We start from the raw sequence: 55112 nt of genomic DNA on the forward strand, positions 1-55112 counted from the left end.
CGAACCGCGCGGTCCCGGCGAAGGTTTCGAATTCAACAACGAAGTGGTCGGCGGACGCATTCCGCAGGAATACATTCCGTCGGTTGAGAAAGGCATCATTCAGGCGCTCCAGAGCGGCCCGTACGCCGGTTATCCGGTGGTCGATATGAAAGTTAACCTCGTGGACGGTTCATACCACGACGTTGACTCCAGCGACTTCGCCTTCCAGATCGCAGGACGCCAAGGCTTCAAGCAGCTCTTCCTTAAAGGAAATCCGCAACTGCTCGAGCCGATCATGTCGATTGAAATTACCACGCCCGAAGAATACATGGGCCCGGCCTCCGGCAGCATCTGCCAGCGGCGCGGACGTATCGAATCCATGGACAGCCGCGGCGGCATGAAACTCATTCGCGGTTATGTGCCGCTGAGCGAAATGTTCGGCTTCTCGAACACCATCCGTTCGTTCTCACAGGGCCGCGCCTCGTTCACCATGCACTTCGAACACTACGAAGCCGTGCCGTTCTCGATCGCTGAAGAAGTGATCAAGAAACGTCGCGCTGAAGGTAAAGTTCGCGGCGGCGAAGAATAAACTTCTTCACCCTGCGCAAACAACAAGCCGCTCCGGTATCGGGGCGGCTTTTTTCTTTATATTCACTGATACCAAGACCGCATGGTACCCGGTTTATAGACAAGGCAACCGAGACGGTTGCGATACGTACCGCCGCCGTCCCGGCGGCCTTGACATAAATACCGAACCTCATACGCATTTGGGGTGTCGTTAACTGCGTCTGGACGCCGCTCGGCATACTTCATCCATTCCGACGAACTCGGCAACGTCATCGCGGTATCGGATTCTTCCGGCAACATCGTCAAACAAACCTGCTACGGCCCGTACGGCGATGTCTGGTCCCAAACCGGCAGCTTCGACACCCCGTGGGGCTTCGGCGGAGCCTACGGCGTTTATACCGACCCCGACGTCGAACTCCTCCGGATGCAGGCGCGCTACTACTCCCCGGAAATGAAACGCTTCATCTCCGCCGACCCCACCGGCCTCAAAGGCGGCGTCAACTTCTACACCTACGCCGACGGCAACCCCCTCAACAGCATCGACCCCGAAGGCCTCTGCGCCCGGCCCTCGCTCTTTGGAAGAACTTCGCTCTTCGGCAGCGGTGGTACGTCCTCATTTGGTGGATTTGGGCCGGTCGGATCCTCCTATTCCTCCTTTGGGCGCACCTCCTACGGCAGCCCCTTCGGCTTGGGATCGCCACAAACCCGTTACGCGCAAAGCTCCCGAAGCTATCAGATGTTTGACGACGCCCGCAATAAGTGGGATTCAGGACACCGCTGGTCTGCGGTCGGGTCTGCGGCAAGAGAAACATTTGGACGGATCAGCGGCTTTGATCAGGTCAATGCGGCGGGCAGCGGCTACGACACCTATGCGGGAAACCGCCTCAGCGCCGGACAGCGCCTTTCTGCCGGAGTCAGCGGCGGACTTTCCGTCGGCCTCTGGGCCGCCGGAAGTGTCGGCACTATCGGACGGGGCGCAAGCGCCACGGCGGGAACCATTTCCCGCAGCGAAGTTGCCGCAGAGAGTAGTGGCCTAAACTGGGTTACGGAGATTCCGAAAGGATCGAGGCCTCCAGTTACCTACATGTCCTTGGCTGAGAGGAAATCGCATGCAGCTCTGTTTCAAGGTGGTGCCGTACGAATTGGTCCTTCAAAACCGGTTGGCACTATTGGTCGGACGGAAACATGGGTATTTCCGCGCAGCGTTGTTGACAATCTGACGAAACAAGCTGGCGGTGATGTGGCAAAACTTGAGAGGCTTATTGGGCTTGATGCTGGCTATTTAGGTAAATCGCCAGTATTGGTTGATATTCCATCTCCGAAAGGTGTTCGAATTCCTTCGGGAAATGAACGCGGCGCCAACGCTTTTTGGCGAGCTGGCGGGCGAACAAGCGGAGGCCTACCCGAGGCGATTATCGATCCGGTGCCAGAAGGTTCCTATACAACCCGACCAGTATTTTGGAAATGAGATTATGAAGAAAAAGCTATTCACATTCAACGACCTCGAGATATGGCAAGAGGGCGACCGCTACTTTGCCATTTATGATGCAGGGGCGCATCAAGTGACCATGCGGAAGGATGAAATAACTGAATATGAAGCAAATCTCGCATGCAGTGGAAGAGGGAGTGCCATAGAGATGCTTTTCGGATTGGAGAAGCGTTTGATTAAACTAGGAGAGAATCCGTACGTCTCGAATTTCACCAAGGAACCTTAGGCAAAGGCAAAGCGAAGGGGTCATGTAATCTGGTAATTTTTTAGTTTCCGATGGTTGGAAAAGAGCAGAAGGCGCGGCGGATTTTTCAGGAGAAAAGAGATGACGAAAAAAGGTTTAAAATACGGATGGATCATTTTATTGGCCGCAGGGCTGGCGGAGGCCGGGAGCATAACCGCTAACTTCACCAACGAAACCGCTGCCGGGAAACAACCGCTTTCCGCATCGGCAAAGAAACAGCCGAAACCTTTCAAAACATCCGCCCCGCCCACCATGCCCGTCTCCAGAGAAAAAGGGCTTTCGGAAGGAAAACGCGTCACCGCAGGTTCCGCCGACTTTGCCCGCTTCGCCGCCCCGTTTCCGGAGCGGCTTTTTATTTTACGGTGATCGGAAATTATTTTTTCTGATCGGCGGCAATCGTACTTTTGATGAATTCGACGTATTTGGCCGCGCCGCCCTGCTGATAGCCGTCGCGGACAATTCCTTTGCCTTGCGGATTCAGAATCAGCACGGTCGGAAATCCCTGCACTTGAAATTTTTCCAGCAGCATTTCGTGCTGTTTGGCAAATTCCGTATTGGTCGCGCGTCCGGAGTGGTCGAAGTCGAGCAGGACACAAATCAGGTTGTCTTTGGCGTATGCGATAAATTCCGGCTGAGAGAAAACTTCTTCTTCGAGCGTCTTGCACCAGCCGCACCAGCCAAGTCCGCTGATGCTCACCAGCATATATTTGTTTTCTATCGCCGCCTGTTTAAGCGCCGCATCGTAATCCGCTTTCCAAACATCAGACCGCTTGGCCGTAACCGCCTTTTGATTGCATCCGCACAAAAGAACCGCCGCCAGAACCGCCGCCCCGAGAATTTTCGCTGTCTTCATAACGCCTCCTTTTTCTGCTTAGAGCATACTCTCGCAATAAACCCGCACCAAGCCTTGAGAGGGAACTCTGCATCCAGTATAAGAGACCGCATGGACTTCATAGCTTTCGATTTAGAAACAACCGGCATTCAGCCGAAAACAGACGCGGTCATTGAAATCGGTGCCGTTCGTTTTCACGGCGCCGAACCGGCTGAAACATTTTGCACGCTCATCAATCCCGGACGGCCGATTCCCCCCGAAGCCTCCGCCGTCAATGGCATCACTGACGAAATGGTCGCGGGCCAGCCCGGCATACACACCGTTCTCACGGAACTGGCCGACTTTTGCAGCGACCTGCCGCTGGTTGCGCATAACGCCCCGTTCGACTTTAAATTCCTTCTCGCCGCCGTAGAAAAACACCGCGCCCGTGCGCCGAAAGGCGTTGTTCTGGATTCCTGCGCGCTGGCCCGCATCATTTTCCCCGGCATGTTCAACTACAAGCTCGGCACACTCGTCCGCCACTTCGGATTTCCGAACGGAACGTTTCATCGCGCGGAAGAAGACAGTGTTTATTGCGGACTGCTTTTCGCCCGCATCATTGAAGCGCTCGAAAAATCCGGCCAGCCCGCCAGCGTTCCCGCGCTGCTCGCACTCACCAAGCAACCTCCGCTGAAATTCCCGCAGTACGAAGCCCGCCCCGAACAGCTCGGCCTCTTCTAAGCGGACATTAAGACAAAGCGACCCGAACTCCCGAAACCAAACGGCTTGGGAGGCGGCGTGTGAAAAATTAACCGGCGAACGGTTTAGTGCCTGTGCGAATCGTGTCCGCGGAAACGACCATCGTTGTCGTGATGACCGTACCCGTGGAAGGATCTGTACTCGCGGTCGCGGTCAACATAGACCACAACCGGCGCCGGATAACAGCGCTGTTCATAGTACACCGGTGCCGGGGAATAATATACCGGCGTGTAATACACCGGCCGTTCGTAATAAATCGGGAGTCCGACCCCGATATTCAGACTCACCTGAGTCCGTGCATAACCGCTGCCGCTCATCAATATGAGTGCGACAACAACTATCTTCTTCATCTTGTTCTTCTTTCCGGGATCGTCGGGCCTTTTATACCTTGTGACTTTTCTGCTAACCTGGCCGTAAAAATCCCATTCCTACGGGAAACACGCTACTCGTTCGGAAGGCGATTTACAAGTCAACACGACAATCCGGCTGTCGGCGCCGGAAGTCCGGCGAAAATGATAAAGGTGTGCGAATAGCAGTTGATGACTTGACCTGACCGTCCGTGGGCGTTACTTTGTGCGACCTTTCCTGCGGGTGTAGCTCAATGGTAGAGCTCCAGCCTTCCAAGCTGGCTGTGAGGGTTCGATTCCCTTCACCCGCTCCATTCGACTCGCGCCGCTCGCTCATGGCGGGCCGCTTCGTTCTGCGGGTTCAGGTTCCGTCGCCGTTGGACCGGATAATATCACGATACCAGAGCGCCGAGTCTTTCAGTGTTCGCGTCTGGCTCTCGAAGTCCACATGGATCAAACCAAACCGGTGTTTATACCCCTCGGCCCACTCAAAATTATCCATCAGCGACCAATGGAAATATCCCCTCACCGAGACTCCTTCTGAGATCACCTGCCGCAGGGCTGAAAGATATCGGCTGACAAAATCTATACGCTGAGGATCGTGTACCTTCCCATCCAAATGAACCCAGTCGTTATTGGACAGTCCGTTTTCCGTGATGAGCAGCGGCGTTTTATAGCGCTCCCAGAGCCACCGGCACGTCCAGGCAAATCCGTTGGGCGTCATCTCCCACATAAACGAGGTTTTGGGCGATCCCGGATACGCCTCGGCCTTTTCGTCAAAAGAGCCGGAGGCTTTTTTCGTCAGAGTGCCCGTCCAATATTGATTGAGTCCGCAGAAATCCAGCGGCTGACTGATCGTGCGCAGTTCCGCCTCCGTGACTTTGGGAAAATCCGCGCCGAAATAGCGCAGGTGGCTTTCCGGATAATGACCGAGGAAAATCGGATCAGACCACCAGGCCGGATCACTCAGGTTGTCCTTAGGTGTTTCGAAGCTCAGCTTCCAGGCTTCTTTCACATCCTGCGGATCGTTCGAAACAGGATCGACAAACCATCCTGTCGGCGCGCAACCGACAAACACCCGTCTGCGGGCCGCTTCGCGGATCGCCATAACGGCCCGGCCGTGTGCCAGCAACGTGTGGTGTGCCGCCTGCAAAAGATCCGGCCGCGAAAGTTTGAGTCCCGGGGCATGAACTCCGGCGTGATAACCCAGCCCCAGAAAGACCTGCGGTTCATTCATTGTGATCCAGTTTTCAACCCGATCCGAGAGCCTGGACACAACGACCTTCGCATAGTCGGCGAACCAGTCGGGGCTTTTCGGCGACAGCCAGCCGCCTTCTCGATGAAGCGCCACCGGAAGATCCCAATGAAAAAGGGTCAGAACGGGAAGGATGCCGGCGGCAAGAAGCTGATCGACCAGCTGATCATAAAAATCCAGCCCGCGCTGGTTCACCGCGCCGCGCCCTTCCGGAAGAATTCGCGGCCAGCTGATGGAAAACCGGTAGCCTTTGAGCCCGATTTCGCGCATTAAAGCAACGTCTTCTGCGCTCCGGTGATAATGATCGCAGGCGACCGCGCCGGTATTACCGTTGGCAATCCGCTTTGGCTCCAGACAAAAGGCGTCCCAGATCGACGGCCCTTTACCATCCTCGTCATGCGCTCCTTCTATTTGATACGCGGCAGTGGCGGCCCCCCAGATAAAATCGGAAGGAAAGGCCGTCGGGTTCGTTGGTGTTGCTTTCTTCATTCTGCGTCCCTTTTATTTGGCCGCAGGCGCCCCGACCGGATCGGGAATTGTGATCATCTCAACCTGCTCGATTTTTAATGCGGTTTTTCCGTTTTCCGACGGACGAATGATGTCGAGATCCTTGACCATCCATATCTTGTCGAACTCTTTGACGCTGACGACCTTGATCTCTTTAACCATTTCTCCGGCGGGCGTTTCTTCCTTCGCGCCAAACACCCGTCCGGTTTCCTTTTCGATCCAAAGCAGCAGCCGGTTGTTGCCGCGCGGAACGGAGATCACATAACAGTCCTTGTTGAGCTTTTTATCCGCCTTCAGCGTCTCGGCCTGTTTCGTCCACAGGAAAGCAAAGCTCAGGTCGGCCCACGTTACGCCGAGTCCGGCAATTTCTTTATTCGGATCGAAGTCCGGAAGGTCTGTGCCGTTTTGCCTCTCCCTGCGGTCATTGCCTTGCCCGTTACCGGGCAAAGCCTCTCTCGCTTCGCTCGAGTCCGAATACCGGTAGCCCGGGCCACCGGAAAGCCATTGGATTTCCAGCGTCTGGAACAGTCCGCTCTTTTCGTCGCGGATGCGGTAGGTCGCGTTCGCCGGTTCCGCGCCCCAGTTGAGATCCATTTCGACCGTCAGCTTTTTCTTCATGAAGTCGTTTCCCGCCCACTCCTTGAGCGTCCCGTTCATACGAATCGGCTGCTTTGGAAGCTGGGAGCGGGCAAAAGCGAGGATTTGTTGCGCCGGAGGGAGCTGTTCCGCACGGACGGAAGCGGTCAGCAAGAGAGTAAAAAATATTCGACGAATCATGCGGCGGAGTGTACTCGAAGCGCCGGAGTCGCCGCCAGTTCCAAACTTTGGAAACTTTTCTGGCAAACAACAGAATTTTGTCTATTGTCTGCGCTATGGCAAAATTCATCATCAACGGCGGCAATATCATTGGCGGAAAGTTTTCTCCGCGCGGCAACAAAAACGCGGTTCTGCCCATGCTGGCGGCCTGTACCCTGACCGATCAGCCGGTCAAACTCTGCAATGTTCCTGACATCGCCGACGTCCGCGTCATGCTCGAACTGCTGATGTCGCTCGGCGTTTCGGTCGAAAAGTCCGGCGGCTGTGTAACGCTCTGTGCCAAAGGATTGAAGGCTACCGAACTCGACGAAGAATTCTGCCGCAAAGTGCGCACCTCGATTCTCCTGGCCGGACCGCTCACCGCTCGCCACGGCTCGGCGCTGATTCATTCGCCCGGCGGCGACGTCATTGGCCGCCGTCGCCTCGACACCCATTTTTACGGACTGCGCGCCCTCGGCATCGAAGTCAACGACACCGCTCCTTATCAGTTCAAACGCAAGAAGCTCGTCGGCGCCGACCTGGTGCTCGATGAGGCCAGCGTCACCGCCACAGAAAATATCATCATGGCCGCTGTGCTCGCCGAAGGCGAAACCTCCATTTTCAACGCCGCCTGCGAACCGCACGTCCAGGATCTGGCACACCTGCTCGTCAAAATGGGGGCGGACATCGCCGGCATCGGCACCAACCGGATGCACATCCGCGGCGTCAAACTGCTGGCTGGCGCAGAACACACCATTCAGCCCGACTACATTGAGGCCGGAAGCTTTCTGACCGCCGCCGCCGTCACCGGCGGTTCGCTGGAAATCGCCGCGCCGGGCGATATCGTCACGCTCAACGTCCTCGAAAAAGGATTTTCCAAACTCGGCGTCAACTGGAGCATCGAGGATGCTGTTTTAAAATTTAAAAATGAAACCAGTCGTATGACTGTTCCGGACCTTGGAAACTATACGCCGAAAATCGAGGACGGCATCTGGCCCGCGTTTCCGTCCGACCTGATGAGCGTGCTGATCGTGCTGGCGACGCAGACGCAGGGACAAATGCTCTTTTTCGAAAAACTCTTCGAGAGCCGCATGTATTTCGTCGATAACCTGATGGCGATGGGCGCGAACATCATCCAGTGTGACCCGCACCGCGTCGTCGTCAGCGGATTTTCAAAACTGCACGGCGCACGACTGAGCAGTCCGGACATCCGCGCCGGCATGGCCATGCTCATCGCCGCCTGCTGTGCCGAAGGGCGCAGCGTTATCGACAACGCTCAAGTCATCGACCGCGGCTACGAAGCCATCGACGAACGCCTCCGCGCCCTCGGCGCCGACATCGTGCGGGAAAAATAATCAGGAACGTATCGAGTCACTCTGCGCGGGCGAGGTCTGCGATAGGGGAGGCAATCCGGAACCAAATCAAAGTAGAGTAAGCGTCTCGCTCGCTTCTTTGTCTCCGGCAGATCCGCCAAAGGCGGAAAACGAGCGAGACGCTCGTTCTACATTCGTTTTGACAGTGCCTGCACTTTTAAAATAAAGTGCCTGCATGAAAAAGAAGGCTACAATTCAATATACGATCCGGCAGGTTCCGGAAGAGGTGGACGCCAAACTGCGCGAGCTGGCCGTGAAGGAGACGTGCAGCCTGAACTATCTGGTTCTCGACGCGCTTTCCCATGCCGCCGGGGCGAAGGATTCGCCGCTGGTTTTCCATGATCTGGATTCGCTGGCCGGTTCGTGGGTCGAAGACAAGGCGTTCGATCAGGCCATGAGCGCGTTTGAGCAGGTCGATGAGGATCTGTGGAAATGAACGTTTTGCTGGATACCAATTTTTACTCCGCCTTCTGCAAGGGCGACGAACAAGCCGTCCGCGTGATTCAACAGGCCCGCAAAATTTTTCTTCCGTTTGCTGTGCTGGCCGAACTGCGCGCCGGATTTCTTTGCGGCACGAAAGCCCGGAAGAACGAAAAGACGCTAACGCTTTTTCTGAATTCCGTCCGAGTCGAGGTGCTTTATCCGGACGAAAACACGACGCATCAGTTTGCCGCTGTGTTCGCTCAGCTTCGCCTGCTGGGGAAACCAATCCCTACCAACGATATCTGGATTGCCGCGCTGGCGGTTCAGCATGATCTGATTCTCTGTTCGCGGGATAAACATTTCGATCTGCTTCCGCAGCTCGCACGCGTTTCCTGATTTTTGCTGAGTCCGCGATCACGGATCGCGGCTACAATTCTTTTTCCCAATGGTTGGAAAATCACAGGTAGGGCGGTGTGTCCTCACGCCGCCGCGGACGGCTGGAGACAGCCGTCCTTACCTTAATATTCAAACCGTTTAGGGCAGGAGGCGAGCATTTGATAGCCGTCCTTGGTGACGAGGATGGTGTCTTCGATGCGGATGCCGCCGATGTGCGGATAATAAAGTCCCGGTTCAATGGTGATGATATTTCCGGCGCGAAGTTTTTTATGAACTGCGGATGACACCCGCGGCGCTTCATGGATTTCCAGTCCGACGCCATGGCCGGTTCCGTGGATAAAGCCTTGCGGCACGCCATTCACTGCGCCGGTTTGGAATCCGCGGCAATCCAGTTCGCCAGCGGCGGCGGCGTGAACATCGTCGGTCCAGGCTCCGGCTTTAACCACTTTTAATGCGGCGGCGTGCGCGGCTTTTACGGCGTTGTACATTTTCTTCAGCTCCGCCGGTGCCGGGCCGCGGCAAACGGTGCGGGTGAGGTCGCCCCAGTAGCCGGTTGCGGTCGAGCGCGGAAAAATATCAAGGACGATGGGCTGTCCGGCGCGAAGCGGGCCGGTGCCGCGTTCATGCGGGTCGGCAGAGTGCGGGCCGCAGGCAACAATCGTCTCGGTTGCGATGCAATCGTGATCGAGCAGAGTGTGGCAGATAGTCGCGCGAACCAGTTCGGAGGTCAGAATGGTTTTGCCGCAACGCAGAAGTCCGTCTTTGCCGATTTCCGAAGAAGCGATCTGTTTAATCGCGGCATTCATGGCGGCGACCGCGGCGCGCTGAGCATTTCGCACGGCAGAAATTTCGTCGGCTGTTTTGATTTCGCGCTGAGGACAAATGGCTCCCTCGGAAATTTTTAGTTTAGAACCGGCGCGTTTGAGTTTTTCGGCGAGGCCGAGCGGAAAGTCGGCGCTGACGGTCAGCTTTTTTTTATCCGTGCACTTTTTTATCCAGTCCGCCGACCCTTTTTTCCAGGAGGAGCCGATCATTTCCGGATGCAAAACGGTGATGCCGCGTTTGACGGTTCGGCGCAAACGGCTGTACTCCATTTCGGAAACGATGAGTGTTCCACGCGACCCTGTTTGGATAAGCATCGCGGTTTCAGGAGGTTCCGCGCCGCACAAATAACGAATGTCTGCGGTGTTTTTTGTGCTGCTGATAAGTATGTGGATGGGCAGGTGTGTTTTCATATTCGTAAAGCTTCTGTTAGAAACGTATTTACAAAAAAAAGGTGCATTTTATGAGCTTTTCTTTTCCCGAACTTTGATCGTTATTTTGTGTCGCGTCTTTGTTTTCTAACTACATGTTGTGTGCGGCGAGTTTTTTCCCGCCGTGTCCGGCTTTGCCCTTGAGGCAATATGGTCTTGTCGACTAGCTTCTCCACGTCGCGAAAGCGCAGGGGAGATTCGCTTGTTGATAACCTGTCGATATCTCCCCTTGATTTGTTAATTGTTTTTTAACTGTGCCGATTTAGGAACCTATGCGCAAAGATAAAGATAAGCTTTGGGAAGAGGCCTGCCGCCATTTGGAAGAGACTCTGCCGAAGGATATTTTCGAGAAGTGGATCGCTGTCATCCAGTGCCGCAGTATCAAAGGAGACAAGGCGACTCTTGTGGTCGGCAACGATTTTTACCAGTCGTGGCTTGAGGAGCATTATCTGCCGCTCATTCGAAAGGCTCTGGCGGCGGTGTCCGGCAACACGATGGAGATAGATCTGACGGTGGACTATTCTCTGCTCGGCGAGCAGCCGGAGGAAAAACACGAGAAACGCCATTCCATTCTGCCGATAAAGAAACCGGCGGAAACCAATCTCAATAAAAACTATACGTTCGATTCGTTTGTGGTCGGGCCGTCAAACCAGTTTGCCCACGCGGCGTCCATGGCTTCAGCCCAGTCGCCTTCGCGGGCTTATAATCCTCTTTTCGTTCACGGCGGAGTTGGATTGGGCAAAACCCACCTGATGCAGGCCATCGGTAATTTCATTCATTCCAAAAACTCGCGCGGGCGGGTGTGCTACACCACCTGTGAATCGTTCACCAATGAGTATATCGAGGCTCTACAGACCAATTCGCTGGCCAAGTTCCGCAAAAAATACCGGACGGTGGATGCGCTGTTGATCGATGATATTCATTTCCTTGCCGGCAAAGAACGGATGCAGGAAGAATTTTTTCATACCTTTAACGCTATTTTTGAAAACCATAAACAGATCGTGATGACATCGGATCGTCCTGCCGGCGAGCTGGCCGGTCTGGCGCCTCGGCTGGTATCGCGCTTTGAGTGGGGTCTGGTGGTCGAGCTGGAAAGTCCGGACGTTGAAACCCGCGTTGCGATTCTGCGTAAAAAATGCGAGCAGCTTGATCTCGTCATCGAGCAAAGCCTGCTTTTCTACATTGCCGAGAGAATTTCATCGAATATCCGCCGTCTGGAGGGAGCGCTGATCCGTGTTGCGTCCTATGTTTCGCTGACGGGGCAGATTATGGATCGTTCGAAGTTAGAATATCTTCTTCGCGACACGCTCGATCAGGAACAAAAGAACGCGATCAACATTGAAACCATTCAGAAAACCGTGGCCGAGCACTTCGACATCCGTTTAGGGGATCTCGTCGGACCGAAACGTCCACAGAATATCGCCTGGCCGCGGCAGGTTGCCATGTATTTGGCCCGTACGATGACCAATCAGTCGTTCCCGGTCATCGGAGACGCTTTTAGTCGTAATCATGCCACGATCGTTCACGCCTGCCAGCTTGTCGAACGGCGACAAACTGAGGACTTGAAACTTCGCCAAACGATTTCTTTGCTTCGTCAGAGGGTCAGTCACGGGTCTCAGAAAATCGGATAACCGCTTTTGATAAACTTCAGGGAATCCTGTTTATAAGTTGATGATAAAAACAATAACTTGAGGTTGCTGAAACCAGGGTGGATTTTAGCTCGATTTTTCAACAGAGATATTCACAGTGCTAAGTAGGGCAATTGGACTGGGTTAAAATAAAAAATAGCCTGACTGACAAGGCTATTTACAGTATGAATAATAAGACGGTTTATATAGATTTATAATACTATTGATTCTGGAGGGGTGTTAATGAAACTTGTAATTGAAAAAGATGTCCTGCTCGAAGCGCTTCAAAAAGTTCAATCCATCGTTGGACAGCGAAGTACTCTTCCGATCCTATCCAACGTCCTTCTGAAAGCCGAAGGAGAGACCGTTTCATTAACCACTACTGATATGGAAGTTTGTGTAAAAACTAACGCGATCGCAGAGGTTAGTGAATCAGGTGGAACAACACTGCCTGCCAGACGATTTTTCAATATCTGCCGTGAACTGCCGAGCGGACAGGTTGAAATCGAGGTAGATACAAAAGATGTGGCCACTATTAGATCAGGTCCATCCTACTTCAAACTTGTTGGCCTGCCAGAAGAAGATTTCCCCCCGTTGCCGGAATTTGAAGAAAGCACCGTTTATACGATAGATCAGGTTGTCTTTAGGGATATGCTTCAAAAGGTCGTGTATGCCTCTTCAACGGATGAGACCCGCTATATACTCAACGGAGCGTTGTTGAGCTTTAAGGACGAAAAATTAACGGTTGTAGCAACAGATGGGCGGCGCTTGGCTCTGGTTGAACAGGAAGTAGAGTTTTCTGAAGATGCAGAAATAAATTTAGTTGTTCCCACTAAAACTCTAAATGAGCTGATTAAAACTCTTGGAGACGAAGGGGTGTTGAGAATCCGCGTGGCAAATACTCAAGTGGTATTTGATTTTGACAGGATTTTAATCATATCCAAACTGATCGAAGGAACCTATCCGAACTTCCAGCAGGTCATCCCCTCACAGTGCGAGGAACGCGTTGCCATAGATAGAGAAACGATCCTGAACGCTGTGCGGCGTGTTTCGCTGCTCACGGACGACCAGACGGCTTCAATCCATCTGACATTTGGAAAAAATAAACTCGAGCTGGTTACCAACAGCCCGGAAATCGGTGAGGCGAGAGAAACAATTCCCGTGAAATACGAAGGGAAAGAAATTTCCATCGCGTTTAATCCGGGCTTCTTAATGGCGCCTCTGCGCCATCTGGACTCTGACGAAATATTTTTTGAACTGTCGGATGAACTGAGTCCCGGCGTGATTAAAACCAGCGTACCGTTCCTCTATGTGCTGATGCCGATTCGCGTGTCATAAGGAAGGGTTGGTTGCCCGACTAGGATTTGAACCTAGACAAGCAGATTCAGAGTCTGCTGTGCTACCATTACACAATCGGGCAGAAGAACGGAAAATAAGCCAGAGATTGACGCTGAGTGCAAGTAGGGAATGGATAAAAGAATGAGCGAAGCCGTACAAAGCCGGGTGGCAGGATTGCTGGGCGTCGGATTTGACACGAAAGACGGGCACGTCCGAATCACCCAGGCGGATCAATACCGAGTCCTCATGGGTTCCGGAGAAACTCACGAAGCCCTGCAAACGATCTGTCGCCGGATTGAGGAGTCGGTTCAGGCGGCTGGCCGGACATTAAGCGACTATTCCCCGGAAGAATTTATGGAGCTGGTGCAGGAGCTGTACTGAGACGGATCCCGTCATGAAAATACTGTTTCTAACCAACAAGCTTCCGCACGCAGAAGTTGCCGGCGGACACCGCATCATCTATCAGCGCATTCGCTATCTGGCAGAACAGGGACATCAGATCGGGCTTCTGACGTTTATACAGAACGAAACGACAGAACAGATACACTCTCTGGAACCGCTGTTGAAAGAGCTGCACACTCTGCAACATCCACACCGAAACATACTAATCCGTGCTTTTCATGACTATCTTTCTCTAAGCCGGCCGGCGGTGTTCTGGAAAAGCTATTCCAAAAAAATGATGGAAGCCGTTGGCGAAGTAAGCGAACACGGGAAGTACGATATAATCATCGCCGAGTTTTCCGAAATGGGGCAGTACCTCCACAAAAATCCCTACCTTTCAGCAGTCCATAAGGTGATTTCCTGCCACCGGTGTGTAGCCGCCTCCTACGAAAAATATTCATCGCTGGGCGAAATAAATTTAAAACTCTACCTGAAAAGTCTGCCCCAGCTCCGCGGGCTCCAGAAATACGAATTCAACATGTACCGTTGCGCAGATCGCATTCTTGTTCTTACGCCGCAAGACCGCTTCACCATGCAATATTATGCGCAGGATCTCGGCGTCTCGATCGCTTCCGCCGGAGTGGACATGCAATACCTTCGGGCTCTTCCGCCGGTTCCTAAAGAACCGATCGTTCTGCTCACCGGCTTCATGAGCGATCCGGCCAACGAAGACAGCGTGCTATGGTTTTACCACCACGTCTGGCCGAAACTCAGCGCGCGCCACCCCGACGTCAAATTTTACATCGTCGGAGCCGGAGCCGGACCGCGCATCCGGAAACTGGCGGAAAAAGACAAGCAAATCGTCGTCACCGGGCAGGTTGATGATCTTCGTCCTTATCGTAACCGCGCCAGCGTTTTTGTTTCACCGGTCCGGCTGGGATCCGGCATGCGCACCAAAGTGCTCGAAGCGATGGCGGGCGGCCTTCCGGTGGTATCCACCTCTCTCGGAATGGCGGGCATTGATGCGCAGACCGGCGTTAACTGTCTGGTTGCCGATACAGCGGAGCTTTTTACCCAGAGCGTCGAATGGCTGCTCACGGACCGTGCGCTTGCCGAACGGATGGCTGTCAGCGCCGGCGAGCTTGTCGAAAAGAAACATTCGCTCGAAGACGGCCTGCAGCGCTTTGAAAAAATCCTTACCTCCATCGTGGAAAGATGACCGGATAAAATTCCGGTCAACGGAAATTTCGGCTCGCTATTTTCCGAAGTTTGGAAAGAATGGACTGCATTTTTCCAATGGTCGGAAGATCGAGTAATGGCATTACCTTTCACACAGAAAATCTTGCAGGACTGGGCTGGCTGGAAGTCGTTTCGCGACGGCAAGCTACTGTTCGAGCGCGGCGTTGTCGAAAAGGTTGAATATGATCACCCGTTTGTTTCCGGCGAACTGGCCGTCGGGATTCGCGGCATGCGCAGCAAATTTGAAATCCTGCCCGACGGCCTCGTCGACAACCATTGCCCGTGCCGCGACAATCAGGAGCGCGGCCTCATCTGCGCCCATCTTGTTGCGCTCGGTCTCGAAGCGGTTAAGCAATACAGCGATCCGCAGCGGCAGGAAAAAGCGCGCAAGGAAAAACAGCGTGCCGAGCGGCTTCAGCAGGTTGATGAAGCCAAATATCTTTCGCGCGTGCCGGCCAATCATCCGAAAGCGGTTTCGGCAATTCTGCGGATAGCGCTCGAAGCCAACTGGCGCGAACAGGCGCGCGGCGGACGCTTTCCTCTGCGCTGCATAGCCGATTTCCAAGGGAAGCATCTTCTGCTCAACGAAATTCCGTCCGGTACGCCGCTTTCCTTCACGCCGCGCGACGAAAACCTGCTGTTCGTTATAGAAGATATCTGCGACGGCCCGGCCCGCGGGCGGCTGGTTGCCGGAGAAGCCGACTTCATCAACCTGCTTCAGCTCTGCGTTAATAAGCCGATCTATGACGAAGGGGCGAATGCGCCGCTCACCGTTCTGCCCGAAACCGCCGGCACACGGCTGCGCATGGATCTCGACGAGGCTGGCGGCGAACTCAACCTCTCCATGCACGCCGAACTGCTGGGAAGCAGCGAAAAACCGCTTTTCATCATCGGTGCCCGTGAAGGCTGGGTTTTTGTGAACAGCACATTCCGGAAACTGGACGAACTGCTGCCCGGCCCGCTGCGCAGCATCTATCACAACCCGACGCGCATCGCCCGGCCCGCCGTGCCGCACTTCTTGAACCACGAACTTCCAACGCTTGGAAATCTCATTCAGGTGGACACCGAAGTTTCGCCCGATCTGTTCACACTGACACCTGCGGAGCCGCGCTTCCGGCTGGTCGTCAGCGGCAGCCCCGCATCACTTGCCGCCAAACTCTATGCCGAGTACGACGGCACGGTTCTAATCGCCGGCCGCGAAGAAGTTGCTGGCGGCTTTGCCATTCCGTCGCCCGGCGATATTCTCGAATACGGCGTACGCAATCCCGAGGCGGAAAAACAGGCGCTCGAAAAACTGGCCTTCTCCGGGTTTCGCGGACACCGCGGCGATCTGCTCACCTCCATCGTCGGCCAGCGCGAAGTACTCAACTTTCTCGGCGGGGCCATTCCGCGCCTGCGCCGCTACGGCTGGCGCGTCGAACTCGAAGGGCGCGTCGCGCCGTTCATGGACGAAGCGGAATTCACCACACCGGTCATCCGCATCAACGAAGCGTCCGCCGGCGGATTTTTTGACGTCGGCTACGCTTACGAAAACAGCGGCGGACAAAGCCTGAGCGAAAGTGAAATCCAGCGCGCACTGAATATGGGCGAGGCATTTGTCGAAAAGAACGGCCGCACCGTTCTGCTCGATATCGACGCCATCGAAACGGCGCGGGAAGTTTTCAGCGACTGCGCCTTCGGCGCGGGCGGCGCGGCGGGCACGTTCCGCATGAACGACATTTATGCCGCCTACGTTCAGTCCTCGCTCCAGTCGCTCGACGGTGTGGACATCGAAGCATCGCCGGACTGGCTGAAAAAAGCGCAGACGCAGAATCGCGACGCGAAAATCGAACCCGAACCGCTCGGCGGAAAACTCGAAGGCATTTTGCGCTCCTATCAGAAAGAAGGCGTTTACTGGCTCCGCTATCTGGAGCGCAGCGGCTTCTGCGGAATTCTTGCCGACGAAATGGGCTTAGGCAAAACGCTTCAAGCACTGGTTTGGCTTCAGCTGGAGCGGTACAGCGAAAAGGCGCGCGGCAAACCGGCGCTGATTGTCTGTCCGACCAGCCTGGTTGAAAACTGGGCCGAGGAAGCTGAAAAATTTACGCCGAACCTGCGCGTATTGAAAATGCACGGATCGGATCGCCACGAGCATTGGGAGAAGGTTGGTGAAAAAGATTTAGTCATCACATCCTACGCGCTGCTGCGCCGCGACCTCGACGAATATCTGAAGTACGAATTTTCTGTCGCGGTGCTCGATGAGGCGCAACACATCAAAAACCGCACCACGCAAAATGCGGTAGCCGCAAAAAAAATCCGGGCTCTGCAGAAACTAGTGCTCACCGGGACGCCGATTGAAAACAGCGTCGCCGATCTCTGGTCGATCATGGACTTCCTGATGCCCGGCTACCTCAGCAACCACAAAGCGTTCCGCGAACACTACGAACTGCCGATCAGCCGCGGCGGTCCCGACGCCGAACTGGCCCAGTTAAAACTGCGCCGCAAGCTGCATCCGTTTCTGCTGCGCCGCCTCAAGCGCGAAGTGGCCAAAGACCTGCCGGAAAAAATTCAGCGCGTCGCCCACGCCACGCTCAGCAAAGACCAGTACCTGGTCTACAAAGAACTGCTCGAAAGTTCGAAACGCAAAATCAGCGATATGGTCGCCGCGCAGGGCTTCAACCGGTCGCGCATGCAGATTTTCAAAACGTTGCTGCGCCTCCGTCAAACCTGCTGTCATCTCGACCTGCTCAAACTGCCGGATCTTAAAAGCGAATTTCCGTCCGCCAAAATGGAACTCTTCTTCGAACTGGTGGACGAAGCGCTCGACGCGCGCCACCGTATCCTGGTGTTCAGTCAATTCACGTCGATGCTGGCCATCCTGCGACGCGAGCTGGAAGCGCGCGAACTCAAATACTGTTATCTCGACGGCGCCACGAAAAATCGTCAGGCGATGGTGAAAGAATTCAACACGAACCGTTCGATCCCGGTTTTCCTCATCAGCCTTAAAGCAGGCGGAAGCGGACTCAACCTCACCGGTGCCGACATGGTGATTCACTACGACCCGTGGTGGAATCCGGCCGTGGAAGATCAGGCGACCGACCGCGCGCATCGCATCGGGCAAAAGAACACCGTGTACAGCGTCAAGCTCATCACCAAAGACACTGTCGAAGAAAAAGTTTTGCAGATGCAGCAGCGCAAACAGGGCGTCATCAACGCCACGCTCGAAAAAGAAGGCGAGTTCATGCAGGCGCTCAACTGGAACGACGTGCAGGAACTGTTGTCGTTGTAGGAGGGGTGCTGGATTAAAGGATGGGCGGATTATAGAGGGATCTGGACATATATCCAGTCGTCCGGCCGACCAGTCCCTGTTATCCCAGCGCGACGTCGAGGATCATCATGATGGCGAAGCCGAGCATGGCGCCCATGGTGGCGATGTCGGTGTTTTTATTCGACTGCGATTCGGGAATCAGTTCTTCCACCACGACGAAAATCATCGCGCCCGCCGCGAAGGAAAGGGCGTAAGGCAGAATCGGGCGCATCAGCAGAACGGCCGCCGCGCCGATTACCCCGGCCACCGGTTCGACGAAACCGGACAGCTGTCCGTACCAGAAACATTTGCGGCGCGACATTCCTTCGCGACGGAGCGGCACAGAAACCGCCGCGCCTTCAGGAAAATTCTGAATGCCGATCCCGATCGCCAGCGCAATCGCGCCGGCCAGCGTGGCGGACGGCAGGTTATACGCCACCGCGCCGAAAGCTACGCCGACGGCGAGTCCTTCCGGGATATTATGCAGCGTGATAGCCAGCACCAGCAAAACACTGCGCCGCCAGGTGGTGTGAATTCCCTCGGCGTTTTCTATCGGTTCGCCGAGATGAAGATGTGGCAGAACCAAGTCCATTCCGCGCAGGAAGAGCCCGCCGAGCAAAAACCCGACGGCGGCGGGAACCCACGGCGGAACCGCCGGGTTTTCCTTCGCCATTTCTATCGACGGAGCCAGTAGCGACCAGAAGCTGGCGGCGATCATCACACCGGCTGCGAAGCCGAGCATGGCGTCCAGTACTCTGCGGTTAATGGATTTGAAAAAGAAAACCATCGCCGCGCCAAGCGCGGTGACACCCCACGTGAAGAGTGTCGCCATCAGCGCTTGAACCACCGGATGCAGTCCGACAAACCAGTCAGCAATCATGGAGCCCTCCGTTGGAAGCCCGCCGTCCGCCGACTTCCGTTCTCTGTCCTCCGGCTGTTACACCCCGCAGCACTTCTTGAATTTTTTGCCGCTGCCGCACGGACATGGATCATTGCGGCCGGTTTCCGGGCCGGTGTGACGGATCGGTTGCGGTGCCGGTACGGCGGCTGGCGGCGCGCCGTGACCGGGCTGTGACGCCGACTGTTTCGCCAGCGCCATGGCCGAAGCCTGATCCTGCTGGGCGCGGCTGCTCACCATCATTTTGTTGAGCGACTGCCAGAAGCTTTGCAGAGCCTCCATCGAAGAGCCGGTACGGAAAATATTCTGGCCGATTTCATTTTTGATCCGGTCCATCAGGTCGCCGAAGAGGTTGAACGCCTCGCGTTTGTATTCCACCAGCGGGTCGCGCTGGCCGTAGGCGCGCAGGCCGATGCCTTCGCGCAGGCTGTCCATGTTGCGCAGATATTCCTGCCAGTGTTCGTCCACCGACTGCAGAATGATCATCTGCTCAATGCCTTTGACGCGTGACGGATCTTCGTGGGCCACTTTCAACTCGTACGCCTCTTTGACGCGGTCGAAAACGATCTGTGTACGCACCTCAGCATCCGCCTCGGCGGGAATATCGGTTTCGCGCAGGCCGATCGGGAAGGTGATGTTGGCCCAGGCGACATATTCTTCGACCGGCGACTCGGCTTTATCGCCGACGATTTCGCTGATGATATCGTAAAGCAGTTCGCGCGGATCTTCGCTGCGCAAAACGGTCTGGCGGAAGCCGTAAATCACTTCGCGCTGCTGGTTCATCACGTCGTCGTATTTCAACGTATTTTTCCGAATGCCGAAATTCATCTGCTCGACGCGCTCCTGCGCCTTTTCAATGGACTTGTTCAGCCACGGATGTTCGAGGACTTCGCCCTCTTCGATGCCGAGTTTTTCCATGATGCCCGCGATGCGGTCGGAACCGAACAGGCGCATCAGGTCGTCTTCGAGCGAAACGTAGAAACGGGATAGACCGGGGTCGCCCTGGCGCGCGCAACGTCCGCGCAGCTGGCGGTCGATGCGGCGCGACTCGTGGCGTTCGGAGCCGATCACATAAAGGCCGCACGGTTTTTCCATCAGCAGTTTTTTAAGCGGCGAGGTTTCGCCGGACGGCGCGGTGCTCAGCGAAAGCGACTTGTCCTGAATTTGCGACCGCTCGAGCCAGACGACGCCTTTGCCGAGCTTAATGTCGGTTCCGCGGCCCGCCATGTTGGTGGCGATGGTGATGGCGCCGGGCTGACCGGCCAGCGAAACGATCTCGGCTTCGCGGGCGTGGTTTTTGGCGTTGAGCACATTGTGCGGAATGCCCTGCCGGTCGAGCATCCGGCTGATCACCTCGGAGGTTTCGACCGTGGCGGTACCGACCAGCACCGGCTGTTTTTTGCCGTGGCAGTCTTTGATCTGTTCGATCACGGCGTGGTACTTCTCGCGCTTGGTTTTATAAATCTGGTCGTTAATGTCCACGCGGCGGATCGGCCGGTTTGTGGGGATAACCACCACATCGAGTTTATAGATTTCGTGAAACTCGCCCGCTTCGGTTTCGGCGGTACCGGTCATGCCGGAGAGTTTGTCATACATGCGGAAATAATTCTGAATCGTGATCGTCGCCAGCGTCTGCGTCTCGCGTTCGATCTTCACGCCTTCCTTCGCTTCAACCGCCTGATGTAAACCGTCGCTCCAGCGGCGGCCCGACATTAAGCGTCCGGTGAACGTATCGACGATGACCACCTGATTGTCCTGCACGACGTATTCAACGTCCTTTTCATAGATGCAGTGGGCGCGGATCAGCTGGTTCACCGCGTGGATGCGCTCGCTGCGGGTCGCGAATTCGTCCTGAAGTTTCTGGCGCTGGACAATTTTTTCCTGCGGAGCAAGACCGACGCGGCCTTCGAGTTCGGAAAGCGCGGTCGCCAGATCGGGCATCAGGAACGATTCCGGATCTTCCGGGCTGAGCGTTTCGCACCCTTTATCCGTCAGACCGGCGTCGTGGCCTTTTTCGTCCACAGCAAAAAACATTTCCTCGCGGAGTTCGCGCGCCTCTTCCTTGTAGGAGTCGGTGATCATCATATTGTTCACCTGCTCCAGCAGGCGGCGGGTGGCGGGTTCTTCGATCAGCTTGGCCAGCTGTTTATTTTTCGGCATGCCCTGATTCACCTGATAGAGCTTGCGCTGGGCCGCGTCGGTTTCGCCCTTATCGAGCAGGTCCTTCGCCTCTTCGATCATCTTCGAACAAAGATCCTGCTGGCGGCGGACCAGCCGCTGGACGGTGCCGTTCAGCGAACGGTACTGTTCGTCCGCCGAATAAGGCGCGGGGCCGGAAATAATCAGCGGCGTGCGGGCTTCGTCGATGAGGATCGAGTCAATTTCGTCGATAATGGCGTAGGCGTGGCCGCTCTGCTGAACCATATCTTCGGGGCGCATGGCCATGTTGTCGCGCAGATAGTCGAAGCCGAACTCGCTGTTCGTGCCGTAGGTGATATCGAGCTTGTACTGCTTCAGCCGCTCCGGCGGCGGCATGTGGCCCATCAGACAGCCGACGGTCAGACCGAGGTATCGATAGACATAGCCCATCCAGGTCGAGTCGCGCTCGGCGAGGAAGTCGTTGGTGGTCACCACGTGTACACCTTTGCCGGCCAGCGCGTTGAGATAGACCGGCATCGTTGCCACCAGCGTCTTTCCTTCACCGGTCGCCATTTCCGCAATCCGGCCCTGATGAAGGACGATTCCGCCGACCAGCTGAACATCGAACGGCACCATATCCCATTCCAAATCGTGGCCGGAAACGTGAACCGTTGTGCCGCACAACCGGCGGCAGGCGTTCTTCACGGCGGCAAACGCTTCGGGAAGAATGGCGTCCAGCGTTTCGCCTTTGGCCAGACGCTCTTTGAACTCGACGGTCTTGGCCTTGAGCTGATCGTCGGAGAGTTTCTTATATTCCTCGTCCAGCACATTGATTTGCTGAACCAGCGGCATCATCTTTTTGATGTCGCGCTCATTCTTCGATCCGAAAATCTGTTTTAAAATCACATTGATCATGGCATCTCCTGAAAAGAGGCAGGAGTTAACCACGGACTACACGGATTTACACGGAAATTTTGACCGCAAAGCCGCAAAGAAGAAACGGAAGACACGGTTCGGCGGAGCTACACCGGACCCTGTCCGCACCCGCAGACCGGCCGCGTATCAGAACCTCTTCTGTAGCCGCCCGCGGTGAGGGCGTTTGAAAGCGGGTCCGGCGGACCCGCCCACAGAACATCCGCCAACCCCGGCCCAAAAAGAAAAAGACCCCTCATTCCCGGAGCGGGAAGAGGGGCCGGGCCAATCTGAACCGTGGATTATTTCCGGTCGGATTCGAATTCCTTGGGCGTGAGAGAGCCGTCTTTATTCAGATCTTTGGTCGCGAACAACTTCTGAACGTCCGCCTCCGTTCGCTTGGGATTGTTCAGCTTGTGGCCAGCGACAAACTCCTCTTTGGACAGCAGGCCATCGCTGTTTTTATCCGTGTCTGCGAACACTAACGCCGCCGCCTGAGCGCCGACGGAGAACAGAACAACAGAGAGAATGAGAACATATAACTTCATGGAATCCTCCTTTTAGTTAAACCCCTTGAGACGGCGTCGAGAGTAAGCCAACCGGTCGCAAACCGCAAGAACGGGGAAGAAATATCTGCCCCGCAACGAACAAACTTCCGGAATTTTTACCCTTCGATAAACCCAGGGCGGGCCACCCGCTTCGCTCGAGGACACGGAGAAGCACAGAGAGACCCGAACTCTGGAAATATTTTTACCACGGATTACACGGAAGACACGGATTGCTCCCGCGCAACTTGACTCATCGTCCGTGGACTTATCGTCCATGAAGCGGGCATCATGCAACGCATGAAAAAGAATCCCGTTCTGATCGCGCTCGGCAAAAACGTCAGCGAACTCCGCAGTAAAAAGGAACTCACCCAGGAACAGCTCGCGGAGCGCTCCGGTCTTGATCCTTCCTACATCAGCGGCATCGAACGCGGCGTTCGAAATCCCAGCGTTTTGAGCCTTGTTCGCTTGGCGACCGGATTCAATACAACCGTGTCCGAAGTCTGTGAAGGACTCGGCAAACAGCCCAAGCAATCTCGATAGAGTCAAAACGCCAATGAAATACACAGAAGTAGAAGAGGTTTTAATAACCCCCAAAAGTAACTGGAAAGACGACAGCCTTGCGTTCGTTACCCATTATTTACAAAACCACAAAGACGTTGCCGCCGACTGTTTTCATGATCCCGCCACAGCATATCTGACAAAAAACTCTGATTTTCAGGAGTGGTTCCCAATCAAGTGGGATGTTCCATTCCCCCCCCCCCGAGACGCCAAATTTAAGTTTATCGACTTATTTGCCGGCATCGGCGGCTTTCGCATAGCGCTACAGTCTGTCGGCGGGAAATGCGTTTTTTCATCGGAGTGGAATGATTCGGCGAAAAAAACCTACGCGAAAAACTTTGGCGAGGTTCCGTTTGGCGACATCCGGCAGTTTACGGGCGCAACTGTTTCTGATGCTCAATTAGATAAATTAATTCCCGACCACGATATATTGGCCGGAGGGTTCCCTTGTCAGCCGTTTAGTCTGGCGGGTGTTTCTTCGCGCAACTCGCTGGGGCTAAAACACGGGTTCGCGTGTAAAACGCAAGGGACGTTGTTTTTCGACATCGTTCGCATAGCCAAGGTTAAAAAACCGACGGTTCTCTTGCTGGAGAATGTCAGCAATCTAAAACGGCACAATGGCGGAGACACGTACGCCACGATCAGAAAAACCATCGAAGAAGACCTCGGGTATTCCTTCTTTGACGCGGTGATCGATGCGCGTACGGTTGTTCCGCAGAAAAGACGCCGATGCTTCATGGTGTGCTTTCGGGACAAGGCCGTTGATTTTAAATTTCCTTCATTCAGCGGAGAGCCCAAGCCGCTTAAAAGTATTTTAGAACCGAAGTGTCTCGCAAAATACACCATTTCAGATCGTTTGTGGGATGGACACGTTCGGCGCACGCAACGAAATCTTGATCGCGGCACCGGTTTTACGGCATTTGAGGCAAATCTCGACGAGCCAGCGAACACGCTCGTTTCACGTTACGGAAAAGACGGCAAAGAGTGCCTTGTGCCTCAGTCCGGCAAAAATCCGAGAAAGCTGACCCCGCGCGAGTGCGCCAGACTCCAAGGATTTCCGGAGAAATATATTTTGCCCGACAGTGACGCCGCCGCATATCGGCAGTTCGGCAATGCCTTACCAGTTCCAGTTGCACAACGAATCGCCAGACAGATTGTAAAAACTCTCGAATTATAGGAGGCCAAATGAAATTTGGAGTACTTCAGAAAATAAAATTCGGAACGAAAGACGGAACATATTCGAAGGTAACAAAACGAGAAGAATATGATTCCCAAATCACGCTGACAGATTATGAAGCGCGACTTGCTATCAAGCAATTTGGCGAAACGATCCTTCATGGCCCCAAAAAGGATGACCCCGAACAGGCGAGAAAACACTTCCGGCTGCACGGCACAGATGCAACGGTTGCATTAAACCTCGTATACCCGAAGCCCGATAAAAATGAGTTGAGACTATATATCGGTAAGAGAGCAAAGTTTAAACCAAAACAAGGCGACGTTTGGTTCATGTATTCAAAAGCCGGAAATATTTTCATCGGAGCAATGTCGGAGAAGGACTGGCGAAGCCAAGAAAGGCAAGATGAAGACGACTCGGCATATCAGGCGGCTATTTATGAAGAGGAAGAAATAAGGAAAACAAAACGTAAGGCGTGCGACACATGGGAGAGGGATGCAAAACTGGCGCGCGAGTGCCTTCGGCTGGCAGATTACAAATGTGAATTTGACCGCAACCATAATCTTTTTACGGCTCGAAGCACACTAGCGCCCTATGTTGAAGCGCATCATTTGATACCCATGAGTTGTCAGTCGGCGTGGGATGTGAAGCTAGATAAACGATGCAATATTTTCAGTCTCTGCCCAATGTGCCACGCCAAGGTTCATCACGCTGTCGATACAACCACGTCCGAAGTCATTCTCCGGTTATTTGAGCGGCGGCAACAGGAGCTGCACGACTCATTACACTTGGACGCGGAAGAACTGCTCCGGCTCTATAATTGCGAAAAAATTGCTCGGTAGAGCCGCGTCAGAAGTTTCCCGGCCCGTCGGGTTCACATTCTCAGACGGTGACAACTTTCCAGCCAAGTCGTTTGAGTTGGCGGGCGTGTTTCCGATCGTTGGCGACGTTGCGCTCGAATTTTTTCTTCCAGAAGGCCTTGTTGCTTTTTGGAGTGGTGGCGTCTTTACAGCCTTTGTGCCGGTGCCAGAAACAGCCGCGTAAACGGAGTTAAAATCGTTGAAGCCGTTAAAGGCGTTCATCGTTCTGCCCACTGATCTCTGACCCCTGACCTCTGGTTTCTGCGGTGGAGCATGGAGCGGACAAGAACTTCCGGCGTCGTATCTCTGCCGCGTATCCGCGACATATTCCACGAGCGCTTCTCTGGAGTCAGGTGATCCACAACCGAAGCGTAAAGTTTCGCAGTGTCGGATGGCAAGTGGCGGGGGCCGCGAATTGTTCTCGCTTGCAAATCAGCAATCATCGTTCATAAATCATCAATTCTTCCCGCCCCGGTAGCTCAATTGGATAGAGCATCAGATTTCGAATCTGAGGGTTACAGGTTCGAACCCTGTCCGAGGCACCATTCGACTCGCTTGTTATGAGCCCGCTCATGGCGGGCCATTCTTTTGAGCGAGTCGAAGAGTGATTGCCGATTGATGATTGCCGATCGACGATTTAGTTTCTGAAAAGCAGTACAACAGACCGGAGTCGCCGGACCGCTCCGCCCTGAATGGCGGGGCAAGCGACGGCGCGAAATGTTCAGTCTTTTCGGTCTTCCGGAGGTTTTATCCGGCGCGAGGGAGCACCGATGGTTTTCCACGAGGTAGCGGCGGTCCACGACCAGCCTTCGCCGGTTTTGGTGTTGAGCAGGTAAAATCCGCCGGCTTTGTTGGTGAGCAGTTCGTAGGCGCCTTTCCGGTTGTCGTTCGAGCCGCGCGGCGAACCGAGAAATTTCCACGTTTCAGTGGCGGTGTCGAACAGCCAGACATCGGCACTGCTGGTATCGATCCAAAAGAAGCCCGAGCCTCCGACGTTTTCACAGGATTGAAACTGCTTTTCTTCCTGAATGATCTGGATTTGAGAAAACGACGGAGTCGGCTCCGCCGGTTTTTTTTCTGCAAACGTCGCTGTGAAAGGAAGTAGAGAGATGAGAAGCAGTGTCTTTTTCATAAAAATCCTCCGGAGCTTTGGCGCGGCAGAATACTGGTGTGGCGATCGGCAGAAAGCAAGGGAGAGAAAAAGGATTCCGGCTTGCGAAAACCAGACGTTATAACTACTGTTCCCACATGGCCTATAAAACTAAAGTTCGGAAGATCGGTAATTCGCTCGGCATCGTGCTTCCCAAAGAAGCCCTGCAGGCGATGAAAGTCGAAGAGGGCGCGACGCTTTACATCACCGAAGCGCCCAGGGGCGCCATGCAGGTGACACCTGATAATGAACACTTCGGTGAGATGATGAAAATTGCTGAACGCGGCATGCAAAAATACCGCAATGCTCTGCGGGAACTGGCAAAATGAAAGAGCCGGTTTGGGTTCCTGCAGAAGTTATTCTTGCGATTCAGGAGGAGCTTTTGGCCCGGTTTGGTGGATTGGCCGGCCTGCGCGACGAGGGACTTTTGGACTCCGCGCTGAATCGTCCGAAGCAGGTTTTTCATTACGGCTCACCGACGCTGTTTGATCTGGCGGCGGAATATGCGCTGGGTATCGTGAAGAACCATCCCTTTCTTGACGGCAACAAACGCGCCGGGTTTATGGCGGCCTATACCTTCCTTGGCGTAAATGGATATGACCTGCATGCGCCCGAGGCAGATGCCGTCATGCAAACGCTGGCGCTGGCTTCCGGTGAAATAAACCAGCAGGACTACGCCGCCTGGCTCAAAGCATCTTGCCGCCGACGTCCGCGCGGTTGAAACCAAATGAAACACATTTGCCCCTGCAATTTCCTGTAATTTGCAGGGAATGGCCCGTCAAACGGTTTCGAGCAGCACCGTGTATTCCGTGCCGGGGGTTCCAGGCGGAAGCAGGTCGCCGGAGATTTCTTTTCCGTTCACAATGAGGCGCGTCTGAGCGGCGCGGCGCAGGGTGATGTTGTAAATGTTTCCCCGGAAAACGCGGCGGATTTTCACTTCGGGCCATGCGGCTGGCAGACAGGGGCGCAGTCGCAGTCCGGCGTAGTCCGGCTGAAGCCCGAGCAGATGTTCGGTGACGGCGCGGTAGATCCAGCCCGCCGTGCCGGTGATCCAGGTTCCGTTGGCCGTTCCGGCGCGATGCGGGTTTTCCGGGCCAAGGTATTGGTTGGTGACGGCGTAAGGCTCGACGCCGCTGTCCGGATTATCCGGATTGCCGGGCAGAATTTTCCGAAGGGTGGAATAGGCCTGCTCCGCGCGCCCCAGATGGCAGTCGGCGACGATTTTGAAGGCATTGCCGTGGCAGTAGACTGCGCCGTTTTCACAGTTTCCAGGCACCATGCCGGTGATCATGCCGATGCGCGGGTCGGGCGCATTGAACGCCGGTTTGCACAGTACACAGCCGCATGGCGTGGAAAGTTCGCGTTCGACAAGGTCAAGAAGCGCAGTTCCGTCTGTCGCCGCGCCGCTCATCACCGCCCAGGTTTGCATATTGAGGAACAGGCGGGCATCCGGTCCGGTGCGTGAACCGATTTCCCGTCCGTCATCATTGAATCCACAGATGAAGCGGTCTTTATCCCACGCGTGGTTGCGTAGATTGGCAATCAGCGTTTCTGCTTTTGTGCGGAAGTCCGCCGCTTCGTCTGCGCGGCCGAGCTGGATGAGCAGTTCCGCAAAGAGGCGGGCAGAGCTGACGGCGGCCTCGGTGAGCCAGACGCTTTCGCCGCGCCCTTCAAGACCTGCGGCATCTATCGTGTCGCACCAGTCGCCGCCGCCCCAGAGGCAGAGTCCGTGTTCGCCGAGCCCGGCAAACAGAAATTCCAATCCCCGGAAACAGTGGTCGAGCACCGTGCCGGAGTCTGTGCTGTCGCAGTAGGGAACGCGCTCTTCGAGAAGAGAGAAATCGCCGGTTTCTTTGAGCAGGGCCGTGACGGTCGGTACGATCCACGCCGCGCCGTCGCGGTAAGGATGCTTCCAGGCCGGGTTCCATTGGCGAAGCGTGTCGCCGCTGGCGTACTGCCGCGCGAGCGCTTCGAGCAGGCGGCGACGCGAAACGTCCGGTGCAAAGGAGGATGCTGCCGCGCAATCCTGCATGACATCGCGGAAGCCGCGTCCGTAAACGCGGCCCCAGTCGCAGCCAAGGGTGATCTGTTGTTTGAGCCACGAAGAGGCCAGCGCGTCTACATCGCTTTCTCCGGTGCGGACGGTCAGCCGCTCTTCGCGCGTTTGACGGGCGGCGGCGCGAGCGGCCTGCTGGGTTTCAAAAACGCCCGGCGCCAGCAGGCGCTGGCAGGTTTCCGCCGCTACTGCGGGCGTTTCCGCCAATCCGTTAACCAGCCGGATTTCCGCCGATTCGCCGGGCGCGAGGTCGAGATTGAACTGAAGGGCGAAACACATCTGCCATTCAAAGTTGGTGCCCAGCGAAGCGAGCTGTCCGGCCCGCACGGCGTCGGGAGCAGCGGGCTGTCCGTAAACACCGGTGAAGCGGCGATCAGTTGTTTCCCACGCAGTGGGTTTCCGGCCGGAAACCATGTAGGTACAACGGAAGGGGGTATTCAGTTGCGGCGCGCGGTTCTGGATGAGCAGTCCGCCGCACGCCGCATCCCAATCTGCCGCCATGCAGGGCGAGTGGGGCAGGTTGTTAAAGGCGGTCTGGGCATACGGGAAGAGCTGGATTTTACGCGGCGCGCGACCGGTGTTCTGCACGGTGATCTGCCAGCATTCGGCGGGATCGTTCTTCGCGACGGAGAGTGCAAAGGTGCACTTGATACCGGTGAATGATGAAACGATCTGCGAGCGGCCCTGTTCAACGACGGTGTAGAACTCCTCGAACGGTTCGTTGTGGAAGTTGCGGTTGGCGGCCCAGTAGGCACCGGTGTCCCGGTCGCGGAGGTAAATCAGCCGATTGCCGGTTACGGTCGCGAGGTCGGACGGCGATCCGGTGATGTTGTGGTTGGCGCGCACGCCTTCGGGAGAATAGAACCAGCTTTTGCCGCCGCCGAACTGGTCAATCTGTGCAATGAACGAGCAGTTCCACAGAAAGTTGTACCACGGGCGCGGCGGAAACATATCCGCAACCGTGTATGCGCCGGAATCATCGCTGAACTGGCTGTGTGACATAGATACTCCAATCTTTGGAAAGCGGCGCAGCAGTTATCCTTGGCTCTTGTCGCCGTACCCGTAGTTATCAACGACGAAGTCGAGGTCTTTGTCGCCGCGACCGGAGAGGTTGACCAAAATCGTGCCGGATTTCATCTCTTTGGCTTTTTTCATGGCGAAGGCAACAGCATGCGCGCTTTCGAGCGCCGGTATAATTCCTTCGGAGCGGCAGAGTGTGAAGAATCCGTTGAGGCATTCCTTGTCGTCGATGGCGGCGTACTGAATGCGGCCTTCGTCTTTGAGGTGGCTGTGTTCGGGGCCGACGCCGGGATAGTCGAGTCCGCTGGCGATGGAGTACACCGGTGACGGTTCGCCCTTGTCGTCCTGCAGCAGATAGCACTTGAAGCCGTGGATGATTCCCGGCTTGCCGTAGGTCGCGGTCGCGGCGTGGTCGCCGGTTTTCGGTCCGCGGCCCAGCGGCTCAGCGCCCCAGATTTCGCATGGGTCGTTCAGGAACGCCGAGAAAATTCCCATGGCGTTGCTTCCGCCGCCGACGCAGGCGGTGAGGAGGTTCGGCAGTCCGCCGGTCATTTCGAAGAACTGTTCGCGCGCTTCGATGCCGACGACGCGCTGGAAGTCGCGCACCATCATCGGGAACGGATGCGGGCCGACGACCGAGCCGATGCAGTAGATCGCGCTGACCGGATCGGCGAGATAGGCCAGAAATGCGGAATCGACCGCTTCTTTCAGCGTTTTGAGTCCGTGGGAAACCGGAACCACTTTTGCGCCGAGCAGTTTCATACGGACAACGTTCGGGTGTTCTTTGGCGATATCGACTTCGCCCATGTGGATTTCGCATTCGAGGCCGAAGTAGGCGGCGGCGGTGGCGAGCGCGACGCCGTGCTGGCCCGCGCCGGTTTCGGCGATGAGCTTTTTCTTGCCCATGTATTTGGCGAGCAGGCCTTCGCCCATGCAGTGGTTGATTTTGTGCGCGCCGGTGTGGTTGAGGTCTTCGCGTTTGAGATAAATCTGTGCGCCGCCGCATTTTTCGGAGAGGCGCGCGGCGTGGTAAACCGGTGTCGGGCGGCCCTGATAGTGTTTACGGATGGAGCGCAGCTCCTCGATGAAACGGTGCGAGCGGCTTATCTTAAGGTAGGCCTCGTGAATTTCCTTCATCGGCCCGACCAGTTGCGGCGGAATATACGCGCCGCCGTACGGCCCGAAATGGCCTTCGGCGTCGGGCGTGTTCTGCAGGTAATCGCGGTAATCCTTTTTCATCGGGGCGCTCCTTATATGAACGGTTAAGAAAAGAGAGCCGGAGCGTAGGATAAAATCCGTCGGGGGGCAAGGCTTCGCAGGAGAAAGCGCGCCGCCCGCCTAAAGAAACGCTTGTGCCGCGCCCCGCGCCGCTGTTACAGTCCCGCCGTTGATTTCCTGAACAGAACGAAACCTATGGGAGTGATTGAATGAATGTTTTGCATGTGTGTGCCAATCCGAAGCCGGTCGAGCAGTCCGTCTCCAAGCAACTTGCCGCCCGCTTTTTCGGTAAACTGCTGGAACTCAACCCCGATGTAGAGCTTAACAACATCGACCTCTATCAGGACAAACCTCCGTACTATTCCAACGACCTCTTCCGCCGCATGTGGAATCCCGTCTTCGACCCGGCCTACGAGCCGACCAAAGCCGAAGACGCCGCCCTCAACTATGCCCAGAAGCAGATCGACGAACTTAAAAAAGCCGACGTGCTGGTTCTGACCATGCCGATGTGGAATTTTTCCGTTCCCGGCGTCATGAAAGCCTGGATGGATCAGGTGCTCGCTCCCGGGTTTTTGTTTGAACTGACCGATGCCGGCCCGAAGCCGCTGCACAACATCACCACCATCGTCCTGCTCGTCGCCTCCGGCGGCGTCTATAAGGAAAACGATGACCGCGACGCACTGACCCGTCAGGTCAGCGCCGCCTTCGGCTTCATCGGCATTACCGATATCCGCATTGCCTGGGCCGACGGCCAGAACCCGCTTTTCTTCAACAACAGCGCAGTCCGCCGCGATATGGCGTTCGACGCCGCCGAAGAGCTGGCCGAAGAACTCGCGGAGGAAACCGCCGCAGGTTGATTAAAAAACCTATGAGCGTTTTTGTTAAAATCTGCGGAATCTGCTCCAGAAACGATCTGGAGCAGATTTGTGCTTTAGAGCCCGACGCGATCGGTTTTGTTTTCTGGCCGCGCGCCAAGCGCTATGTCCGGCCGGAACAGGTCGCAGGCTGGCTCAGAAGCATTCCTGAGCAGATCAAAAAAGTCGGCGTATTTGTCGAACCGCCGCCCGCCGAGGTCGAAGCCGTGGCGATCGCCTGCCACCTCGACGTGGTTCAGGTTCATCTGATTTCCAACGACTGGAAAATCGACCGTCCGCTTTTTCAGGGGCTGGAAACCTGGCTTTCGCCGCGCATGGGCGAGGGCGTGAACCGGAATATTCTAAACGCGGTTAATCCGGAGCCGTCGGTTCTGCTCGCCGATTCGTTCGATCCGAACACCATCGGCGGCACCGGCAAGCTTAGTAGCTGGGAGCGCGCGATCGCCATGAAAACCGCCGTCGGCAAACCCGTGATGCTGGCGGGCGGCCTCAATCCGGAAAATGTACGCGATGCCATGGCCGCCGTGAATCCGTGGGGCGTCGATGTCAGTTCCGGCGTCGAAAAGGAACCGGGCGTCAAAGACATCCGCAAGGTAAAACAGTTTATCGAGAGAGTCAGAAAATGAAATCGAATCAGCCGGATAAACAGGGACACTTCGGTCCGTACGGCGGCATCTTTGTTCCCGAAACGCTGATGGAGCCGCTCCGCGAGCTGGAACGGATCTATAAAACGGCACAGAAAGATCCCGCGTTCAAAAAAGAACTCGCTTACTACCTGCGCGAATACGTCGGGCGCCCGTCGCCGCTCTGGTTCGCCCAGCGGATGACCGCACAGCTCGGCGGCCCGAAGATTTATCTCAAACGCGAAGACCTTAATCACACCGGTGCGCACAAAATCAACAACGTGATCGGTCAGGCTTTACTGGCGAAGCGGCTCGGCAAGACGAGGCTGATCGCCGAAACCGGCGCGGGCCAGCACGGCGTCGCCACCGCCACCGCCGCCGCGCTCTTCGGCATGGAGTGTGTCGTTTACATGGGCAAGGTCGATATGGAGCGGCAGGCGCTGAATGTTTTCCGGATGGAAAGCCTCGGTGCGAAAGTCGTAGCCGTCACCGCCGGACAGCAGACGCTTAAAGAGGCGATTAACGAAGCGATGCGCGACTGGGTCAGCAACCTGAGCAACACGCACTACGTTCTCGGCACCGCCTTCGGCCCGCATCCGTACCCGATGATCGTGCGCGATTTCCAGAGCGTGATCGGCATCGAGGCGCGTAAACAGATTTTGAAAGCCGAAGGACGTCTGCCGACCGCGATTGTCGCCTGCGTCGGCGGCGGCAGCAACGCGATCGGCATTTTCAGTGCCTTTATAAAGGATGCGGGCGTTCGCCTGATCGGTGTTGAAGCTGGCGGACTCGGCATCGAGCCCGGCAAACACGCCGCGCGTTTCGCCGGCGGCAAGGTCGGCGTACTGCAAGGCACCAAGAGTTATGTTCTGCAGGACGACGACGGACAGATTCTGCTGACGCATTCCGTCAGCGCCGGACTCGACTACGCTTCCGTCGGCCCGGAACACGCCATGCTCCACGACACCGGCCGTGCGGAATATACCTATATCGAAGATGCCGACGCGGTCGCCGGCTTCGACCGGCTCGCGCAATGGGAAGGCATTCTGCCTGCGCTTGAAAGCTCACACGCCATCGCATGGGTTATCAAAAACGCCAAACAGTTTTCGAAAAACGATCTTGTGATCATCAACGTTTCCGGCCGCGGCGACAAAGACGTCCAGCAAATCGCGGAGTGGAAAAAGGGTAGAATAAAATAAAGGAGGAAGAGATGTGCAGAATAAAGATGTTGTTGTGGCTGGGCGTAATCAGCGGATTTTTTATTCTTACTGCAACAGCCGAGAAACTGCCGCCGCCGTCCGAAACCGAATATGACGCCGGCGGAGCAGTCGGGTTGCCGACCGCTGGGATCGTGAAGGTGCGCTTCAACCGGATATACAATGTGGCAAAACTGAAAGACGGGTTTTATTTCGGAGACATCCGCCCTATGGTTGCTCCGGACGGCGACACCTACTCAGATCGCAGGGGACAGCAAATCCGACTCCCTGTAGAGGGCCTCGGATTCTTTTCCAAATTTATTCCCAAGCCCGGAACCGGTGATCTGATTGCTGTTATGACAGCCGCTACCCGGGGAGAAGTGTATGTGCTCGCTGACGGCGCCAAGGCACCTCTGGCGGTAGGTGACAAATACGACAAGGATTCGGGAGAATACCGTTGGTCTGCACAAACAGAAATTCCGGAATGGGGTCAAAAGCTGAAAATGTCCGTCAGCGAAATTATGCTCTATCCGGATCAATTAAACGGGGAAACTGTCGAAGCAGAGTTTTTTGTTGCGGCACAGGTCAAAAGTTTGGGCACAGGTTTTGGCTCAGCCATTTCCTGCGGTTCCGGCCACGCACATGTTCCCGTGACTTTTGCCGCGGAAGGCAAACCGTTCTTTGTTGAAATTGCTTCGCGCGGAAATCTGAATACCAGAATATGCAAAGCATATGTTCGCGTAAAGGTCGATCCATCGGGCCGTGTTTCGCTGGAAGCGCTTGGGAAACGTGTGTCAGGATCAGGCGACGAGGCAGAATACCGGTGGTAAGAATGTCGATAAAAAGCATGACAGGGTACGGCGCGGCAGCAGTGCGCGCCGGGGAGGCGCGGGTGACCGTCGAGCTGAGTTCGGTAAACCGCAAACAACTCGATGTCGTCTTCCGGCTTCCACCGTCGCTTGCGGCGCTGGAGTCGCGTATCCAGAAAATAATTCAGGAGCAGATTTCGCGCGGACGGATCAGCGGAACGGTACTGCTGGAAGCCGCGAACGGCGGCGCAATGATTCAGATTGATCAGGTGCGCGCCGAAGAAACGGTAAAACAACTGCGCCGCACGGCCAAAAAACTGAACCTGACCGACGATTTGAGCGCAAGCGCGTTACTACAGGTTCCGGGGCTGCTGAAAATGCAGTCGGGCGAACAGACTCCGGAAGAAATTTTCCCGTTTTTAGAAAAAACGCTGACCGCCGCGCTGAAAAAACTCAACGCGATGCGTCTCCGCGAAGGAAAAGCGCTCGAAGCGGATTTTCTGGCGCGTCTGAAGCTGCTGGAACAGATGCTTGCCGCGATTCAGGCGCGTGCGCCGCAGATCGCCGCCAATTACCGGAAGAAACTTTTCGATGGATTAGAATCTGCCGGACTGAAAAATATCGCAGCCGATGAGCGGATTATCAAAGAGATCGCGCTGTTCGGCGAACGCAGTGATATTTCGGAAGAGGCCACACGACTGACAAGTCACATTCAGCAGTTTAAAAAAATTCTGCGCGGCGGCGAACCTGCCGGACGTCCGCTTGACTTTCTGGCGCAGGAGTTTTTCCGCGAGATCAATACGATCGGCTCGAAAGCGAATGATTTAAAAATCACAGAACAGGTGGTGGCGTTCAAAACCGAACTCGAACGCATCCGGGAGCAGATTCAGAATGTCGAATAAGAACAAACCGCTGCTGCTGGTCATCTCCGCGCCGTCGGGCGCAGGCAAATCGTCGCTGTGCAACCGGCTGATCGAAAACGTTCCGGGAATGGTTTATTCCATTTCGTGCACGACGCGCCCGCCGCGCGGCGCCGAACAGAACGGCGTGCATTACCACTTTCTTTCCGATGCGGAGTTCTCCGCCCGCATTGCTGCGGGCGAGTTTCTGGAGCACGCGCTGGTACACGGCAATCGCTACGGAACATTGAAGCAAACGGTGGTTGACGCATTAGCGCAGGGCCGCGACATCATTATGGATATTGATGTGCAGGGCGCGGATCAGATTCGCCGCGCCTGCGCCGCAATGAACGATGAGGATGTGATCAGGCGGAGTTTCGTTGATATTTTTATCGCGCCGCCGTCGATGGAAGAATTACGCCGTCGTTTGTGCGGTCGCGCCACCGACAGCGCAGAGGTAATTGAAAAAAGAATGCTTGTTGCGGCGGACGAAATGAAGCAGCAGGCGGACTATCAATACGTCGTCATCAATGATGATTTTGAAAAAGCAGCGGATGAACTTTCTGCAATCATCGCTCGCGAGCACCACAACCGGTGGTAATTTTTTTTTACGTTTTCCACAAACTCTAGTTGCAAGAAAATTTTTTAATCGTTATACCTTCGTTCGTACAGGGGCAGGCTGACTGAAGCGGACGATCAAAAGTAGATTCGAGAGAGAAGCTCAAGTCAGACTGCGCAGGGTTAACCCAAGTCATAAGGAGACGGAAATGGCAGCTAAGAAAAAAGTGGCGAAGAAGAAAGTAGCGAAAAAGGCCGTGAAAAAGGTCGCTAAAAAAGCGGTGAAAAAAGTCGCTAAAAAAGCGGTGAAAAAAGTCGCGAAAAAGAAATAACAGCTTCTGCTGATTACTTCTGATGCAGCCCCGGTTTCCGGGGCTGCTTTTTTATCAGCGCAGTTTTTCGTTTCCTTTAAAAAAATCAGGGTCTATCCTCACGCCAATTTAACAGGAGCCAGTCGCGCGTATGAAATGTCCGAAGTGCGAACACCGCGAAAACAAGGTTATCGACAGTCGCGAAGTCCGGGAAGGCGTTGCCATCCGCCGCCGCCGGCTCTGCCTGAACTGCGGGCACCGTTTCACCACCTACGAAGAAGTTCTGCGCGCCGCTTTGCAGGTCATCAAGCGCGACGGTCGCCGCGAAGAGCTTTCCCGTGAGAAACTGATGCAAAGTATTGCCATCGCCTGCCAGAAACGGCCGATCAGCATCCAGCAGATTGAGCAAATGACCAACAGCGTCATTACGCAGGTCGAAGCCGAATACGAACGCGAAGTTCCTTCGACTGCGCTTGGCACCAAAATGATGGCTCTGCTCGAAAAACTCGATGAAGTCGCCTATGTGCGGTTCGCTTCGGTTTACCGGCGCTTCAAAGACGTCAACCAGTTCATGAATGAGGCCGAAAGGTTGATTGGGCGCGAATGATCGATACGCACCAGAGCCGGCGACTGGCCGAACGTCAGCTGTGGTCCGGCTATGTGCAGAAACTTTTCCAAACTCTGGAAATCAGTGACCGCGCCGCCGCGCCGGATATTACCGAGAGTCTCGCGGTTTTCTGTCAGCATCACGCACACATGCCGAAGCATTCGCTTTCGCTGCTGATGGCACGCTCTTTTTGCGTCACCGGCGACACCGAGGCCGCCGGGCGGATTTTGCATCACGACCGCGCACACCGCGCGCACACCGAATCCTGGCTTGAGGTGCTCTCCGCCGGTTATCCATTTCCGGAACTTTATCCGCTGTTTTCTTCGCGCGCGCTTCGCCCTCAGAGTTTGGCGTCCGCCGGAACAGTGTGGGTGCTTGATCTTGATAAAATCCGGCTGACCGAAGCGGATCGGCACGAACTGATTCTGTTTCAGACCGTCCGCGTGTTGACGGAGCAGGTTTCCAATGTCTGGAAAAAAACAGAAGGGCGCGGCACGCTCGGCATCAACGGCCTTTCCCGGCTGACACGTTTCGTGCGCGGCAGACAGCCTTCGCAGCAGCTTCTCCGCCATATTGGCGACGTACTGGCGCTGCGCGCGCGCAAAAACAGCTGGTGCGCCGCGCCGTCGGTTCTGCTGCTCGATTTGTGAATAACCGGGGCCTCTCTGTGAAAAAATTATTTTCCATCATAGCGTCCATTTGTACCGGAGGTCTTCTCTTCCTGAGTTTTCCGCCGTTTGGATTTTCTTTCTGCGGCTGGCTGGCGCTGATACCGCTGATTTTCGCCTGCGCGGGAAGCGCGCCGCGCCGCGCCGCGTTTCTCGGCTGGCTGGCCGGAACGGTTTTTTTTCTGAGTTCACTTTTTTGGCTCCGGCACGTGTCCTTGCTCGGCACGGTCGGGCTGGCGTTTTACTGCGCTCTCTATTTCACCCCGTTCGCCGTATTCGTTTCGTTGCGCCGCGACGGCTGGCGCTGCGCGAACGCGCTGAAAAATATCGGCTGGATGTCCAGCGCGGCGGCGGTCTGGGCGGCGTCGGAATATGTGCGGGCGACTTTCGCCACCGGCTTTCCGTGGAATCTGCTCGGCGTCAGCCAATACAAGGAGCTGGCAGTCATTCAAATTGCGGAGTGGGGCGGCGTCTATGCGATTTCCGCGCTGATGGTTTTTGTCAGCGCGGCTTTTGCCGTCACGATTCTGCAATACGCGGCGGGACTGCGGAAAAAATACCGGATGCATACGGAGATGATCTGCGCGCTGCTGGCGGTTGCGATGGTTTGGTCGGTGGGAATTCACACCCTGCTGAGCAGGCAAAATTCCGGCGGCATACCGGTGCGCGCGGCGCTCATCCAGCCGAATGTTCCGGAAGTTGGAAACTGGGAAACGACCGATCCGGACGTGATTTATGAAAAACTCGAACGGCTCACCGCACTTGTACAACATGTGCCGAATCTCGATCTGATTATCTGGCCCGAAACCGCGCTACCTGACATGGTCCGCTTCAGCCAGCGCGGTGCAGAGCTGGTTAGGCGGCTGGCCGCCGCCGGCACACCGCTGCTGGCCGGAAGTATGGATGCGGTCCAGCACGCCGACACACAACCGGACTATTACAATGCCAGCATGCTGTTCAATACGAGTGGCGAATTGCTTGGCACCTATTACAAACAGCATCTGGTGCTGTTCGGCGAATACATTCCGTTCGAAGGGAAAATTCCGCTGATCAACGCGCTGACGCCGATCGGCTCCAGCTTTATGCCGGGCCGCACGGCGACGCAGTTCAAACTTCCCGGCGGTGACCGCGCATTTTCCGTACTGATTTGCTTCGAAGACTCTTTACCCTATCTGGCCCGCAAAGCCGCACGCGCTGGCGCCGACCTGCTGGTCAATCAAACCAACGATTCGTGGTTCGACCCCGATTGCGGCTCGGAACAGCATCTGGCCAACGCCGTGTTCCGCTGTATCGAAACCCGCCTGCCGATGCTGCGCTGTGCCAACACCGGCATCACCTGCGCCGTCGATCCGCTCGGACGCATTACGCAAACTCTCGCGCCGCGCACCGAAGGCTTTCAGGTGGTTGAAACCGTTCCGGCCGATCCGGCGTGCGAAGAGACTTTTTACGTCCGTTTCGGCGACCTGTTTGCTCAGGCTTGCCTGGCCAGTAGCGTTGCGCTATTTATCGTTTCCTTTATCAAACGCCGGAAAACCTCAGATGCTTGAAGAACTGAAAAATAAAATGGCCGCAGTCCGCACACGCATGGAAGAAATGCGCGGCTATCTCGGCATTAAAGAAAAACGTGATGAGCTCGAACGGCTCGAAGCGGAGGCCGCGGTGCCCGGCTTCTGGAGCGATCAAAACCGCAGCCTCGCCAATATCGCCGCAACCAAAGCGGCCAAGGCGGTGCTCGGCCCGTTCCAAAGCATTGAGGCTTTGCTGGGCGATGCGGAAGTGCTGCTGGAGCTGGCCGAAATAGAAGACGAAGCCGGACAGTTGGCGGCGGGAAAAGAAATCGAGCAGATGCTTTCGGACTGCGAGAGCAGTTTCCGCGCTCTGGAAATGCAGTCGCTGCTCGGCGGCCCGATGGATTCGAAGAATGCGTATCTGAGTCTGCACGCCGGTGCGGGCGGAACCGAGTCGTGCGACTGGGCCGATATGCTTTACCGGATGTACCGCCGCTATGCCGAACGCAACGGCTTTACCGTGGAGCTTCTCGATATGCAGCCGGGCGAAGAGGCTGGCATCAAGAGTGTCGCTTTGCAGATTTCCGGCGACTACGCCTACGGTTATCTCAAAGGCGAGCGAGGCGTTCACCGGCTGGTGCGTATCAGCCCGTTCGATTCCGCCGCGCGCCGACACACCTCGTTTGTCGCGCTCGACGTCACCGCCGAAATTGACGATGACGTCGAAGTTGAGATTGAAGAAAAAGATTTGCGCATCGACACCTACCGCTCAAGCGGCAAGGGCGGACAGCACGTTAACACCACCGACTCCGCGGTGCGCATTGTGCATATTCCGAGCGGCATTATCACGCAATGTCAGGCCGAACGCTCTCAGCACAAGAACCGCGACAAAGCCATGAAGATGTTGCGTGCCAAAGTGTACGAGTACGAGCTGGATAAAAAGAAACAGGCCGCCGAACAGTTTTACGGCGCAAAGGGCGAAATCGCCTGGGGCCATCAGATCCGTTCCTATGTCCTGCAGCCCTACACGATGGTCAAAGACCACCGCACCGACACGCAGAGCGGCAACACCCAAAGCGTGCTCGACGGCAACATCGGCGAGTTCATCGAAGCCTATTTGAAGCTTCAGCAAAAAGGGAAAGCTGACGCATGAATATTCTAGACGAAATCATTGCCAACAAACGCCGCGAGATTGAAACGCCCGGCTATTTCCAAACGCTGGAAACGGTCATCGAAAATCTTCCGCATGTCGGAACTTCGTGCGACGCCTGCGACGGAAAACCGGCGAGAGAAGCGACTCCGGGTTTTATCGCCGCGCTGAAAGCCGTGCCCATTGGTTTGATCGCCGAAGTAAAACGCAAATCGCCGTCGGTCGGATTAATCCGCGAGCCGTTTGATCCCGCCTCGATTGCTCAGGCGTATGAAACGTCCGGCGCACAGGCCATTTCATGCCTGATGGACGCCAACTATTTCGGCGGCGGCGAAGAACAATGGCGCGCCGTGCGCGCCGCGACAAAACTGCCGATGCTCTACAAGGAGTTCGTCGTTGATCTGCGCCAGATTTTCCATGCGGACGCGCTTGGCGCATCGGCGGTGCTGCTGATTGTCGCCGCGCTCGACGATGCCGAACTGAAAAAATATATCCGGCTGACGGAAGCGTCCGGTATGACGGCGTTGGTCGAAGTGCACACCGAAGAAGAAATGAAACGCGCGGTCGCCGCCGGTGCGGAATGCATCGGCATCAACAACCGGAATTTAAAAACGTTCGAAACCAAACTCGAAACCACGCTCCAGCTCCGCAAGCTGGCGCCGAAGAATTGTACGCTGATCAGCGAAAGCGGAATTCGCACAGCGGACGACGTGAAAATTCTACGCGACGCCGGAATCGCCGCCATTCTGGTCGGCGAAAGTCTGTTGCGTCAGCCGGACGTTGCTGTTGCGGTGAAGACGCTCATGCAGATCGGCTGAGTTACGCGTTCGGGATCGGCGGGAAGCGTCCGCCGGGAAACGGGTCGGCGGTTTCTTTCATCCACGCCGTGATTTTCCCGTGCAGTTCTTCGAGCACCGTTTGATAAGCCGGATCGTTGACACGATTGCAGGCTTCCATTGGATCGAGATAAAGGTCGAAAAGTTCCATCGTTCCGAGCGGACGATCGTAATATCCGGCGGCTTCCATGACTTTACGGCTGGGGCCGTCCTGCCGAAAGATCGGGCCGGTCGGCGCGTGGCGCAGAACGAGTTTATAGCGTTCGGTCCGGATCGAACGAAGCGCTTCCAGGCGGCCGTGATAGGTTTGTTCGGTAAACACCGCAGCATGGATCTGGGCAACTTTTCCGCGCATCAGCGGAACGAGACTTTTCCCTTCGAGCCACGGCTTTGGTGCAATGCCGGTCAGCTCCATGAGCGTGGGATAAATGTCCAGATGGGAAGCGATGGGTTCGATGACGGTTCCCTTCGGCATGTCGCCCGGACAGCGCAGCATCAGCATGACGCCGGTTCCCTGGTCAGACAGAGTTTTTTCGCTCCGGGGAATTCAATACCGTGATCGGTGGTGACGACGATGACTGTATTTTCCATGAGTCCGTAGTGACGCAGTGCATCCAGAACGCGGCCCATATATTCGTCCATAATCCGGACGCCTTCGCGGTAACTGGCCATGTCCTGTCTGATTTCGGGGAGATCCGGCAGGAAGGGCGGCGGGGCAGTATAACGCCAGTCGAGTTTGTCCGGATCATAATAACGGGTTTTGCTGAAGCGCGCGGCTTCCGCGCCGATTCCGAGTTCCGTCCGTCCGATATTATTGCGGTGAGGCTCATCAATGCCGACGGATAGAAAGAAGGGCTGTTCAGAACCGCCTGCCTGTCCGGCCAGAAATTCAACGGCGAGGTCGATGGTTTCCGGATAGAACCAGCCTTTCATCTGGCGGGAGTCGGAGCAGAGAATTTTCTGATAACCCAGCGGCGAAAGATCCTTCTTGTCACACTCATGCTGACATCCGGCGAGAGCCGTTGTGTATCCGGCGTCGTTCAGGGTGTGCACCAGATGTTTCGAGTAGTCATCCACTTTCCATCCGTCATCGCCGGGCAGACCGAAAACGCCGCATTGATGAGGATACTGACCTGTGAGCATCGCCGCGCGGCTCGGGCCGCAAGTGGGCGAAACAGAAAAGGCTTTCCGGAAAAGCACGGCTTCTTTGGCGAAGCGCATCAGGTTGGGCGTTTTGACCGGAACGCCGTAAGGCTGACAGTATCGTCCGGCATCATGGGCGTGCAGCTAAACGATGTTGGGTTTTTTCATGGGCGGATCCAGCGCTGTTTAAGAATTTGGGCCGCGCTCTTCGGATGCCGCTGGCGGGTGAAAATTCCTTTGCGGTTGCCCCATACCCGCTTGGTGCCTTGCTTAGTCGCGAAGTCGGCGAAATTCCAGACATGCTCTCCGACCATAAAAGGAAGCCGGTCGTAAACCCGGTGGTATTGTTCCAAAAAGGAGGCCTGAAACTCTTCGGTAAAAAACTGACTCATCACGCTGTGAAAGCCGTGAATCGTATCGGCACCGTATTCGGCGACCATAACCGGCTTGGCAAAGCGGGTGTGCCACGCCCTGAGGTCGGCTTCCAGTAATTCTTCGATGCGATCCATTTCGCCGGTGTGGTGATACCAGCCGAAATAGCGGTTGACGCAAATCACATCCACCAGATGGCCGATGCGGGTTTGGTCGGGCCAGCGGTCTTCGACCACGGTGATCGGCCGGGAAGCATCCAGGCGCCGGGCCTCACCGATGACGGATTGGAAATAAGGTTCCGCCGCTTCGTTCTGGCTGGCCGGTTCGTTGCCGAGACTCCACATGACGACACACGGATGGTTTTTGTCCCGCCGGATCAGCCCGCGGGTAACGTCTAAATGATGCTCCAGCGTTTTTGAGTTGGCCCGCTCATCGCAGAATACCGGAACATCATTCCACATGTTGAATCCGACAGCGGGAACCTCGTCGATCACAACGAGGCCTTGACGATCCGCCATGCGCATAAATTCTTCGCTGTACGGATAGTGGCTGGTCCGGATTGAATTTGCGCCGATCCACTTAAGCAGGGCGAAGTCGTGAACCATCGTCGCAAGATCCAGACAACGTCCGCGAATGTCGGCGTCTTCATGCTTTCCGAAACCCCGGAAATAAAAAGGGCGGCCATTGATTTCAAACGTGGTGGCAGTGACCTTGATGGAGCGGAAGCCGAATTCTTCACGATACGAATCAAACACCTTACCGCCGGAGTCGCGCAGACGAACTTCCAGAGTGTACAGAACGCCCCTGCCGGGCTCCCACAAAACAGGATTTTCTACCGGTATCGTTCCGGAGCGGGCGGCGGCCCGGTGCAAAACATCTCCCTCCGGATTCATCAGAAGGATTTCAACCTCTGCCGCGGAAGATGTTGAAACGTCGTACGAGACATTCCACGCCTTTCCGGTTCCCGGCGCCGTGCGGATTGAAACATCCGTGATGTGGACGGCGGGCAAAGCGATCAGGCGGACGGGGCGGTGGATACCGGAATAGTTGAAAAAGTCGAAGTGAGTTTCCTGCACCGGAATAGAACTGCCTGCGCAGCCTCCGGCGGGGCGCGAGGTCAGCTCGCCGCCGGGCAGACAAGTCCAGTCGAGCCGGTTATCCGCCCGAACGGTCAGGAGGTGGCGGCCTCCCGGAGCTACGTCGCCGAGGTCAACCGTGAATGGAAGAAAGCCGCCTTTGTTGCGCCCGAGCAACTTGCCGTCCAGCCAGATATCGGCATGGTGGGCGACTGCATCAAAGCGCAACAGGATTTTCCGGTCTTTCCATCCGGATGGAATAATCAGCTCCCGCTGATACCAGACGTACCCGACATGATCCCGGATGTTTGTATCAGCAAACAGATCGTTATAGCTGGCGGGAACCGGAACTTCGGCGGCAGAGGACGGAAATTTTCCGGCGTGCCAGCCCGAGTCTTCCCCGGTGCCGTCCCAATCGACTTGAAAGCGCCAAAGGCCGTTCAAATCCCGGATGTCCCGATATTCATTTTCCTGAGGGTAGAGAGGATGTTCGTTCATAGGCTCCCTGTATTTTCCAAAGAAGCTAAGACATTCCATGCAAGTCGTCAACGCGCCTCCCTCGCGATTCCGGGCCCAAGGAGTTTTTGCTTTCCAAGCCGACCCGCCTGAGATTACTTTCCGGCGGTCAAGCTTACGAAAGGCACCATGAAACTGTTTGCCGCCATCTCGCCTGCCATGCAATCCGCGCTGTTGCTGGCGTTGTCGAACGTTTTCATGACCTTTGCGTGGTATGCCCACCTGCGCAACATGGCGGGACGGAAATGGTTCATCGCCGCGCTGGTCAGCTGGGGCATTGCGCTGTTCGAATACCTCATCATGATCCCCGCCAACCGGATCGGCTATACGCAGCTTTCGCTGCCGCAACTGAAAATCATGCAGGAAGTCATCACGCTGTCGGTGTTTGTTCCGTTTGCGATCTTCTACATGCACCAGCCGCTCAAACTCGACTACCTCTGGGCCGGACTCTGCATCCTCGGCGCGGTCTATTTTATGTTCCGATCTTAGTAAAGCCGGAACTTAGAGCGGAGCTCGTAGATCCGGCTTACGAACAGACCGCGCGGCGGAAATTGCCGGATCCACGCTGCGCGGCAGCTGAGTTCCGGCAGTACACGCTGTCTGTGTTTGTGCCGTTTGCGATCTTCTACATGCACCAGCCGCTCAAACTCGACTACCTCTGGGCCGGACTCTGCATTCTCGGCGCGGTCTATTTCATGTTCCGATCTTAGTAAAGCCGGAACTTAGAGCGGAGCTCGTAGATCCGGCTTACGAACAGACCGCGCGGCGGAAATTGCCGGATCCACGCTGCACGGCAGCTGAGTTCCGGCAGTACACGCTGATCCGGTTTGTTCATAAGGAATTTAAGCCGTTGCTTTGACTTTTTTTCTTTCTCTGGCTAACGTGCCGTCACGTTTTCCGCAACTTCTGGAGATCAAACATGAAAACAATCCGGCTGTGGTTCGCAGTACTTTTGATCGCAAGCATGGCGCAGGCGGCTGAAAAATTTGAAATCATCTCATACTTTCCCGACAAAGGAACCGTGTGGGTAAATCAAGGCGCAGGGCAAACCAACCGTCCGTTCAGCTCTTTCAGCGTCGCAGAACAGCAGAAGATAAACGGTTGGCTGGCCGCGAAAACATTTAAAAATGATTCGGCGTTGTTAGTGGATATCCGCCAAGAGAAGCGCAGTGAAGATATTGATAAGATAGATTCTGGAGATTCGCGGACGGACGGGAAAAAGCGAACGACCAAATATTTTCACAGAACAGGTACGCAAGACGTTATTGCCTACACCATAACGCTCAAAAATCTATCCGAGATCGTATTGAGCGACATAACCGTAGAATACCAGCTGTTCTATGAAGCTGACGATGGAGGAGACAAAACGAAAAAGAAGGAGCGCGCCCGGGTGCAGATTGCGGAGCTTCGTCCAGAATGCGCTCAGACCAATAGAACGACGGAAATAGCGTTACGTGACGAGCAAGTCGAAACGTACGAGAATAGTTTTGTCAGACGCGACATTGGCAGCAAAGAAGTGAAGGGGTTTCGGCATATTTACAACAAAGACCAGCTTAAAGGCCTGTATGTATGCGTCAGCACGCTGGATGAAAACGGCGACTTGATAAAAAGGGAGCATAAAATCGGCCGTGTTCCAGGAGAGGAAGAGTGGGATCACTACGAGGGTTCGAACACAATACTCACAGACTCAAACCAGCAGGCGCACCCCCAAAAGCAGACATCATCTGCTCCAAAAAAAGCGTCGCCTGATCAGGTGCTAACCGATGAGCAGATCGAAGCGCATAAGAGGGCTGCCGAAGGCGGAAGTCGCAGCTCCGCCTACGGATTGTGCAGGCACTACAGCAGACAAGGGGACGTCGCTCAGACGAAGCGCTGGGCGGATAGGGTTAGAAAGCTGGTCGCAAAGCTTCCTCCGGATCAACGGGCTGCGCTATCAGGCAGATATCTGGCGTCATTGGAGCAGTTGGAAAAAGAGGCCGAGGAGCGGTAAACGTCGTCCCAGTTTTTGAAGACGGGTTCTAATTTTTTTGCGCGGAGCATGGCGCAGAATTCGTCGAGGCCGCGGTCGTCGCTGACGTCGAACTGACTTTCACCTTTTATTGGAGGGACGGCGGCCTCGCCGTCCGCGGTCGCGGAGGCCAGCGACCCTCCAGCGCTATAACCGCCAACCGTTGTTTTGCTGGCGATGCTCATTTTGTTAACACCGATTCCGGCCATGCCGTCGCGGAACGCCGCGCCTTCGCGAGTGGAAAGCACCAGCGGCACATCCGGCAAACAAATGCGGAAGGCGAAGACAATTTGCGCGAGCATTTTTTCGTCGACCGGATGCGGCGCAACAAATCCGCCAGCCTCTTGGCGGATGCGCGGGAACGAAACGGTCAGCCCGGCCTGCCAGTGCGTTTTCTGTAAATGGCGGACGTGGCGGTAGAGCGCGAGCATGTCGAAGCGCGGATCAGCGAGGCCGAGCAGCGCGCCGAGTCCGGCGAAGCGCAGTCCGCCGGAAAGCGCGCGCGCCGGAGCGTCCAATCGCTGGACGAAATCTTTCTTCGGCCCCCAGCGGTGCATCCGGTCGTAGGTTTCCGGATGATAGGTTTCCTGATAAAGCGTCACGCCGGTGCAACCGGCTTCCGCCAGCGAATGATATTCCGTTTCGGCCATCGGAAAAACTTCGATGGCGACGTTATGAAATTTCCGCGCCGACAGCCGGACGCATTCGCGCAGATAATCGAGGTCGGCCTGCGACGAGCGTTCGCCGGTTAACAGCAGAACTTCTTCGAAGCCCATCGCGTGAATCGCATCCAGTTCGTTTTCGACGGCCGCAAAATCCAGCGCGTGCCGGTCGGTGTGGCGGTCGGCGGCGAAGCCGCAGTAGGCGCAGCCGCCGGAACAGTGACTGGAAAGATAGAGCGGAACGTAGAGCTGAATCGTCCGGCCAAAGTGGCGGCGCGTCAGCGCCTGAGCGCGCGCCGCCATCGGCTCCAGAAAATCGGCCGCCGCTGGCGAAAGCAGTGCCGCGAGCGTCGATTCGTCCGGCAATTCCGCGCCGAGGGCGCGCTCGACATCGGTGGCGGAGAACGTTTGTTCAAGCCACGGCGCAGGATCGAGCCACTCTGGAAGAGACGGAATCATTTTAAAAAGGAAGTTAAGGGACTGGTGGCCACAGCCACATCGCTTTTCGGCATGAGGCCGGCCAGTCGCGCGGCATAGCCGGTTTCGACGCCGAGCGCGAAGGCTCTAGCCATCGCGACCGGGTCTTTGGCGGCGGCGATGGCGGAATTTACCAGCACGGCGTTGCAACCCATTTCCATGGCGCGGGCCGCTTCGGACGGCGCGCGCAGTCCGGCATCGACGATGACAGGAATGTTGCTGTCGCGGATAATCAGCCGGATCATGTCGGCGGTGGAAAGTCCGCCGCCGCTACCAATGGCCGCGCCGAGCGGCATGACGGCGGCGCAGCCGACGTCTTCGAGTTTTTTGGCGAGCACCGGGTCGGCGGGAATGTAGGGCAAAACGATAAAACCGTCGGCGGCCAGTTCTTTGGCGGCAAGATAGGTTTCAATCGCGTCGGGCATCAGATGGTGCGGATTCGGATGGATTTCAACTTTCACGAACGGACTGCCGCTCAGTTCGCGACCGAGTTGCGCGGCGCGGACGGCTTCTTTGGCATTCATCGCGCCGGAGGTGTTCGGCATCAGCGTAATGTTTTTCAGTTTTGCCAGCGGCGCACAAAGATCGTCGCTGGGCTTCTCTCGGTTGAAGCGGCGCAACGCAACCGTCACCAGTTCCGTGCCAGACGCTTCAATCGCCTTGATCATGGTTGCGGTGTCGGAAAATTTTCCGGTACCGAGAATCAGCCGCGATTTGAATTCCACATTTCCGAGTTTAAGCATCATCCACCTCCGACGAACGTAAGAACTTCGACGGTATCACCGTCGTTGAGTTTGAAACTTTTCCAATCCTTGGAAAAAACCAGCTCGCCGTTTACGGTTGCGGCGGTGTGTTCCGGCGTTGCGCCAAGTTCCGCGAGCAGGGCGGGGACGGTTCCGTCGCCGCCGTGTTCATATTTTTCGCTGTTCACCGTCAGAAACATAAAAAACTCCCGTTCGTCGTACGATGGGAGTTTTGCTGAGTCACTCCCTTTCGCCGGTATTAGCCGGATCAGGTTCAGCGGGTATTATCTCAGCGCGTCCGCCTTGCGGCGTCCGGCACCCCGGGAACTGCGGAGGAGGATGCCAGCGGGTGGACGAAAAGCATAGACCAAAAAACCGTTTATTTTATGTTGCCCGGACGCTCCGGTCTGCTATCTTACGCCCTCACTTTTTGTGGCCCTATCGTTCAGCGGTTAGGACACCAGGTTTTCATCCTGGGAACACGGGTTCGATTCCCGTTGGGGTCACTCTTCAATCAAAAAGCCGCTCGGTTGAGCGGCTTTTCGTTTTACAGTCCCTGCTGATGCTGTTTTTGCAGGAGTCTCATTCTCTCAAGCCGCTCTTTAGCGGCGGCTTTGCGTTTGGCCGGCATGGATTTAATCGGCTTTTCATGCGGAAGCAGTTCGCCGCCGACGGCCGAGGCCCCGCCGTCCACGTAGAGCGTTTGGCCAGTGATCTTTTTGGAGCCTTCGCCGAGCAGGAAAACAACGGCATGGGCGACTTCTTTTTTATCGTTCACCACATCCCACGGAAGCGGGCTGACCTTTTTCCAAGTGCGCGCCAGATGCGCGAAGTGCGGAATGGATTTGGCCGCTTTGGTGGCGAGCGGTCCGGCGGAGACGGCGTTAACTCGAACATGTTCGCGGCCGTATTCGCGGGCCAGAGCGCGTACCAGTGCCTCGAGCGCCGCTTTGTTGACACCCATCCAGTTGTAGAACGGAAACGCAACCTGCGAGGCGAACGAGAGCGTGACGATAGAGCCGCCTTTGGGCATGTGCTCCTGTGCGAACTGCGAAACGGTCGCCAGCGAGGCGCAACTGATATGGAAGCCTTGTTTGATGTCTTCAAACTGATCGGTATAAATATGATCGCCGAGACAGGTCTTCGGGTTGGCGAAGCCGATGGAATGAACGACACCATCTACGCTACCGATGGCGGCGAAAAGGTTTTTTACTTCGCTTTCAATGGTGACTTCGCAGTAGCGGATGTCCATTGCGTCCTTTTCTTCCTGCGAGATATCGGTACAGCCGCGGTCGAAGAAGATTTTTTTCAGCCGTTCGTTCTGCACCGTGTAAATCACTTTGCCGCCCAGCTCTTCGATCATCTTGCCGGTGGCGTAGGCGATGGAGTCGGTGTTGAGCAGGCCCATCACAACGTAGGTTCCGCCTTTTTTAATCATAACGTGTCCTTTCAGAAAACGGTTTATGTGCGCGAAAGCGCGGGACAATGCCAGAGTTTGGCCGCAAAAAAAGCCTTAAGTTGACTAAAAATCAACGCGCAGCAGCGGGCAGGTGCTGAACCGGCACTCTTTCACGGTGTTGATCAAGCCGATCTGCACGCCGTCCAGCCGCTCGCAGTGATTGATCAGGCCGAGTTGCAGACCGCGCACATAACGGGCGTGGTTATAAAGCAGAGCGACTTGAGCGCCTTGAACATCTTCGAAAACATAATTCCAGATGCCCGCAACTTCCAGCCCGTCCAGCGACCCGGCCATAGTGCTGAGCCCGGCGAGCTGCACGCCGTCCGATTCGCCGGTCACATTCGCCGCGCCGAGCGCAAACTGCAGACAGCCTTTGAGATCGCCTGCTTCAGCGAGAATAATGGCGCCCTGCAGAATGCCGTCGGCTTTAATGTCTGACTTAGCCATCAGTCCGCCGAGCTGGACACCGGTGGTTTCCTTTGCGCGGGCGGTCAGTCCGCCAATCTGAATGCCGCGGGTATAGCGCGACTCCGTGAAGAGAAGGCCCAGCTGGATGCCGTCGGCGTACCAGCCAGCTTCTGTGAAAACGCCGCCGATCTGAATGCCGGCGAGATTTTCCGCGCCGGTTTTGAAAAGGCTGGCCTGAATGCCTTTGGCCCAGCACTTATCGGTTTCCGAATCCGACTCGGCGGTCAGCCCGCCGATTTGAATACCGTTCACTTCGCGCGCCTTGCCGAGCAATCCGGTCAGCTGAATGCCGTAAAGATCTTCTGCGTCGGTAGAAATGGTTGCGACCTGAACGCCGCCGACCTGTTTGGTTTCGGCGTTCCACAGCGCAAGCTGAACGCCGCCGAAATCGTGTGTTTCGTTGCGGTAGATGGCCAATTGCAACCCGCTGGCATCCTCCGAAACGTTCCAGAAGCCGAGATCGATTCCGTGCATGTAGCGGTTTTCGACGAAGTAGCAGTTCAGGCGCAGGCCGTGAACGCCGTATTCCTTGGGATAGAGATAGTGATATTCATCAACGCCCAGCTGAAACGGAGTGCTGACGTGAGTAATGGATTTTTCAACCGGCATCGCCGCAAAGACAGAACCGGTCACCAGCGCGAGGAGGAGAGCAAGTGTCTTTTTCATAGTGGCGACGTTTTACCACTCGCCGCCTTAAAGATAAAGGCAAACCTTGGACGAAGGGAGCGGAGGTTTTGCCGCAAGGGATCGCAAGGATTACAAAAATTCCCCGGCGGATGGGTGGCTATGCAGGACGGTACCAGGAACCCTTACCGGTTCCCTCCCGGCGCAGAAGCCCTTGCTGAGTCAGTTGACGAACGTTCTGTTTGATGGTGTTGCGGTTTCCCCCGGTCATCTGCACCGCCTGCCGAACCGTCAGTGTTCCGCGTTCACGCGCGGCCGCCAGAAGGGCTTGAGACAGAGGCGTGAGTTGTGTCAGGCGGCTCTCTCGCTCGATTTTTTTCTCCAGCCCGGAGATTTGTTTCCGCAGAGAGCGAAGAAAGAACAAGGTCCATTCCATGATGGTGCTGTTGTCGCTGTAGATCGTTTTTTGCGTCCGGCGCAGGGTTAGGTAATATTGCTCTTTGTTTTCTTCAATAATCCGTTCAAGGGAGCTGTAGGGAACATATCCGTAACCGGCCTTCATGAGTAGCAGTGTGGTCAGAATACGGGAAAGCCGCCCGTTGCCGTCCTGAAACGGATGAACGGCCAGGAAGTGAACCGTGAAAACGGCAATGACCAGCAGCGGATGGGATGGCCGGTCTCTCCATTCACGGGAAAACCAGTCCATCAAATCAGCCATTTTGAGCGGCGTGTCAAAAGGCGATGCCGTCTCAAAAACAACGCCTGCGCTTTTGCCCGTCTGGTCGAAGGCTTCAACATGGTTATTTAATTTCTTATATTCACCGCGGTGCCGGCTGTCTTTCGATGAGTATTTCAGAAGGACCTGATGGAGCTGTTTGATGTGGTTCTCATCAAAAGGGATATCGGTATAGGATTGGAAAATCAGATCCATGCACTCGGCATAGCCTGCGACCTCTTCTTCATCCCGCGATTGAAGACTTTTGATCCGCAGGCCCGAAAGAAGCTCTTCCACCTCCCGGTCTGAAAGTTTCACGCCCTCGATGCGGGTGGATGAAGCGATAGACTCCATTGTGGCCACTTTACGCAGAGCGATCAGCTGTTCCGGAGCGAGAGAGGTCATCGCCTGCCACCTGCCCTTGAATTCATCAATTTCAGAAATTAATTTCAGCTCAATCTGTGTCAACTTGAACTCTGGAGTATCCATATAGACATCCGTATATATCCGTAACCCAATATTTTCAACAAATTTATGGGTATTTTTGGATATTTTTATGGATAGAGGCTATGCACAATAACGGCGAACCATTACTTCCGAACATTGGAAAAGATTTAACCGCAGATGGCGCGGATGAACGCAGATGGGCGACAATGTTTGTAAAGATGATTCAACGATTTGACGATTTTCTGCCAGAGGCAGATCCGCCTCCGGCGGAAACGAGGCGCACTGCGCCGTTTCAACGAACTTTTCCGAACGCCTCCGCCAGTTCGGCATAAACGGTCTTGGCATCCTGACCGAGGGCTTCGCAGACCCAGAAAAATTCCACCACATCCAGCCGCCGTTCGCCGTGCTCAATCCGCCAGACGAATGAATTTTCCCGTTCCAACTTCTCGGCAAGATCGCGCTGAGTCAGACCCGCTTGCTCTCTCATTTGCGTCAGCTTTTTAAGCACCGCGCCGTATTCGTCTGAATGGATAGACTTCTTCATCTGATCGCATAATGCGGTCAAGAGTCGTAAATTCGCAAAATGAGGCCAAAAGGCTTGACCGCAAATTGCGTTTAAAACTAGGGTCTCCGCAAAACAGCGGCTACTTGCACGCGGAAAGGGAAAGTATGGATACGGTTGTGACAATCATAGTTATTGCAACAAGCATATGGGTTCTGGTTGATGCCAAAACAATTGGCGTTAAAAAAGGGCAAATCAGCGGGGTCGCGAATATGGGGGCGTTTGGATGGTTTTTCGTCTGCCTGCTCCTGTGGATCGTCGGTTTTCCTTTTTATCTAGCGAAACGAGGCGAGTTTAAAAAGATCAACGGTAAATAACTGCCGCCCAGTTGACAAAAGCATAATCAAACACAGGCAAGGAGCGACTTCACATGAAATTAATCAGAGCGATTGCAATATTTTCAACAATCATTCTCCTGACAAATGGTTGCGGGAATTCCGTAAATTCCGTTAAGAGAGGAACCTTGGCGGGACGAGAGCAAACAACCATCGGAAACGCTTTCGATGCATTTTTTAACGAACCCAAGTGGGAGATTAAAGAATCGGCGAACAAAACCCAATTTGTCGAATTTATAGGCAAGGCAAAAAAGCCCGTTCCACTTGATGAAGAAGGAATGCTGGTCGTTCCCGAAGGCGGTAATGTCATGATTCAATTCATTCTGAAAAAAAAGGGTGAATTTGAAATCGGATATGCCGAAGCGCCGATCAAGGTTAATCCAAATCTTCCCGCAGAAGCCAGCAGCATGGTAGAGTTGACCTTGAGCCTCAAGGGCATCAAGACCGACGGCTCCTCTGCCACGTCGATTCAGGCAGAAGGGGTAAACGCCTTGCTTGACAGAATATACAGCAATTGAAAGCAATTCGCCGAGGGTCAGGATTTTGCCTTGGAGGGCACGTTCGGCTGGGAAGCCATCGGGCGATGGATGTATGACGGGAAGTATTAAGAACGGTCGTGTGTTGTGAATGCCGCCGTGGTCAGGTTTGATGGCCCGCTAGAATGCCGCGAATCTGTGCGATGTCTTTTTCGATTTGCGCAATGAGCGCTTCTTTAGACGGGAAGGGTTCAACGGCGCGGATTTTTTTGACCAGACGGATTTCGATCTGCTGTCCGTAGAGATTGCCGTCGAAATCGAGCAGGTAGGATTCAATAACCGGCGCGGGATCATTGAATGTTTTCCGTTCGCCGATGAAAACAGCGGAGGGGAGCCCGGAAGACGGAAGACGGAAGACGGATGACGGAGTTGTTTCTGTTCTCTGTTCTCGGTCTTCTGTCCTCTGTATTCTTGTATACGCGGCATAAACGCCGGGAGCGGGAATCAGTTCATTTTCGGGATCAATATTGGCGGTGGGGAAGCCAAGTCCGCGACCGATGCCGCGACCTTTGACGACGGTGCCGAAAATACAGAACGGACGCCCGAGCATTTTTTCCGCCAGCGGAATATCGCCAGCTTGCACGGCCTGCCGGATGTGCGTGCTAGAAATCCGTTCGCCGTTACAAAGAACCGGCGGTACGGCCGTCGCTGTAATACCGTGTTCGCCGCAGAGTTTTTCCAGAGATTGAAATTTACCGCGCGCTTTGTAGCCGAACGACCAGTCGGTGCCGCAAACAATGCCGCTGAGGGTCGGCAGTTTTTTCCATAGGCCGAACAGAAACTGTTCCGGTTCGGTGTGCGCGAAGGTTTGGTCGAACGGCACGGCGATGACTCCATGTACGCCGAGCGCTTCGAACTGGCGCAGGCGGCAGGCTTCCGCGCTGATGAGTGGCGGCGCGGTTTCCGGGCTGAGGATTTTGGCTGGATGCGGATGAAAGGTGAAGACCCACGCCTCGCCGCCGCGCGCTTCGGCTTGTTCGACGGCGGTGGAGACGACTTTCTGGTGGCCGATGTGTACTCCGTCGAAGCATCCCATCGCCAGAACGACAGGCTTGTCGGTGTGCGGAATTTCAGCGAGGTTTTTAACGTGAAGCATCAGGACAACTGATTAACAGAAACGATGTGTTTTTCAAGTTCTGCGCGATCCCACTTAAGGATGTCATCGAGGTTCCAGGCATTGGAAAGGCTGAAGTCGCCGGACTGTGTGCGGCGCAGTTGCGAAAGGCAGGCTCCGCAACCGAGGCGGGTTCCGAGGTCGTGGGCGAGAGTGCGAACGTAGGTGCCTTTGGTGGACTTCACTTCAAAGGTGGCGCGCGGCGGATTGAATTCGCGCAAGGCGAATTTGTAGATGTGGATGAAGCGTAGCTCGCGCTCGACTTCCTGCCCCTTACGGGCGAGTTTATAGAGCGGTACGCCGTTCATTTTGATGGCGGAAACCATCGGCGGCATTTGCATTTGGTCGCCGAGAGCCTTTTTCATTTCGGCGCGAAGCTGTTCTTCGGTGACGCCGGAAGGATCTTTTTCTGAAGTAACTTCGCCGTCGGTATCCTGCGAGTTCGTTTCGACACCGAACAGGATTTCACCTTCGTAGGTTTTGTCGCCGCCCATGATCCGGGCGGAGAGCTGGGTGCCGCGGCCGATCAGCAGGACGACCAGGCCGGTGGCGTTCGGGTCGAGCGTTCCGCCGTGGCCGACTTTGTTGAGCTGAAAATGGTTGCGGACTTTGGCGACGATGTCGTGCGAGGTCCATTCGCAGGGTTTGTCGATGAGCAGAACGCCATCGGGATCGGGCAGAAAATTGCGTTTACGCATCGGGAGTGTCCTTGTCGTCGGGGATATCGAGCTGTGAAAGGATCCCGAGCACGCGGTCACCGCTTTCGATGGAGTCGTCGAGTTTGAAATAGAGGCGCGGAGTGTATTTGAGGATAACGTGCTTGCTCATGCGGGCCTGAATTTCTGAGTGGTGCCGGTTCAGAAAGCGAATCATGCCGGCACGTTCTTCCTCGTGGCCGAAGATGGAGACATAAACGGTGGCGTCGCGCAAATCCGAGCCGGTTTCAACGGCGGTGATGGTAACGGCACTGGTGTCAAAATTGCTGTTGGCAAAAAGGCGCGGAATATCAACCGCGATTTCGCGTTTGAGCAATTCGTTGACCCGGATGATACGTGCGCTGGACATGGCAGTAAATATTGAACACCGAACACGGAATAATGAATATCGAAGGTTATTTTACTTCTGCACTCGAAATTCTTTATTCGTTATTCTGCGGTTCCTTTTAGAGTTTCTGAGCGATCTTTTCGATGGTGTAGGCCTCGATGACATCGC

General features: G+C 55.5%; 59 protein-coding genes, 4 tRNA genes, 2 pseudogenes and 1 riboswitch (2 of these 66 running past the window's edge). Of the genes and pseudogenes, 38 read left to right on the forward strand and 27 right to left on the reverse strand.

The window, feature by feature from the left end; translation table 11 throughout:
- The 4 genes from fusA to HOO88_03920 all read left to right on the forward strand — a co-directional run.
- Nucleotides 1–568 carry the final stretch of an elongation factor G gene (gene fusA / locus HOO88_03905; protein NOU35898.1) on the forward strand. It extends 1532 nt beyond the left edge of the window, so 568 of the gene's 2100 nt are visible here — the last part of the coding sequence; its start codon lies off the left edge, out of view; its stop codon occupies nucleotides 566–568.
- A 183-nt stretch (nucleotides 569–751) separates the two neighbouring features.
- Nucleotides 752–2014 (forward strand): RHS repeat-associated core domain-containing protein, encoded by a 1263-nt coding sequence (locus tag HOO88_03910; protein NOU35899.1) that lies wholly within the window; start codon nucleotides 752–754, stop codon nucleotides 2012–2014.
- A 4-nt stretch (nucleotides 2015–2018) separates the two neighbouring features.
- Nucleotides 2019–2261, forward strand: coding sequence for a hypothetical protein (locus tag HOO88_03915; protein NOU35900.1), 243 nt, complete (start codon nucleotides 2019–2021; stop codon nucleotides 2259–2261).
- Between the two features lie 99 nt (nucleotides 2262–2360).
- A complete protein-coding gene (locus tag HOO88_03920) occupies nucleotides 2361–2645 on the forward strand; it encodes a hypothetical protein (protein ID NOU35901.1) in 285 nt (94 codons plus the stop codon).
- Nucleotides 2646–2652: 7 nt separating this feature from the next.
- On the opposite strand, the gene HOO88_03925 is transcribed toward HOO88_03920, so the two are convergent.
- Nucleotides 2653–3132, reverse strand: coding sequence for a thioredoxin family protein (locus tag HOO88_03925; protein NOU35902.1), 480 nt, complete (start codon nucleotides 3130–3132; stop codon nucleotides 2653–2655).
- 90 nt (nucleotides 3133–3222) lie between these two features.
- Between HOO88_03925 and HOO88_03930 the strand changes: the two genes are divergently transcribed.
- Nucleotides 3223–3831 (forward strand): 3'-5' exonuclease, encoded by a 609-nt coding sequence (locus HOO88_03930; protein NOU35903.1) that lies wholly within the window; start codon nucleotides 3223–3225, stop codon nucleotides 3829–3831.
- A gap of 83 nt (nucleotides 3832–3914) precedes the next feature.
- Here the strand turns inward: HOO88_03930 and HOO88_03935 are convergent, their stop codons facing one another.
- The gene (locus HOO88_03935) at nucleotides 3915–4199 is read right to left on the reverse strand and encodes a hypothetical protein (GenBank protein NOU35904.1); all 285 of its coding nucleotides are present in this window, start codon (nucleotides 4197–4199) and stop codon (nucleotides 3915–3917) included.
- 237 nt (nucleotides 4200–4436) lie between these two features.
- Here HOO88_03935 and HOO88_03940 point away from each other — a divergent pair.
- Nucleotides 4437–4510 (forward strand) — tRNA-Gly (locus HOO88_03940).
- A gap of 47 nt (nucleotides 4511–4557) precedes the next feature.
- Here HOO88_03940 and HOO88_03945 read toward each other — a convergent pair.
- On the reverse strand, nucleotides 4558–5940 hold the full coding sequence (locus HOO88_03945; protein ID NOU35905.1) for a beta-glucosidase: 1383 nt from the start codon (nucleotides 5938–5940) through the stop codon (nucleotides 4558–4560).
- A 12-nt stretch (nucleotides 5941–5952) separates the two neighbouring features.
- Nucleotides 5953–6735 carry an outer membrane lipoprotein-sorting protein gene (locus HOO88_03950; GenBank protein ID NOU35906.1) on the reverse strand — a complete coding sequence of 261 codons (783 nt, stop codon included), beginning with the start codon at nucleotides 6733–6735 and terminating at the stop codon, nucleotides 5953–5955.
- Nucleotides 6736–6830: 95 nt separating this feature from the next.
- On the opposite strand from HOO88_03950, the gene murA reads away from it, so the two are divergent.
- The 3 genes from murA to HOO88_03965 all read left to right on the forward strand — a co-directional run bounded on the left by murA (nucleotide 6831) and on the right by HOO88_03965 (nucleotide 8945).
- Nucleotides 6831–8108 (forward strand): UDP-N-acetylglucosamine 1-carboxyvinyltransferase, encoded by a 1278-nt coding sequence (gene murA, locus HOO88_03955; protein NOU35907.1) that lies wholly within the window; start codon nucleotides 6831–6833, stop codon nucleotides 8106–8108.
- A 193-nt stretch (nucleotides 8109–8301) separates the two neighbouring features.
- Complete coding sequence (locus tag HOO88_03960; GenBank protein ID NOU35908.1) at nucleotides 8302–8562, forward strand: hypothetical protein; 261 nt, start codon at nucleotides 8302–8304, stop codon at nucleotides 8560–8562.
- Nucleotides 8559–8945 carry a type II toxin-antitoxin system VapC family toxin gene (locus HOO88_03965; GenBank protein NOU35909.1) on the forward strand — a complete coding sequence of 129 codons (387 nt, stop codon included), beginning with the start codon at nucleotides 8559–8561 and terminating at the stop codon, nucleotides 8943–8945. The genes HOO88_03960 and HOO88_03965 overlap by 4 nt, the downstream gene beginning before the upstream one ends.
- Nucleotides 8946–9067: 122 nt before the next feature.
- Here the strand turns inward: HOO88_03965 and HOO88_03970 are convergent, their stop codons facing one another.
- A complete protein-coding gene (locus tag HOO88_03970; protein ID NOU35910.1) occupies nucleotides 9068–10180 on the reverse strand; it encodes an aminopeptidase P family protein in 1113 nt (370 codons plus the stop codon).
- A 290-nt stretch (nucleotides 10181–10470) separates the two neighbouring features.
- Here HOO88_03970 and dnaA point away from each other — a divergent pair, with 290 nt between their 5' ends.
- Both dnaA and dnaN read left to right on the forward strand, forming a co-directional pair.
- Nucleotides 10471–11829, forward strand: a complete 1359-nt coding sequence (gene dnaA, locus HOO88_03975; GenBank protein ID NOU35911.1) for a chromosomal replication initiator protein DnaA — start codon at nucleotides 10471–10473, stop codon at nucleotides 11827–11829.
- A 240-nt stretch (nucleotides 11830–12069) separates the two neighbouring features.
- Nucleotides 12070–13164 carry a DNA polymerase III subunit beta gene (gene dnaN, locus HOO88_03980; protein NOU35912.1) on the forward strand — a complete coding sequence of 365 codons (1095 nt, stop codon included), beginning with the start codon at nucleotides 12070–12072 and terminating at the stop codon, nucleotides 13162–13164.
- A gap of 8 nt (nucleotides 13165–13172) precedes the next feature.
- Here dnaN and HOO88_03985 read toward each other — a convergent pair.
- Nucleotides 13173–13246, reverse strand: a tRNA-Gln gene (locus HOO88_03985).
- Nucleotides 13247–13305: 59 nt separating this feature from the next.
- Here HOO88_03985 and HOO88_03990 point away from each other — a divergent pair.
- The 3 genes from HOO88_03990 (at nucleotide 13306) to HOO88_04000 (ending at nucleotide 18052) form a co-directional block, all read left to right on the forward strand.
- Entirely contained in the window at nucleotides 13306–13545 is a 240-nt protein-coding gene (locus HOO88_03990) for a hypothetical protein (GenBank protein NOU35913.1), read from the forward strand.
- 13 nt (nucleotides 13546–13558) lie between these two features.
- Nucleotides 13559–14764: a glycosyltransferase gene (locus HOO88_03995; protein ID NOU35914.1), complete on the forward strand. Its 1206-nt coding sequence runs from the start codon at nucleotides 13559–13561 to the stop codon at nucleotides 14762–14764.
- A gap of 96 nt (nucleotides 14765–14860) precedes the next feature.
- Entirely contained in the window at nucleotides 14861–18052 is a 3192-nt protein-coding gene (locus HOO88_04000) for a DEAD/DEAH box helicase (GenBank protein NOU35915.1), read from the forward strand.
- Nucleotides 18053–18131: 79 nt separating this feature from the next.
- On the opposite strand, the gene HOO88_04005 is transcribed toward HOO88_04000, so the two are convergent.
- The 3 genes from HOO88_04005 to HOO88_04015 all read right to left on the reverse strand — a co-directional run bounded on the left by HOO88_04005 (nucleotide 18132) and on the right by HOO88_04015 (nucleotide 22567).
- A complete protein-coding gene (locus HOO88_04005; protein NOU35916.1) occupies nucleotides 18132–18950 on the reverse strand; it encodes a ZIP family metal transporter in 819 nt (272 codons plus the stop codon).
- A gap of 57 nt (nucleotides 18951–19007) precedes the next feature.
- Entirely contained in the window at nucleotides 19008–22022 is a 3015-nt protein-coding gene (gene secA / locus HOO88_04010) for a preprotein translocase subunit SecA (GenBank protein NOU35917.1), read from the reverse strand.
- 299 nt (nucleotides 22023–22321) lie between these two features.
- Nucleotides 22322–22567, reverse strand: coding sequence for an EF-hand domain-containing protein (locus HOO88_04015; protein NOU35918.1), 246 nt, complete (start codon nucleotides 22565–22567; stop codon nucleotides 22322–22324).
- A gap of 288 nt (nucleotides 22568–22855) precedes the next feature.
- On the opposite strand from HOO88_04015, the gene HOO88_04020 reads away from it, so the two are divergent.
- The 3 genes from HOO88_04020 to HOO88_04030 are packed head-to-tail and all read left to right on the forward strand — an operon-like array spanning nucleotide 22856 to nucleotide 25141.
- On the forward strand, nucleotides 22856–23107 hold the full coding sequence (locus HOO88_04020; GenBank protein ID NOU35919.1) for a helix-turn-helix transcriptional regulator: 252 nt from the start codon (nucleotides 22856–22858) through the stop codon (nucleotides 23105–23107).
- 13 nt (nucleotides 23108–23120) lie between these two features.
- A complete protein-coding gene (gene dcm, locus HOO88_04025; GenBank protein ID NOU35920.1) occupies nucleotides 23121–24302 on the forward strand; it encodes a DNA (cytosine-5-)-methyltransferase in 1182 nt (393 codons plus the stop codon).
- Nucleotides 24303–24310: 8 nt separating this feature from the next.
- Nucleotides 24311–25141 (forward strand): hypothetical protein, encoded by an 831-nt coding sequence (locus HOO88_04030; GenBank protein ID NOU35921.1) that lies wholly within the window; start codon nucleotides 24311–24313, stop codon nucleotides 25139–25141.
- Between the two features lie 236 nt (nucleotides 25142–25377).
- Here HOO88_04030 and HOO88_04035 read toward each other — a convergent pair whose 3' ends face one another.
- Nucleotides 25378–25590, reverse strand: coding sequence for a hypothetical protein (locus HOO88_04035; GenBank protein ID NOU35922.1), 213 nt, complete (start codon nucleotides 25588–25590; stop codon nucleotides 25378–25380).
- Between the two features lie 37 nt (nucleotides 25591–25627).
- Between HOO88_04035 and HOO88_04040 the strand changes: the two genes are divergently transcribed.
- A tRNA-Arg gene (locus HOO88_04040) sits at nucleotides 25628–25704 on the forward strand.
- 176 nt (nucleotides 25705–25880) lie between these two features.
- Here HOO88_04040 and HOO88_04045 read toward each other — a convergent pair.
- Nucleotides 25881–26291, reverse strand: a complete 411-nt coding sequence (locus HOO88_04045) for a hypothetical protein (GenBank protein NOU35923.1) — start codon at nucleotides 26289–26291, stop codon at nucleotides 25881–25883.
- A gap of 116 nt (nucleotides 26292–26407) precedes the next feature.
- Between HOO88_04045 and HOO88_04050 the strand changes: the two genes are divergently transcribed.
- Complete coding sequence (locus tag HOO88_04050) at nucleotides 26408–26638, forward strand: AbrB family transcriptional regulator (protein ID NOU35924.1); 231 nt, start codon at nucleotides 26408–26410, stop codon at nucleotides 26636–26638.
- The gene (locus HOO88_04055) at nucleotides 26635–27030 is read left to right on the forward strand and encodes a type II toxin-antitoxin system death-on-curing family toxin (GenBank protein NOU35925.1); all 396 of its coding nucleotides are present in this window, start codon (nucleotides 26635–26637) and stop codon (nucleotides 27028–27030) included. The genes HOO88_04050 and HOO88_04055 overlap by 4 nt, the downstream gene beginning before the upstream one ends.
- A gap of 57 nt (nucleotides 27031–27087) precedes the next feature.
- Here the strand turns inward: HOO88_04055 and HOO88_04060 are convergent, their stop codons facing one another.
- On the reverse strand, nucleotides 27088–29367 hold the full coding sequence (locus tag HOO88_04060) for a hypothetical protein (GenBank protein ID NOU35926.1): 2280 nt from the start codon (nucleotides 29365–29367) through the stop codon (nucleotides 27088–27090).
- A gap of 33 nt (nucleotides 29368–29400) precedes the next feature.
- Nucleotides 29401–30624: a tryptophan synthase subunit beta gene (gene trpB / locus HOO88_04065; protein NOU35927.1), complete on the reverse strand. Its 1224-nt coding sequence runs from the start codon at nucleotides 30622–30624 to the stop codon at nucleotides 29401–29403.
- A gap of 188 nt (nucleotides 30625–30812) precedes the next feature.
- Between trpB (HOO88_04065) and HOO88_04070 the strand changes: the two genes are divergently transcribed.
- From HOO88_04070 to trpC, 12 genes and pseudogenes are all read left to right on the forward strand, one after another.
- Nucleotides 30813–31460: a hypothetical protein gene (locus HOO88_04070; GenBank protein NOU35928.1), complete on the forward strand. Its 648-nt coding sequence runs from the start codon at nucleotides 30813–30815 to the stop codon at nucleotides 31458–31460.
- A gap of 11 nt (nucleotides 31461–31471) precedes the next feature.
- Nucleotides 31472–32104: a phosphoribosylanthranilate isomerase gene (locus HOO88_04075; GenBank protein ID NOU35929.1), complete on the forward strand. Its 633-nt coding sequence runs from the start codon at nucleotides 31472–31474 to the stop codon at nucleotides 32102–32104.
- The gene (gene trpB, locus HOO88_04080) at nucleotides 32101–33300 is read left to right on the forward strand and encodes a tryptophan synthase subunit beta (GenBank protein NOU35930.1); all 1200 of its coding nucleotides are present in this window, start codon (nucleotides 32101–32103) and stop codon (nucleotides 33298–33300) included. The genes HOO88_04075 and trpB (HOO88_04080) overlap by 4 nt, the downstream gene beginning before the upstream one ends.
- 227 nt (nucleotides 33301–33527) lie before the next feature.
- Nucleotides 33528–34127 (forward strand): hypothetical protein, encoded by a 600-nt coding sequence (locus HOO88_04085; protein NOU35931.1) that lies wholly within the window; start codon nucleotides 33528–33530, stop codon nucleotides 34125–34127.
- Between the two features lie 2 nt (nucleotides 34128–34129).
- A complete protein-coding gene (locus HOO88_04090; GenBank protein ID NOU35932.1) occupies nucleotides 34130–35008 on the forward strand; it encodes a YicC family protein in 879 nt (292 codons plus the stop codon).
- Nucleotides 34998–35606 carry a guanylate kinase gene (gene gmk / locus HOO88_04095; protein ID NOU35933.1) on the forward strand — a complete coding sequence of 203 codons (609 nt, stop codon included), beginning with the start codon at nucleotides 34998–35000 and terminating at the stop codon, nucleotides 35604–35606. Before HOO88_04090 ends, gmk begins: the two co-directional genes overlap by 11 nt.
- Before the next feature lie 166 nt (nucleotides 35607–35772).
- Nucleotides 35773–35892, forward strand: a pseudogene (locus tag HOO88_04100) (histone).
- 133 nt (nucleotides 35893–36025) lie between these two features.
- On the forward strand, nucleotides 36026–36481 hold the full coding sequence (gene nrdR, locus HOO88_04105; GenBank protein NOU35934.1) for a transcriptional repressor NrdR: 456 nt from the start codon (nucleotides 36026–36028) through the stop codon (nucleotides 36479–36481).
- Nucleotides 36478–37131, forward strand: a complete 654-nt coding sequence (locus HOO88_04110; protein NOU35935.1) for a hypothetical protein — start codon at nucleotides 36478–36480, stop codon at nucleotides 37129–37131. The genes nrdR and HOO88_04110 overlap by 4 nt, the downstream gene beginning before the upstream one ends.
- Before the next feature lie 17 nt (nucleotides 37132–37148).
- Nucleotides 37149–38696: an apolipoprotein N-acyltransferase gene (gene lnt / locus HOO88_04115; GenBank protein ID NOU35936.1), complete on the forward strand. Its 1548-nt coding sequence runs from the start codon at nucleotides 37149–37151 to the stop codon at nucleotides 38694–38696.
- Nucleotides 38689–39810 (forward strand): peptide chain release factor 2, encoded by a 1122-nt coding sequence (gene prfB, locus HOO88_04120; protein ID NOU35937.1) that lies wholly within the window; start codon nucleotides 38689–38691, stop codon nucleotides 39808–39810. Before lnt ends, prfB begins: the two co-directional genes overlap by 8 nt.
- On the forward strand, nucleotides 39807–40625 hold the full coding sequence (gene trpC / locus HOO88_04125; GenBank protein NOU35938.1) for an indole-3-glycerol phosphate synthase TrpC: 819 nt from the start codon (nucleotides 39807–39809) through the stop codon (nucleotides 40623–40625). Before prfB ends, trpC begins: the two co-directional genes overlap by 4 nt.
- A 1-nt stretch (nucleotide 40626) precedes the next feature.
- Here trpC and HOO88_04130 read toward each other — a convergent pair whose 3' ends face one another.
- From HOO88_04130 to uidA, 3 genes are all read right to left on the reverse strand, one after another.
- A complete protein-coding gene (locus HOO88_04130; GenBank protein NOU35939.1) occupies nucleotides 40627–41145 on the reverse strand; it encodes a hypothetical protein in 519 nt (172 codons plus the stop codon).
- The gene (locus HOO88_04135) at nucleotides 41139–41864 is read right to left on the reverse strand and encodes a sulfatase-like hydrolase/transferase (protein ID NOU35940.1); all 726 of its coding nucleotides are present in this window, start codon (nucleotides 41862–41864) and stop codon (nucleotides 41139–41141) included. Before HOO88_04135 ends, HOO88_04130 begins: the two co-directional genes overlap by 7 nt.
- Nucleotides 41865–41950: 86 nt before the next feature.
- On the reverse strand, nucleotides 41951–43732 hold the full coding sequence (gene uidA / locus HOO88_04140) for a beta-glucuronidase (protein NOU35941.1): 1782 nt from the start codon (nucleotides 43730–43732) through the stop codon (nucleotides 41951–41953).
- Between the two features lie 165 nt (nucleotides 43733–43897).
- On the opposite strand from uidA, the gene HOO88_04145 reads away from it, so the two are divergent.
- The 3 genes and pseudogenes from HOO88_04145 (at nucleotide 43898) to HOO88_04155 (ending at nucleotide 45740) form a co-directional block, all read left to right on the forward strand.
- The gene (locus tag HOO88_04145) at nucleotides 43898–44239 is read left to right on the forward strand and encodes a DMT family protein (protein NOU35942.1); all 342 of its coding nucleotides are present in this window, start codon (nucleotides 43898–43900) and stop codon (nucleotides 44237–44239) included.
- A gap of 104 nt (nucleotides 44240–44343) precedes the next feature.
- A pseudogene (locus HOO88_04150) lies at nucleotides 44344–44460 on the forward strand (DUF486 family DMT transporter).
- Between the two features lie 209 nt (nucleotides 44461–44669).
- Nucleotides 44670–45740: a hypothetical protein gene (locus HOO88_04155; GenBank protein NOU35943.1), complete on the forward strand. Its 1071-nt coding sequence runs from the start codon at nucleotides 44670–44672 to the stop codon at nucleotides 45738–45740.
- Here HOO88_04155 and thiH read toward each other — a convergent pair.
- The 3 genes from thiH to thiS are packed head-to-tail and all read right to left on the reverse strand — an operon-like array spanning nucleotide 45668 to nucleotide 47840.
- A complete protein-coding gene (gene thiH / locus HOO88_04160) occupies nucleotides 45668–46879 on the reverse strand; it encodes a 2-iminoacetate synthase ThiH (protein NOU35944.1) in 1212 nt (403 codons plus the stop codon). The genes HOO88_04155 and thiH overlap by 73 nt on opposite strands.
- Nucleotides 46876–47640, reverse strand: a complete 765-nt coding sequence (locus HOO88_04165) for a thiazole synthase (protein NOU35945.1) — start codon at nucleotides 47638–47640, stop codon at nucleotides 46876–46878. The genes thiH and HOO88_04165 overlap by 4 nt, the downstream gene beginning before the upstream one ends.
- Nucleotides 47640–47840 carry a sulfur carrier protein ThiS gene (gene thiS / locus HOO88_04170; protein ID NOU35946.1) on the reverse strand — a complete coding sequence of 67 codons (201 nt, stop codon included), beginning with the start codon at nucleotides 47838–47840 and terminating at the stop codon, nucleotides 47640–47642. The genes HOO88_04165 and thiS overlap by 1 nt, the downstream gene beginning before the upstream one ends.
- Nucleotides 47841–47867: 27 nt before the next feature.
- A riboswitch (TPP riboswitch) is annotated at nucleotides 47868–47973 on the reverse strand.
- A gap of 101 nt (nucleotides 47974–48074) precedes the next feature.
- Here thiS and HOO88_04175 point away from each other — a divergent pair.
- Nucleotides 48075–48146, forward strand: a tRNA-Glu gene (locus tag HOO88_04175).
- Between the two features lie 41 nt (nucleotides 48147–48187).
- Here HOO88_04175 and HOO88_04180 read toward each other — a convergent pair.
- From HOO88_04180 to HOO88_04195, 4 genes are all read right to left on the reverse strand, one after another.
- A complete protein-coding gene (locus HOO88_04180) occupies nucleotides 48188–49078 on the reverse strand; it encodes an SDR family oxidoreductase (GenBank protein NOU35947.1) in 891 nt (296 codons plus the stop codon).
- A gap of 84 nt (nucleotides 49079–49162) precedes the next feature.
- A complete protein-coding gene (locus HOO88_04185) occupies nucleotides 49163–50233 on the reverse strand; it encodes a hypothetical protein (protein ID NOU35948.1) in 1071 nt (356 codons plus the stop codon).
- A 118-nt stretch (nucleotides 50234–50351) separates the two neighbouring features.
- A complete protein-coding gene (locus HOO88_04190) occupies nucleotides 50352–51395 on the reverse strand; it encodes a Fic family protein (protein NOU35949.1) in 1044 nt (347 codons plus the stop codon).
- Between the two features lie 250 nt (nucleotides 51396–51645).
- Nucleotides 51646–51897 (reverse strand): helix-turn-helix transcriptional regulator, encoded by a 252-nt coding sequence (locus tag HOO88_04195; protein NOU35950.1) that lies wholly within the window; start codon nucleotides 51895–51897, stop codon nucleotides 51646–51648.
- Between the two features lie 125 nt (nucleotides 51898–52022).
- On the opposite strand from HOO88_04195, the gene HOO88_04200 reads away from it, so the two are divergent.
- Nucleotides 52023–52232: a hypothetical protein gene (locus tag HOO88_04200; protein NOU35951.1), complete on the forward strand. Its 210-nt coding sequence runs from the start codon at nucleotides 52023–52025 to the stop codon at nucleotides 52230–52232.
- A 53-nt stretch (nucleotides 52233–52285) separates the two neighbouring features.
- Nucleotides 52286–52768 (forward strand): hypothetical protein, encoded by a 483-nt coding sequence (locus tag HOO88_04205; GenBank protein ID NOU35952.1) that lies wholly within the window; start codon nucleotides 52286–52288, stop codon nucleotides 52766–52768.
- Nucleotides 52769–52889: 121 nt separating this feature from the next.
- Here the strand turns inward: HOO88_04205 and ribF are convergent, their stop codons facing one another.
- From ribF to infB, 4 genes are all read right to left on the reverse strand, one after another.
- The gene (gene ribF, locus HOO88_04210) at nucleotides 52890–53882 is read right to left on the reverse strand and encodes a riboflavin biosynthesis protein RibF (GenBank protein NOU35953.1); all 993 of its coding nucleotides are present in this window, start codon (nucleotides 53880–53882) and stop codon (nucleotides 52890–52892) included.
- Nucleotides 53882–54598 (reverse strand): tRNA pseudouridine(55) synthase TruB, encoded by a 717-nt coding sequence (gene truB, locus HOO88_04215; GenBank protein NOU35954.1) that lies wholly within the window; start codon nucleotides 54596–54598, stop codon nucleotides 53882–53884. The genes ribF and truB overlap by 1 nt, the downstream gene beginning before the upstream one ends.
- Nucleotides 54591–54965 (reverse strand): 30S ribosome-binding factor RbfA, encoded by a 375-nt coding sequence (gene rbfA / locus HOO88_04220; protein NOU35955.1) that lies wholly within the window; start codon nucleotides 54963–54965, stop codon nucleotides 54591–54593. Before rbfA ends, truB begins: the two co-directional genes overlap by 8 nt.
- A gap of 97 nt (nucleotides 54966–55062) precedes the next feature.
- Nucleotides 55063–55112: the 3' end of a translation initiation factor IF-2 gene (gene infB, locus HOO88_04225; protein NOU35956.1), read on the reverse strand. 2017 nt of this gene lie beyond the right edge of the window; only the last 50 of its 2067 coding nucleotides appear in the window; its start codon lies off the right edge, out of view; its stop codon occupies nucleotides 55063–55065.

The organism is Kiritimatiellaceae bacterium (assembly GCA_013141415.1).
Classification (GTDB): Bacteria; Verrucomicrobiota; Kiritimatiellia; order Kiritimatiellales; family Tichowtungiaceae; genus Tichowtungia.

Bases quoted from the DNA above. Each gene is read 5' to 3' on its own strand.
- HOO88_04050 (NOU35924.1), top strand. From the start codon at position 26,408: ATGGCCTATAAAACTAAAGTTCGGAAGATCGGTAATTCGCTCGGCATC.
- HOO88_04000 (NOU35915.1), top strand. From the start codon at position 14,861: ATGGCATTACCTTTCACACAGAAAATCTTGCAGGACTGGGCTGGCTGG.
- HOO88_04060 (NOU35926.1), bottom strand. From the start codon at position 29,367: ATGTCACACAGCCAGTTCAGCGATGATTCCGGCGCATACACGGTTGCG.
- HOO88_03995 (NOU35914.1), top strand. From the start codon at position 13,559: ATGAAAATACTGTTTCTAACCAACAAGCTTCCGCACGCAGAAGTTGCC.
- HOO88_03945 (NOU35905.1), bottom strand. From the start codon at position 5,940: ATGAAGAAAGCAACACCAACGAACCCGACGGCCTTTCCTTCCGATTTT.
- secA (NOU35917.1), bottom strand. From the start codon at position 22,022: ATGATCAATGTGATTTTAAAACAGATTTTCGGATCGAAGAATGAGCGC.
- HOO88_04200 (NOU35951.1), top strand. From the start codon at position 52,023: ATGGATACGGTTGTGACAATCATAGTTATTGCAACAAGCATATGGGTT.
- HOO88_04130 (NOU35939.1), bottom strand. From the start codon at position 41,145: ATGCTGATGCTGCGCTGTCCGGGCGACATGCCGAAGGGAACCGTCATC.
- HOO88_03925 (NOU35902.1), bottom strand. From the start codon at position 3,132: ATGAAGACAGCGAAAATTCTCGGGGCGGCGGTTCTGGCGGCGGTTCTT.
- HOO88_04185 (NOU35948.1), bottom strand. From the start codon at position 50,233: ATGAAAAAGACACTTGCTCTCCTCCTCGCGCTGGTGACCGGTTCTGTC.
- HOO88_03965 (NOU35909.1), top strand. From the start codon at position 8,559: ATGAACGTTTTGCTGGATACCAATTTTTACTCCGCCTTCTGCAAGGGC.
- murA (NOU35907.1), top strand. From the start codon at position 6,831: ATGGCAAAATTCATCATCAACGGCGGCAATATCATTGGCGGAAAGTTT.
- ribF (NOU35953.1), bottom strand. From the start codon at position 53,882: ATGCTTCACGTTAAAAACCTCGCTGAAATTCCGCACACCGACAAGCCT.
- prfB (NOU35937.1), top strand. From the start codon at position 38,689: ATGCTTGAAGAACTGAAAAATAAAATGGCCGCAGTCCGCACACGCATG.
- thiS (NOU35946.1), bottom strand. From the start codon at position 47,840: ATGTTTCTGACGGTGAACAGCGAAAAATATGAACACGGCGGCGACGGA.
- HOO88_04020 (NOU35919.1), top strand. From the start codon at position 22,856: ATGCAACGCATGAAAAAGAATCCCGTTCTGATCGCGCTCGGCAAAAAC.
- HOO88_04205 (NOU35952.1), top strand. From the start codon at position 52,286: ATGAAATTAATCAGAGCGATTGCAATATTTTCAACAATCATTCTCCTG.
- nrdR (NOU35934.1), top strand. From the start codon at position 36,026: ATGAAATGTCCGAAGTGCGAACACCGCGAAAACAAGGTTATCGACAGT.
- HOO88_03950 (NOU35906.1), bottom strand. From the start codon at position 6,735: ATGATTCGTCGAATATTTTTTACTCTCTTGCTGACCGCTTCCGTCCGT.
- HOO88_04180 (NOU35947.1), bottom strand. From the start codon at position 49,078: ATGATTAAAAAAGGCGGAACCTACGTTGTGATGGGCCTGCTCAACACC.
- HOO88_04155 (NOU35943.1), top strand. From the start codon at position 44,670: ATGAAAACAATCCGGCTGTGGTTCGCAGTACTTTTGATCGCAAGCATG.
- dnaN (NOU35912.1), top strand. From the start codon at position 12,070: ATGAAACTTGTAATTGAAAAAGATGTCCTGCTCGAAGCGCTTCAAAAA.
- HOO88_03930 (NOU35903.1), top strand. From the start codon at position 3,223: ATGGACTTCATAGCTTTCGATTTAGAAACAACCGGCATTCAGCCGAAA.
- dcm (NOU35920.1), top strand. From the start codon at position 23,121: ATGAAATACACAGAAGTAGAAGAGGTTTTAATAACCCCCAAAAGTAAC.
- HOO88_03920 (NOU35901.1), top strand. From the start codon at position 2,361: ATGACGAAAAAAGGTTTAAAATACGGATGGATCATTTTATTGGCCGCA.
- gmk (NOU35933.1), top strand. From the start codon at position 34,998: ATGTCGAATAAGAACAAACCGCTGCTGCTGGTCATCTCCGCGCCGTCG.
- dnaA (NOU35911.1), top strand. From the start codon at position 10,471: ATGCGCAAAGATAAAGATAAGCTTTGGGAAGAGGCCTGCCGCCATTTG.
- HOO88_03990 (NOU35913.1), top strand. From the start codon at position 13,306: ATGAGCGAAGCCGTACAAAGCCGGGTGGCAGGATTGCTGGGCGTCGGA.
- HOO88_04135 (NOU35940.1), bottom strand. From the start codon at position 41,864: ATGCGCTTCGCCAAAGAAGCCGTGCTTTTCCGGAAAGCCTTTTCTGTT.
- trpC (NOU35938.1), top strand. From the start codon at position 39,807: ATGAATATTCTAGACGAAATCATTGCCAACAAACGCCGCGAGATTGAA.
- HOO88_04055 (NOU35925.1), top strand. From the start codon at position 26,635: ATGAAAGAGCCGGTTTGGGTTCCTGCAGAAGTTATTCTTGCGATTCAG.
- HOO88_03960 (NOU35908.1), top strand. From the start codon at position 8,302: ATGAAAAAGAAGGCTACAATTCAATATACGATCCGGCAGGTTCCGGAA.
- trpB (NOU35930.1), top strand. From the start codon at position 32,101: ATGAAATCGAATCAGCCGGATAAACAGGGACACTTCGGTCCGTACGGC.
- HOO88_04190 (NOU35949.1), bottom strand. From the start codon at position 51,395: ATGGATACTCCAGAGTTCAAGTTGACACAGATTGAGCTGAAATTAATT.
- HOO88_04015 (NOU35918.1), bottom strand. From the start codon at position 22,567: ATGAAGTTATATGTTCTCATTCTCTCTGTTGTTCTGTTCTCCGTCGGC.
- HOO88_04030 (NOU35921.1), top strand. From the start codon at position 24,311: ATGAAATTTGGAGTACTTCAGAAAATAAAATTCGGAACGAAAGACGGA.
- HOO88_04075 (NOU35929.1), top strand. From the start codon at position 31,472: ATGAGCGTTTTTGTTAAAATCTGCGGAATCTGCTCCAGAAACGATCTG.
- HOO88_03935 (NOU35904.1), bottom strand. From the start codon at position 4,199: ATGAAGAAGATAGTTGTTGTCGCACTCATATTGATGAGCGGCAGCGGT.
- truB (NOU35954.1), bottom strand. From the start codon at position 54,598: ATGCGTAAACGCAATTTTCTGCCCGATCCCGATGGCGTTCTGCTCATC.
- rbfA (NOU35955.1), bottom strand. From the start codon at position 54,965: ATGTCCAGCGCACGTATCATCCGGGTCAACGAATTGCTCAAACGCGAA.
- HOO88_04045 (NOU35923.1), bottom strand. From the start codon at position 26,291: ATGAAAAAGACACTGCTTCTCATCTCTCTACTTCCTTTCACAGCGACG.
- trpB (NOU35927.1), bottom strand. From the start codon at position 30,624: ATGAAAAAGGATTACCGCGATTACCTGCAGAACACGCCCGACGCCGAA.
- HOO88_04005 (NOU35916.1), bottom strand. From the start codon at position 18,950: ATGATTGCTGACTGGTTTGTCGGACTGCATCCGGTGGTTCAAGCGCTG.
- uidA (NOU35941.1), bottom strand. From the start codon at position 43,732: ATGAACGAACATCCTCTCTACCCTCAGGAAAATGAATATCGGGACATC.
- thiH (NOU35944.1), bottom strand. From the start codon at position 46,879: ATGATTCCGTCTCTTCCAGAGTGGCTCGATCCTGCGCCGTGGCTTGAA.
- HOO88_03970 (NOU35910.1), bottom strand. From the start codon at position 10,180: ATGAAAACACACCTGCCCATCCACATACTTATCAGCAGCACAAAAAAC.
- HOO88_04070 (NOU35928.1), top strand. From the start codon at position 30,813: ATGAATGTTTTGCATGTGTGTGCCAATCCGAAGCCGGTCGAGCAGTCC.
- HOO88_04195 (NOU35950.1), bottom strand. From the start codon at position 51,897: ATGAAGAAGTCTATCCATTCAGACGAATACGGCGCGGTGCTTAAAAAG.
- HOO88_04090 (NOU35932.1), top strand. From the start codon at position 34,130: ATGTCGATAAAAAGCATGACAGGGTACGGCGCGGCAGCAGTGCGCGCC.
- HOO88_04085 (NOU35931.1), top strand. From the start codon at position 33,528: ATGGTTGCTCCGGACGGCGACACCTACTCAGATCGCAGGGGACAGCAA.
- HOO88_04110 (NOU35935.1), top strand. From the start codon at position 36,478: ATGATCGATACGCACCAGAGCCGGCGACTGGCCGAACGTCAGCTGTGG.
- HOO88_04165 (NOU35945.1), bottom strand. From the start codon at position 47,640: ATGCTTAAACTCGGAAATGTGGAATTCAAATCGCGGCTGATTCTCGGT.
- HOO88_03915 (NOU35900.1), top strand. From the start codon at position 2,019: ATGAAGAAAAAGCTATTCACATTCAACGACCTCGAGATATGGCAAGAG.